The sequence below is a fragment of the Oscillatoria salina IIICB1 genome (assembly GCF_020144665.1).
GTDB lineage: Bacteria > Cyanobacteriota > Cyanobacteriia > Cyanobacteriales > SIO1D9 > IIICB1.
Window position 1 is genome coordinate 1 of sequence record NZ_JAAHBQ010000017.1, and the last position, 57671, is coordinate 57671.

The window sequence follows — 57671 nt, forward strand, 5'->3', positions numbered from 1 at the left end:
CTGCAAGGAGAGGGGAGAATTTTTTTAACTATGGTTAATTAATTATGAGTATCTAATCTGATTACTCCCCCTTCCCTCGTAGGGAAGGGGGTTGGGGGGTTAGGTTAAACAATTCCTAGCTATTGTGGTGTAGGTGTGATTAAAGCTTGGGCTTTTTCTAATAAATCTTGGGCATTATTAGCCCATTCTAAATTAGCTTGGGCTGAGTAAAGATCTACTGCAAATTGTAAAACTCGCTGGGCTTCGCTGTAGCGTTTTTGATTGAAAAAAATTAAGCCAGCAGCATAGTAAGCGTTAGCATAATTACGGTTAGCTTCGGCGGCACTACGAAACGCGGCGAGGGCAGTGTCGAGAGAGTTTTCTTGGAATAAAATTGTTCCTAAATTATAGTGAGCTTCGGCATAATCTGGTTTAATTTTAATTGCTTGTTGAAATAATTCTTTTGCTTGTTGAAATTGGTTTGCTTGGAGATAAGTAACGCCTAAATAATAATAAGGAGATGCAGAATCAGGATTTAGTTGAATAGCGCGACGTAAAGTGGCGATCGCGGTTTCAATTTCTCCTAACTCTAACAAAACTTTGCCCAAATTTTCGTGAGCAAAGGCTAATTCGGGATCGAGGGAGATCGCGCGATCGAGATAATTTTTTGCTTGCGGGAGATTATTACCTTGATAAAGCACTTCGCCCAAATTAGCAAAAGCTAAGGCAAAATTAGGATCGGCGAGGGTGCTACGATAAAAGGCTGTGGCTGCGGGCTGTAATTCTCCTTCTTGCTTGAGGGCTAATCCGAGGTTATAGTGTGCCGAGGCGAGGTTAGGATCGAGTTGTGCGGCTAAACGAAAAGCGGCGATCGCTTCGCGGATTTTCCCTGATTCAACTAATTGTAATCCTTTGTTTACTTGGTTAACTGCGGCGGTTTGTCGTTGTAAACTTTCACTGGATGTCTGGGCTAACTGGAAACTAATTGCTTCTGCGGATCTCGCTGGGGCTACGTTTCCCGTTATTAACATTAAACTCAAAATAATTAAGATTGGGGATTGGGGATTGGGGATTGGGGATTGGGGATTGGGGATTGGGGATTGGGGACTGTTAACTGATAACTGCTCACTGTTAACAGCTTTGTTTGTGAATTTTTGCAAATTTTTCTTGACAAACTCGAAAGGTTTCCAACTTAACCCAGAAAATTGCTGAGGAATAAGGGAAATTAAGTGGTGGTGGGGAATCTGAGGTAAAGAATTTTGTTGATTTTTGAAACAAAATTGCGAACAAATGTTGCTATTGTTCATTAACTTTATAACTAATTTACGGTTAGCAAGCTTACTTAATAATTACTCTAGTTTCTCTTAAAAGAAATTGCAATTTTTGTATCAAGGAGAGAAAACGAGTTAGGCTTCATTAATAGAGAGCTAGAGAAAGAACCTAATGAGAATCTTTGACTCTCACAATCCTAGCGGCACTAGGGGAAAGATATCGCTCCCCCAAAGTTAAACCGCAATTTAACTTATGTAAGGAGGCAGGTTATGACCAGAAAAGTGGGAAACGGTACTCGCAATGTCGCCATTGTGGGACCGTACTCTAGTGGGAAAACCACCTTATTAGAAAGTATTTTGTTTGTGACAAAGGCGATCGCGCGTAAAGGTAGCATCAAAGAGGGTAACACAGTCAGCGACAGTGCGGCTGAAGCCCGCGATCGCACGATGAGTGTAGAAGTATCCATCGCTAGCACCGAAATTTCCGACCTGAATTTCACCTTTGTCGATTGTCCTGGTAGCATCGAATTTGCTCAAGAAACTCAAAACGCCCTAGTAGGTGTAGATGCAGCCGTAGTCGTTTGCGAACCAGTAATCGAGCGGGTTTTAACTCTCGCTCCTTTGTTCAAATTCCTCGACGACTGGGAAATTCCGCACCTAGTTTTCATCAACAAAATGGATCGCTCCAATGACAGCTTTATGGATGTTCTCCACGCACTGAAAGCTGTTTCCACCCGTCCTTTATTACCGCAACAATACCCAATTCGTCAAAATCGAGAATTAGTCGGCTATATTGACTTAGTAACAGAAGCGGCTTTCCACTACCATGAAGGTAGTCCCGCCGATCCCGTACCTCTCCCCGAACACCTCAAAGACGAAGAAAAAGCAGCGCGGGAAGAAATGCTCGAAGTTTTGGCAGACTTTGACGACCATTTGCTCGAAGAATTGCTGGAAGAGATTGAACCGCCTCAAGAAGAAATTCTCCAAGATTTAAAGAAAGATTTAGGTGCAGATTTAATCGTTCCCGTATTCTTTGGTATTGCCGAACAAGATTACGGCGTGCGACCATTATTAGATGCTTTAGTGCGAGAAGCACCAGCCCCAGAAATTACCGCCGAAAGGATCGGACTAACTGGTCAAACTGACGCTCCCACTTTGGCGCAAGTGCTGAAAACCTACTATACTCCTCAAGGTGGCAAACTAAGTTTAGTCAGAGTTTGGCAAGGCGAGATTACCGACGGAATGGTTCTCAACGGCGTTCGTGCTGGTGGTTTGTATAGTTTGATGGGTCAGCAGCAAGAGCCTTTACAGAAAGCCGTAGCAGGTGAAATAATTGCGATCGGACGACTGGAAGGTATTCAAACCGGAGTAACTCTCAGTCCCAACCAAGCAGAAGAATTACCGAAAGCAGAAGCGATCGTACCAGTTTACGCTTTAGCGATCGCGCCCGAACGTCGCAAAGACGAAGTTAAACTTTCTTCGGCACTCACGAAACTTTTGGAAGAAGACCCCTCTTTGCGTTGGGAACAACACGGCGACACTCATGAAGTAATTCTTTGGGGACAAGGCGAAATTCATCTGCAAGTTTCCCTCGATCGCCTGCGCCGTAAATATAATTTACCCATGACGACGCATTTACCGCGAGTCCCTTACAAAGAAACAATTCGCCAAAGTGGAACTTCTCACGGTCGCTACAAACACCAAACAGGCGGTCATGGCGCATTCGGAGATGTTCATCTAGATATCAAACCGCTTTCAAGAGGAGAAGGCTTTAGCTTCCACGAAACCATCGTCGGCGGTGTTGTCCCTAAACAATATATTCCCGGCGTAGAAACAGGCGTGCGTGAATATCTCGCACAAGGTCCTTTAGGTTTCCCCGTCGTAGATGTAGATGTCACCCTGACTAACGGATCTTACCACTCAGTTGATAGTTCCGAGCAAGCATTTAAACAAGCGGCTCGAATTGCGATGACTGAAGGAATGCCGAAATGCCAGCCAACTTTGCTCGAACCGATTTTAGCAATTAAAGTTTGTGCGCCTTCGGAGTTTACCTCGAAAGCCCTACAGCTAATTAGCGGACGACGAGGACAAATTTTGGGTTACGAACCTCGCACCGACTGGCAAGGTTGGGACGAAGTTACAGCTTATCTACCCCAAGCCGAGATGCACAACTTTATTATCGAGTTGCGATCGCTAACAATGGGCGTTGGCTTCTTTAATTGGGAATACAATCATCTCCAAGAAGTACCCGATAAAGTTGCCGAGTCTGTCTTAGCGATGATGAGTCACGCTGAATAAAACATTTTGAGGGTAGGATATAGTTATCTACCCTCAAAATGTTTTCTTTAAATCAGGCTTAAACTATCTGGTTTATTAGTAATTGAAATAGCTCGAAATCTTTGCTCCTCAAGCCAGATATGAGTTTACTGATTTCCACAATTATTGCCCTGATTGCTTGGATAATTGTCTACACGCCAGAACAAATCGCGGTCGAAAAAAATCGTCAAACCGTGCGCGCGATCGCCTTTTTAGTTGCGATTTTAGCGAGTTTAATTTCACTTTATCGAGTAATGTGGCGCTTCGCGATCGTTATACCTGCGGGTAACGTCGGTGTTGTCGAAGTTTTTGGTCAAGTTAGCGATCGTACTCTTAACCCAGGCGTTCATTTAATTAATCCTTTTGCCGATATAATTACAGAAAAAAATGAGCGAGAGTCTATCTCCATTAGGCTTTATTGTTGAAGAAACCTTGTTAAGAGAAGTTATTTTACCAGAAGAAATCCAAGCAGCAATTCAAGAAAAACTAACTGCTCAACAAGAAAGTGAACGTCAAGAATTTATTAACTCTCAAGAACGCCAGCAGCTAGAATTTACGATTGAAAAAGCTCAGAAAGAAGCTGAACGTCAAAAAATTGAAGCACAAGCAACCGCAGAAGCCCAACGCATTCTTTCTCAAGGATTAACCGAACAAGTGCTGCGTTTAAAAGCAATTGAAGCAACACAAAAACTAGCCGAATCAGATAACACTAAAGTGATTATTATTGGTGGTAGCGAAGCAGGAACACCCATAATTTTACCGGGGCAATAGCCCTCGATTGGCAATGGCTACTTTCTCAAAAACTTGACAATTAAGAGCGGAAAATACCAAAATTTTCTTGAGCTATCTACCTTGAACTAAGAAAAAGAAATAAATTAGCCAAAAAAATTTTTGGATTGCCAATCGCCATTAAATCTTGTCTTAACTCGCCTTAAATTTGCAAGTTTATTTTCTTTTCTTAACGAATGCGAGAGACAATTTGCCAATACTGTCTAGCAATAATTTCCGGGGTAAACTTAGACTGAAGGTAACTACGTCCAGAATTTCCCAAAACAGCAGTTAATTCAGAATCATTAGCCAAACGGCGAATAAAGTTAGCCAAAGCAGTTCCGTCGCCATTATCAAAAGCTTCACCGCAGTTAGCTTCCGCCAATAAATTCCTTAAATAAGAATGAGGTTCGCAAATTGCCGCTACCGGACGACCAGCAGCTAAAATGCCATATAATTTGCTAGGGGCTATTAACCCTTCCATACCCGGACTCACGCTAACTAAGGAAAGGTCGCAAGCTGTGAGAGAATAGGGAAGAACGCTCCTATCTTGATAAGGTAAAAATCGACAATTAGTTAATCCTAAACTGCATACTTGTTCCAAACATTGTTTGCGCTTTGCACCATTACCAATAAAAACAAACTGTATTGGTGTTGGTTCGTTACTAAGTTGTGCTGCTGCCGCTAAGATGGTATCCATATCGTGACAGCGACCCATATTACCCGAATAAAGTACGGTAAACTTGTTCGCCAGATCGAATTCGCAAGCAAACCAATTATCCTGTTTGTCGATCGGTTTGATCCAGTTAGGATTAGCCCAACTATGAATTACCGTAATTTTATCGGCTATTTCCGGGCATTCAGCAACAATGCGCTCTTTCATACTCGAACTAAGAACGATCGCGCTTTGAGCATTTTTCCACACTTGTCGATTTAACCAACGCCAAATACGGACTAGCCAATGTTTTTCAGGAATGACGTGCAGATTGACGGCAATGTCTGGATAAATATCGTAAAGCAGACAGACATAGGGAAGACCGAATAGTAAATGAGCGAAATAGCCTAAAATCGGTAGATAGGGCGGTTCCGTTGTCAGCAGTAAAACATCGCCGCGATTAACACTTTTGCATAAATGGATTGCCGCACGCAAGCAAAATAATAATCCATTTAAAGCTCTAGCGCGAATTCGACGCGACCACATTCTCGAAGTACGCGATCGCCTTACTTGTATCTTTCCATCCCTTTCTATCTTCGGCGCTTTGTCTTCACCATAAGCATATCCGGGCTGTCCTGTAAAGATATTGACTTGTAAACCTAGCTTTCCTAGCTGCGTTGCTAGTTCGGAAATTAGTTGACCTGTAGCGGCGTAGTCAGGAGGATAAAATTGGCTGATAATCGACAGTTTAATCGGTTTCCTGTGTCGTCGGCTGTGCTGAATTGTCTTTTCTTTGGGGGCATCTAATGTTCTCAAAAGCGGTTTTAAGGTATAGTTATCTAGCATGGACAATATTTTACCTCTCGGTTGATTGTTCCTGTGGCTGCGACCAGATTATCAATGTCGATCCCGGAGTTATAACCAATAGCCGATGTTGTGCTTTTTGTAGTTACTCCGATTAATTGGTGGTAGTTGGCTTTGATACCCCTGGCAATAGCGATTTCCATTAACTTGAGTTGCATTTTTCGCCCTGATACTTGTTAAGTTCTAGTTAGCGATCGCTCTAACTGTTTGACGAGTCAATCTCGCTTTTGACAGATTCATAATATACCAAGCTACCAATTAAACTGGTTGCATTCCGGATTTTAGCGCAGATTTTTTGCAAAACCGAGATAATTTTCTACCTTTAGGTAAAAAAAATTGCCCGTTTTGACTTCCTTATTCTTTTATGCTATTTTTAACAATTTATGCCATAATTATCCGTTTTAAAAATGATTTTACAATCTCGCCTTGCTCTTCACTAACTCTAAGCAAATTATTTCCCTTTATGAAGGTATTATGAAGCACTTTATCTCGATAGCTATCTTTTTTCAAGAGTTACAGATAAAATTGATTTGCTTAAAATAAGCTGACTAGCTGTCAGAAAAACCTTCAACCTCTACCTAAAGTAAGAAATTTATTATTTTTGAGTAAAAAATTAAGTTTTCAAGAAATTAATCGGGATCTTTATTATTTTGTCCTCACAAAAATGTTTGAGATTGAGAGTTTAATTTTTACTTAGGCTGAATATTAGAATTAAAATCAGGGCAAGATTTACCTTCGAGGATTGAAGTATAAACAGTAGTGAGATGGTTAGATATCGTTTCCCAAGCATATCTTTCTGCTACCAGTAATTTGCCATTAACGCCCATTTGCTGTCTTAATTGAGGAGATGTCAGTAAAGTCGCGATCGCCTCTTTTACCGCTTCCAGGGAATTTTCAACTACCAATCCAGCTTCAAAAGCAGCAATTTCCGGCGCAATTTGCACCCCAGGAGTAACAATTACTGGTAAACTAGCAGCCATCGCTTCTGCTATAGCTACGCCGAAATTTTCGGAAAATGACGGCAAAACAAACAAATCTGCACCTTGCAGCAATATTTGTTTATCTTCTCCCGCAACAAAACCAGCAAAAGAAGTACAAGAAGCTATGCCTAAAGAAGCAGCTAAATCCTCAAGATAACTGATATATTCTGCCTCGCCCGAACCGGCTAAAATCAAGTGAAACTGATGTTTTTCAGCAGTTATTTTACCTAATGCTTGAATTAACAAATCTGGACGTTTTTTATAGTGAAGACGAGAGAGAAATAATACTATTGGTATTTCAGGAGATATGGCATATTTTTGCCTAATTTTTTCTTTGGCTAAAGGTAAAGCAGACACGGGTTTAACTCCTAAAGGGAGAATAAAGCTAGGAGTATTAATCCCAAAATTGCGGACATCTGTTGCTTCACCAGAAGAAGTACAATGAATAGCGGCGGCACGAGTTAGATTGCGTCGCTCGATCAAAGTAGTGTATACTTGTTTTTTAAGTTTACTTTGTGCCAGCGCCCAAGGCGTAAGTTGACCGATAGTGCTAACAACATAAGGGACTTTTTGTTTTCTAGCGATCGCTGCTGCCGCAGTGGAAGCAAAAGAGAATAGATAATGGGTATGAACTAGATCGTAATGTTTAATATTTTGCCATAACCAACGAGCAAGAGCCGCAGAAAAAATATATTCTTTTAAAGGTGGAGAAAATCTCGGCAAAAACCAAACAGGAACACCTTCATAGTCAACAAGCTGATTTAAAGGTACATCTAGTAATTCACTGCCATTATCATTAGTAGTAGCAATTTCTGCATCAATACCACGCGATCGCAAATGTTTAACAAAATTCAAAACCACATGAGTCGGTCCTCCTAATGCGAGACTGACTGAAGGAATAACGTGCAAAATTTTCACTTAATCAACTCCGCAAGTAAAACTTTCAATTAATGCAGCCAATTTATGCTTAAACTGTTCGTAGCCAAAAGTATCTCTAACTCGCTGGCGGAGAATTTCTGGTTGAGACAAAATAGAATGGGGATGAGTTCCTTGTAAAATTTGGCTGAGATTAGTTGCGATTTCTCCGACATTATCGGGATCGACTAAAACGCCTAATTCGCCATGACAAAGTGCATCAACTGCACCATCTATTTTGCCTCCTAATGTAGGTTTACCACAAGCAAGTGCTTCTAGGTAGACGATCCCAAAACCTTCATTTTTACTAGGCATAGCAAAAACATCGCACAAATTATAATGTTCGGCAAGTTCTTCATCGGGAACAAAACCCGCCAGCGTGACGCAATCTGCTAAATTAAGTTTAGTAATTAACTGTTCGATCCGAGAGCGATCGCTACCCTTACCCACTAACAGATAATGTACATTAGGTATAGAAGTGCGAATTTGGGGTAAAGCGTAGAGAATTTGTTCATAACCTTTACTACGTTCGCTGTTATCAAGTCTCGCTACTGTTAAAATAACTGGTTGTTCTGGTTTTAATCCGTAACGCTTCAGCAAATGTGGAGGTTTAGGAGCAATTTGAAACCTACTAACATCAACAGTATTAGGTAAAATCGAAACTTTGGTAGGTTCGAGATTTTGTTCCGCAATCAGAATTTCGCGGGTATAACTGCTGACTGCTAAAATTCTATCTGCTTGCTGCAAAGCAGTTTTTAAACTAGGATTTTCAATATTCCAAGCTTCTACTCCGTGTGCAACTCCCCAGTAAGGAATACCAGCTATTTTTTTTAACCAATAAGCAGCAGGTGTAAAATTAAGATGAGTAGCAATAACTAAGTTAGGTTTTTGCCAAAGTCCATATCCCATAATTTGAGCAGCAAAAATTGCGGTTCTTAAACCTACAGGTGAATTCCCGGCAAAATAATAGTTAGTTTTTTCTAAAAATTTGTAACTTGACAAATACTGAGTATCGTGCTTAAGAAAAACCTGGAAACTACTTTCAGGTAATAATTCTTGTAAAGCCTGTAAAAATACAGCCGAATAAACTTGAATTCCTCCCTTAAATTCAAAAATATTCGGAAACCATAAATTGAAAGATAAATTTTCTTTTTTTTTCATTAACCTTAGTTCTTATGCTAATTTTTTGTTGAATGATTGATAACTTCTTTGACTTTATTTCCTAATTTGTGACGATACAAATCCCAAGTTAATTCTTCTGCTTTACGTCGGGCTGCTTTGCCCATTTCAGCTAACTCTTGAGGACGATTATAACACCAAGCAATTTTTTCTTTCAGTGCTTCTACATCTCGAATTGGTACGATGAAACCATCTTTCCCATCAGTGATTATATCCGCCCCTGCGGTATTAGGAGTAGTAATAACTGGAATTCCGCAAGTCATAGCTTCCAAAATTACCAAGCCAAAACCTTCAACTAAGGAAGGAAAAACTAAAACGTTAGCTGCACTATAATATTGATTTAGCAAACCATGAGGTACAGTAGAAACATAGCGAAAACTGTCTTCATATTGAGATAGCCATTGGTGAGGAAATTCATTAATTCCTACCAATAATAATTCGGCTTTCGCTAACTGTAAATCTTGCCAAGATTGTAACAAGTAATGAACGCCTTTGCGAGGACCCACACGACCAACAAATAAAGCTCGAAAAAGATTATCTGGTTTGGGTTTTGGTTGAAAATATTCCAGGGGCGAACCGTAGGGAATAACGCTAATTTTTTCTTGGTTAATGCCAATATCGAGCAAGGATTTTTTGGTAAAAGAAGAAGCAACAAAAATGTGGTCTGCTAGCTGAATTTCTTGCTCTTTGCGCTTAATTTTCCAAGCAGGTTCTTGGACTGCTTGGAAAGCAGAAGCGAGCTCTGGAAAACGTTGAGCTTCTTCTGCTTGGATTGCCTGACTGGTACGATAAAAAGGTATGGGTAAATCGTATAAACAAAGGATATTTTGTTGTTTAGCAACCTGAAAAGTAGTAGCAGCACCATCCTCGTAAGCATACACTGCATCTAGTCCTTGGAGATGATACTTAGCAACATGGCGATCGAGCGAAGCATAAACCCAGTTTATCGGTCCGGTGCGACCAAAACCAAGAGGACGACTTAAACCAGATTTTACCAGAGCGATGCGTAAAGTTTCTTGCCAGGGATGATCTCGCAAAGGTACGTTATCTGGAGGTATCCAAGTACGTCTGGCTAATTCTTGAGTCAGAATCTGAGACAATTGGGGAGGTAGTTGCTTGAGCCAGCGCGCTAGTTTACCATTAGGATGATATGCTGTAGTTGTGATGATTTCCTGAAGGAGATTCGCTTCAGCCAGGGATCTCGCCGCATTCCGAGAAAATGGATTACTGGTCGGGTGAACTAGAGATATCCGGGGATTGTTCATAAAATTGCCATAGTTGCTGGAGTTGCTGATATTCTTGCCAATTTTCTATTTGCTCTAATTGTGGTAATAGGAAAATAAAACTATTGAAAAACCAGTGATACAAGCCCGCAGTATGATTGTAAACAAGCTGACCAGTAAATAGAATTACTGAAATCAAAAAAGCACACAAAGCTAGTTGACGTAAGAAAGGTCGCTTTAACTGTCGATATGTAGTCCAAAGATAAAATACTAAAATCAGTTTAAAAGTGTACCAAAGGAAAAAACCGATCGCCCCTAAATCTATAGCAATTTTAATTAGTTCTCCTTCATAGTAGAAGGGAATATTTTCTCCCGGAGGTAAACTCAGCAGTCCGCGAATAGTTCCATTTGCTTGGAAAGTAGACCCTGTACCGTAGCCATCTAGTCCAATCTGGTTGACAATTTTCAAGGGTTGAATGAAACTACCCACGATCCGAGGTAATATGTCTTCGCTATTGCCACCTCGCGCCCACAATTGGTTTATTGTTGAACTAAATTTGTAAATTGTCAAGGAAATGGCAATGACTCCAGGGACTAAAAGCTTGCGAATCGAGCGGAGAAAGTTGGAAAATTCTGTTACTCCTTGTAAGCCAAAGTAACCAACTAACAGTAAAGCAAAGATAATCATTATTCCACGAGAACCTGTCATGGTGCTAGTAACAGCAACAAACAAAAGCTCTGTTATGGTTAGCAACTGCCAGACGAGGGGTTGCTTCCGGGTTAGCATTGGTAATAGGAAACAGGTGCAAGTGGTAAGGAAAGTTGTGTAACCCGTAATATAAGAAAATGTACCTGTGACTCGTACATTGCCACCAAACCTAGCTATCCCTAAGTCGTCGCTTGCGTAGACGTTAAGGGGGCTGGTAGGAGGACTGAAAAATTGCGCGATCGCTAACAAACCTACAGGGATAAGCAGCAGCAAGTAGGAGCGCAAAAACTTATACAATTCCTCTTCTGATTGAAACAAATAAGGCACCACCCATAATAGGGGAATATATAGTAAATAATTCTTCAGTCCAATCAAACCAATTATCGGCGAGCCTAAACGAGGATTGAATGCTTGAAACAAACACCAGACTATAACTAAAAAAAGTAAAACCTTAATAATGCCACTATCTTTTACAACTCTTCTCCTCGACTTAGGAAGAGAAAAATAGCTTAGATAAGCCCCGATTAAAACAAAATCTTTCAAAAAGTAAATTAGTTGGCTAGCTTGAGGAAATGCCCATTTTCGCAAAGCTCCCTCAATTACTACAATTACCAATGCTGCCTTAACTGCTCGTTGCCAGTTACGAGATGAAATATAAATTACAATTATTGCACCAACTAATCCAACAAATACTAGGTTCAAGTAATAACTCCTTTCTCAATTCCGGCATCAGTTAGTTTGTGTCTTTACTCCAGTGGGTTAAATCCCTACCTAACAGTTCGCTTAAACGTTCAACTTCAGGAGCAAATTCTTTTTGTAAATTTTTTCTTATTTCTTTATTCATCGCTGGAGGAGTGGTATATTTATTATTAATTTTATCCCACGCTTTAATTAGTCGAAATAACTTTCCTTGGTTTGGTCGCGGCATCATTTTTCTTACTAGCCATATACTCAGAGGATTCTTGAGCAATTTTTGTATTTTTTTGCTTCTGCTGATTCTTATTTTTGCCTTATTTTCTTGGGTAAATGGTACTTGAAATTCTTCATTAACCCTTAAGAATTTTAAGGTCTTTTTATATACTATTTCTGGTTCTATTAGCAAATCGTCGAAAATAATCCAGTGAATATTATCTTTACCAAAACAGTCTAAGTATGCTTGACATTGTTTTGTATACTTGGCTATTTCACGATAGTAAAGAAGCTCTTGGGGAAATGAATATAAAGTTTTAGGTAAGCGTAGCCCTTGTTTTCTTTCTTTCTCGGCAGCAAGAGCAGAACCAAAATCAGCAATATTTTCCCTACCTGTAGCGATAAAATAATTATATAGAGAGTAAAGCATATCTACAGGATTTCTCAGCATAATAATTATTTGAGCAGAAGGACAAAAATTTTTAATTTCCTCGGCTGCTTTTTCTGAATAAAGATACCAAACTGAAGCTTCTCCAATTCTTTGCCCATTTTTAGCCTCAGAAAACAAAGCTAGATACTCTTGCTCATTTTTAATTGATAAAGAACTGTAGTTTAAGTCGCAACCAAAAAAATGAGGTTCTTTGTCTTGTGGCATAAAAATTTCTGGATGTTGGCGAAGATATTTATACATGGAAGTTGTGCCACACTTCGCCGCCCCTACAAGAAAAAAATCTGGTTTATTCATAAAATTTCTTCTAGTTTATTGTTAACTACTAATTTATATAATTCTAAATATTTCTTCGTCAGTTTAACCTCATTATATTCTTTAAGTTTATTTTCAGCATATTTTAGATGTTGTTGTGCAAGTTGCCGATCTTCACTAAGTTTTACCATACATTGGTAAAGTGACTGATAATCTCCATTCTTAAACCGCAGTCCTGCATTTCCAATACACTCTGCATGACCACCAGACTCAGATACAATTAGATTTTTACCAGCAGCTAATAACTCTAATGCTACCCCACCCATAGGTTCTTCCCAAATTGAAGGAACTACACCAATACTAGCTTGACTAATGGTTTCTACTAACTCTGAGCCATACATTGCTCCTAGGAAAAATACCTGATTAGTAATAGACAGTTGCTCAACAAGTTTTTCTAAACCTGGTTTCATATTTCCACTTCCTACAATTGCCAAGGTTTTTTCTTGGTAATTAGGGTGAGAAAGTAGCAGATGAAATGCTCGAATTAGTTCGATGAGACCTTTTTCGCTAACTAAACGACCAACGTAGATAAAATCATACTTTTTGGGTTGGTTTTTTGGGGCAACTTCAAATTGACTCAAACAATAAGGAGTATAAGCAACAATTTGTTTTTTTAAGGGCTGTCGTTGAGCTACCCAGTTAGTACAAGCAATATTTAAATCTACTTGATTAGCAACGTAGCGTCGGACAGCTAGTTTAATTGATTCTCGACAAAAATGCAACAAACCTTTTTTCCGAAAATGATACTTTAGAGAACTCCAAGGAGACATTGGTGCTGGTTCTCCATCAACCCAACCGAGACCATCAACGCACGAAACTTGATATCCGTTATGAGTCCAGATAAAAGGTTTTTTATTTATTTTAGCAAAGGGAAACATCGCAACACTTGCACCATTAGAGTGAATTAAATCGCATTTACGCGCTAAATTAAACCTTTCTTGGAGCGATGGTTGACGAACTACTTGAAAACTATAATTTTCTTTGCTATCTGAACTTGTTTCGGTAATAACGATACATTCATGTCCTAGTTTAACAATATTTTCAGCAAGAGTAGCAGTAATAGTTTCAATTCCACCTATTGAAGGCCAAAAGACAGAAGAGTAAAGAATTATTTTCATGATTTTATTATTATTTAAATCAATATTTTATTTCCACAAATTTAGTTTTTAAAATAACAATAAATAACCCGATCTTTAGGTGAATTAAATTATTTAACTGAAATGAGTTTACGCTTGAAGTTATTTTGGGAATACCTCAAAAAAATCCCGCTCATAAAATATGAAATGAGGAGTTCAAAGCTTATGCTGAGCTTTGACTTAAAGATAATAGTATACTAACCAGATAGTCATTCATTTATTTTTACCGATCGTCTGAAAAAAAGTAAGTAGCAAATTTTTGAGCATGAGTTGATAAGTCATGTTTATGGTACGAGGAGAAAGCATTATTGGCAATTTCTTGGAAAACAACTTTTGGTTCTGAGTGTACCTTTTTGGCTATCTTCAATGTCTTTGGTTCTAGTTCCGGAATCCAAGAAGATTTTTCCGCTTCTTTACCATCTGTAGACTGGGGATTACTATAGGCATTAACAGGTACTAAGCCATGAGCGCAATAGGCAGCAAATATAGTTGATTTTGCAAGTAATTCGGGGCGATTGACAAAAAAACCTGCCACACTGTCTAACATAAGACGACTAATTTCTGCTGCTGATAACTTACCCATTTCTCTTACGGGTATCCTACTAATCGTTGAAAAATCGAGATTTGTAGGCGTACCGATGTCTAGAATAGTTTCCAAATCGAGTAATTGACAAACTTTGTTTAGTGTGGCTGCTTGTTGATAGGCTTGTAATCTTTTGCTACGGCCGCCAAATACTACTAACTGTCGTTTTCGTGCTGTTAAAGGTTCTACTTCTAAGGGTTCTCCGACATTGGAGAAGACTGGTAAGCTAGGAATGTGAGAATGTTTCCCTTGACTAAGTAAGGTAAGAATTTCTGCGTAAAGTTGTACGCTGGTAAGTGCGCGATCGCATAACTTCACCAAACGACTAGCAAGATTTTTTTGCAGGGGAAATAGCCAAAAGGCACTCGTCCAAAATGGTCTTCCAGCAGCGTATACTTCATGAAACATTGTCACTAGGAATCTCTCTTGACTCTGACTACGCCATCTCTCCAAACCTTCTATTAACCATAAGGGACAACCTCGCTTGGCGTAACCGTAGCCCACATAATGTAAGAGAATTTTATCAGTATTTGGGGGCAAACTTGACAACAAGCTAGTCGCATTTCTCTGACTTATGCGAGTAACCCCAAATCCCTCTATTTTTTCCTCTCCTTCCCAACTAAGATCGCCGACCAAAAAATGAGTATCTATACCAAAATCCGATCGCAATCGCCGAGCTAAAATTAAGGCATAATCTTCTACACCACCGATCGCTGGGGGTAATTTGGGGACAATTTGCACAATTAACATTTAAGCTTAACCTCCTAGCGCTGACTCGATCCATTCGATATGCTGTGGTAGTAATTTTGCTAAATCGTAACGCTGTTGAATAGTTTCTCTTGCTTTCTGCCTAATTTCAGTCATCTTGCTAGGATAATTGAGAACCTCTTCGACGCGATCGCTAATTTCTTGAGGTGAGAAAAAGTCTACCAACAAACCATTCACCCCATCTTCGATTACCTCTTTAACTGGAGGAGTTCCCGAAGCCACAACTATACAACCAGTAGCAAGTGCTTCCAACAACGACCAAGATAAAACAAAAGGACGAGTTAAATAAACGTGAACTGAAGACGCTTGTAGCACTTGCAAATATTCAGAATAAGGCAATAATCCCGTAAAATGAACCCTCTGCAAATCTAAAGGCACTTTTTCTAACATTAAATCTTTATAAGTTTTCCCATCAGGTAACTGCTTTCCGTAAGCAACTCGGTTTTCACCGACAATAACTACATGAGTTTGAGGTCGTCTTTCTAGCAATAAACCTACCGTTTCGATAAACTGAGGAAAACCTCGGTAAGGTTCCATTCCCCGTGCCACATAAGTTACTATTTCTGTGACTGACGACAAATCTAAATTAATACGCGGTAAAACAAGCTTTGCACCCGGTAAGGGTTGAAAATATTCTGTATCAACACCATCGTGACGTACAGTAATTTTGTTGTGATATTCTGAGGGAAATTGTTCTTGCTGCCAGGAGGTTGGAGACAGACCGCGATCGCAGCTATAAAGGTCGATTAAAATAGGCGCATTTTTGATTCTAATTCTCGCTTCGTCGTCTGCGGTTAAAGGATCGCTAGGATCGAAATCCGCATCCGAACCATGAGAACGATAAAACCACTCAAAGTAACACAATAACTTAGCTTGGGGGAAAATATCTTTAATAAATAATGTCGGTCCCCAACCCGAATGACCGTAAACTAAATCGGGTATAAAGCCGATCGATTTGAGTTTCTCAGCGATGCGATAAACCGCTTGACCTTGTAAAACAGCATTTTCTAAATTACGCACGTAGTGATGAGTTTCTGGACGTGCTTCCCGCGAAGGATTATAAAGTGCTTTATACACTCCATTAATACTACCTTCTTTGCGCTTCGTGCCAAAGATAACCTGATGGCGACTATCTTGCGCCATTGTTGCTGCTAGATGACGAAATTGAGCAGGAAAATTGGGGTGTAGAAATAAGATCCGCATAAATTGCTTTGCTAAATTTTCATATTTCAGTAAAATTACGCAATTGTCAGGTTAGTGACCGCGAATAAACATAATAACCCACATTTGTCTACCAAGTTAATTTTATTTAATGATTTTCCTCACTTTTGTGGCAAACTCATTATATGTCTTAATAACTTATGCCCATGATGCTTCACAAAAATTAAACTTGACATTCTCAAATAAAAACATGGTTCAATAACTAAATAGTAGAACTTAAACTCACCAAATTCTATTGCCGACAACAGATTAAACTGAAACACACGCCAAAAATGCTTTAAGTAATAAAAAGAGTTAACCTCATCCAACTGTTCAGGATGAATAGATAAGTAAAGTAAGGTCGATTCTTGATGTTGTTTCAATTGATACCAACCTTTTTTAAATCTCCAAGGATGGCACACACTAGCTTCCTTGACAAAAGCGAACTTATACCCTTGCTTGGTCAACCTTACTCTGAACTCTACATCCTCCATTGTGGCATAAGGAAATCGCTCGTCAAAACCTCCAAGAGATTGAAACAATTCTCTTTTGATAGTAAAGTTACACGACCAAAGATACCCCCCTGATTCGTTAACAGGAGAGGTTTCTGCAAGGTAGCGGCGAGGGCGATCTACATAAACTCTACCTTCAAAAACTTGATATTCCGGAATAGTAGTTATTGCTTTTGTATATGCTTCTAACCAGTGGCGATCTGGCAAGCAATCGTCATCGGTGAAAACCAACCATTCTCCGCGAGCATACTTAGCTCCATTATTGCGATTTGCTGCCGGTCCTAGCTGCGATCCTGCTACCCACTTTACCCAAGGATAGCACTTAAGAAGCATCTCCTCGGCAGTAGTTTCAAGACCGTCATCAGTAACGATAACTTCGTATTTTTCAATGGGTAAAGTTTGAATTCCAGGGGCTAAACAATCCAAACACTTTGCTAGCAAATCATTGCGATTGCAGGTAGGTATAATCACTGAGAAAAAAGAGTTTGAGTTGAACATCTGCTTTGTGAAGTTTTGGTAAAGTTACTGCTGATAAGTTAATATTAATCTAACCAGTTTGGGTAGTAATAAGGTTAATTTTCTTGAGATTACAAGGAAAACTTAATAACTTTGAGGAGATTATTTTATCGAATAAATTAACAAGCAGAATCGCTACTTAAAATTTAAGGCAAGAAGTTGACATATAGACAACCCATCTGCAAAAAATAGAAAGTTAGACAATAGTCTTAAAAGAGGAGAAAAGTAAAAAATGGCAACTATTATAGGAACCAATTCAGCCGATCGATTGCAAGGTACTTCTGGTGACGATACGATCCAGGGTCTGGATGGTAGCGACCTGCTGTTAGGCGATAGAGGTAATGATTTACTTCAAGGTGGTGCGCAGCCTGACACACTTCAAGGATCGCCAGGAATTGATACTTTGGAAGGTGGCATAGGCAATGACGTTTATCGTATGTTTGGTCTTGATGCCACAGAGGATATTATTAACGAACTTGCTGGTCAAGGCAACCGAGATACAGTCCACACCGACCAAAGCAATTACACTTTGCCTGCAAACGTAGAAAAATTAGTATTGTTTGCTCTAGGAACTAATGGTATTGGTAACGAACTTAATAACATTATGCAACGGGTGCAAAACAATCCTAACGGCGCTCCGATAACTTTGTCTGGTATGGCAGGCAATGATACGCTCATTGGTAGCGATCGCAACGATTCACTAGATGGAGGTGACGATAGTGACAGTCTTTCCGGAGCCTTAGGAGATGACACTCTCAATGGTGGTGCAGGAATCGATATACTAAATGGTGGTTTAGGCAACGATACCTACATCGTGGATAATTCTCAGGATAATATTGTAGAAATTTCTACTGGAGGCACCGATCTAGTTATTGCTTCTGTAGATTATACCTTAACCAATAACGTTGAAAACCTAACTTTAAGTGGAGTTAATAATTTAACTGGAAGTGGCAATGACTTGGATAATGAGATTGTCGGCAATGACGGCAATAATCTCCTTCAAGGAATATTAGGTAACGATACTCTCAGTGGTGGTCTTGGTAATGATACTCTCAATGGTGGTACTGGTGATGACTCTTTAGAAGGCGGAACTGGTGCTGACAGTCTTGTTGGAGCTTCAGGTTTCGACTCGCTCTTTGGAGGTGACGGTAGTGACACTCTTCTAGGAAATCGTGACGATGACTATTTAGAGGGTGGTCTTGGTAGTGATAGTCTCGAAGGTGGTCTTGGAGACGATACTTTGATTGGAGTAGATCCATCGACTGGATTTGGCTCGGCAGAAATAGATACTCTTACTGGTGGTAAGGGAAGCGATGTGTTTGTACTTGGAGATGCTACTAATGTTTACTACAACAACGATAACACTGATTTGGCGCTGATCGTTGATTTTACAATCTCTCAGGGAGACCAAATTAGGTTACAAGGTCAGTTAATTGATTATACTTTTTCGGTAAGCGGAGGTTCTAATACCGCCATTGTTGAAATTGCGACTAACGATCAAATTGCAATTGTTCAGGGGATCGATCCGACAACTCTCAACCAAGCAAGTAACTTCGAGTTTGTCTAACTGGGTAGAGGTAATAAATGACTAAGCTCTCCTGATTTCTAGGTACTCTGAAAGTGATGCTGAATTAAACTTTCAAACAGAAACATTAGTTTCTACCCAACCTTCATTAAGAGCCACAAAGCGAATCATAGCAACATAGCTGGGAAGTAACTTTTCCCAGCTAAAACGTTGATACACCCTTTGATGACGCTGGTGACGCTGATAGATATCATCACTTGATGTTAATACTTGAGAAACTAGCTTCCTCAAACTTCCTGACAATTCAAAGTTAGCAAAAAAGCCTTCTTCTCCCAAAACAAAGCGAGTAACTTCGTAATCGTGAGCTAAACAAGGTAAACCATAAGACATCGCCTCTAAAAATACTCGCCCAAACCCTTCTCTGAGAGAAGCTAGCACAAAAATATCAGCTACTTTGTAGTAATCTGCCATTTGTTCCGCAGCCACAGTTCTCATTTGAAAATTACCTTTTCCTAACAATTGATACCCTAACTGGAGAATTTCAGCAGACTCGGAATCTTGTTGTCCCAGTAACAATAGATAAGGACGCGGTTTTGGTAAACTAGCAATCTCACGAACTACATAATCCATCCGCTTGTGAGATTTGTTAATCGCTCCTACCGAGAGAACAATCTTCCGCTTTTGAGGCAATTTTAGCTGACTTCGTAGTGCCTCAATTTCTAGCTGAGAAACAATTTCTAGTTCCCTAGAAACGTTAATTCCATAAGGAACAAGCTTATGTTTAGCCATAGTTTCTCCCGATGCTAAAGCTATTTCTAGATGTGTGGGTGTAACTTGTTGGACTAAATCCCAGCGTGAAAAAGGAGGTGAAAGTGGTCCGCCATTAGAGAAAAGCAGCTTATAATTTTGTTTGCGAAAACGTCGCCAGTGCCAAAGCAAATTCCCTAACCTGCCGTCGCTAAAATAAATAATATCCGGTTGCTGCGATTGAATATAAGCAAGAAAGCTTAAACCAAAGGAAACCTGTTCGATGTAGTAAGCTCCTCTTTTCGTGATTTTACCTAGTTGAATTGCTGTTTGACTTTCGCGGGATAAATTTGGTAAAACAACTATTTTTTTGCTTGACTCTCCGCCACCTTGAAAAAGCGTGATATCCAAAGCTGGTTCTTGAGAAAGAGCCTGAAAACATTCTTGGGTAAAAGTCTCGAAACCTCGCTTAACGTTTCCTAGTCCAGGACAAAGAAGAAAAACTTTAATTACCATATTTTAATATTTCTAAAAATCTTAAACATAAGGAATTGGTATTTTCATCAACCAAGTTTTCCAACCATAAATTTTCGAGTAAGAAAATCTAGTCCAGAAATTAATTAAAATTGCTCTGATAATAAATGGTTGTCTTTCTTTGATATATTCTTGTAATCTCAACCGATCGCATTCAGACAAATATCTTTTAAATCCTTCAACTGTTCCTGTTTTAGCCTGAAAATGAGTGCGAAAAAAGCCTAATGTTTCGGGAATAATCAGACAATTAGTTAACTGAGAAAATCGTAACCATAATTCATAGTCCATGACTAAATTACGATCGCTAACATAGGAACCGACTTGATTCCAGATTTCACGAGTCCAAAAAGTCGAAATTTGAGTAATTATTTTTCTCGCATGAAGTAAGTCGTTTCGAGTCACATGACTTATTTGCTGTGGATCGCGCCAAATTATAGTTCCATCTTGCATAATTTGTGATGCAGTTCCATTCCACCAATTTAAGCCTGGTTGGTAATAAAGTGCAAGATGATAAAGGGCTTGTTTGGCTAAAATATCGTCACTGTTAACCCAGCCCATTATTTCACCTGTTGATAAAGCAAATCCCTGATTAATTGCATCGCTTTGTCCATTATCCTTTTTACTTTGCCAATAAGTAAGCCAAGGCTGATATTTTTTAATTATCTCGACAGATTTATCGGTACTACCACCATCGATAATTATATATTCGAGATTTGGATAGCCTTGTAAAAGTACAGAGCGGATAGTTTCTTCCAAGTATTGACCTTGATTGTAGCTGGGTGTGACAATAGTAATGCGAGGCCATTGTGAACCGTTGGGCATAGTTTTTGGTAACTGAGGACTCTCATCTGTCCAGGGCCAACCTGTTTTACTAACTGGGGAAGGGGGAAGTGTGTTTAAAGTAGGATAGCACATTTTATTTTTTGACTATACCAGTTGCTAGTTATTACTTGATTTGGCTGATACTTTTGATAAAAGAATATAGCTTGTTATTGACAACTTCTGTGCTGAAATTATCTTTGACAACAGCAAAAGCTTTTTGAGCAAGGAGATGATTTGAACGGCGATTAGCGATTTGTAGCCGGAGAAATTCTTTGATTTGTTTAATTTGATTAGTTTCACATAGTAAACCACAGTTCCAGGTTCTCAGAAATTCATGAGAAGCAGAGTAATTTGGACCGCAAGCAAGAATTGGTCTGCCCGCAACCATATAATCTGTTAATTTAGTAAGCACAGAAGCACGAACTAAATGAGAACTTTCGGGCAAAAATGATGTAGCAACTAACAATAAATCGGCTTGTTTTAGATAAGAGTTAAGTTCCTCGTAGGGAATGAGTGAGCCATAAATAACCTCCCATTTTTCCCAATGGTGTTGATATAGATTCCAAAAAGAAGGATTAGTGTACAAAATTAATTCAATATCTTCACCATCATGCTTTAACTCAAAAACTGCTTCTGCTACGGCGGCTAGAGCATCGTAGTGCATGGGATAAATAGAACCAGCGTAAGCAACCTGAAATGTATTTCGAGCTTGTGGCTGTTCGCTTGGTGGCTCTTTTCCTGTTAACTCAACAGGATTATGAACGATTAACGATCGCTGAGGTTGAATTTGATACCGACGAGATAATTCTGTTTGTAGTTGTTCGCTAATCATTAGCCAACCCGTAGCTTCTTGCAAACTTTGATAAGCTACTTGTTGGGTGTTACCTGAAAGCCACCACAACTTTTTGTTAGCTAACCAGTCATCCATCAAGTAAATTAAACTTGGACAGCGAAAGTGGCGAGCTAATTTTTGTCCAATTCGTAGATAGCGAATGTTGTGGGGACAGACGAAAATTACTTCTGGTTGAAAAGCTTCTAAGGTTTGTAGGTGGGGAATGGGTAGCCAGTCAAGTAACTGAATTTTGGTAGCTAATAGCCAAGGTTTGAACAACTTACCAAAGCGATTGTTAAGATTTATTGGTGGTTGATATCCAGGGAAAGAAATTACCTGTTGATTAAAGGGAGGAGATGGGGGTTGTTGTTTAAGAGCATTTTCGGGAGCCAATAATAATAACTTTTCAACTGGATAATTTTTGAAGAGATTAAAAAGGGTTCGCGTTGCTCCTTTTCCCTCTTTGTTGAAGGTTACTTCACTAACAATTAGTAATCGTGGTAAATCGGCGCTCATTAGTTTAGTTGAGTAGCTGTTGATAGAGTTCAAGATATCGCTTTCCTTGGAGATCGAGGGAATATTCTTGAACCGCGATCGCGCGACAGTTTTGACTCATTTTTTCTCGGAGATTTACATCTTCGAGTAGCTGGACAATTTTCTCAGAAAAATCTTGGGGGTTTTCTGGTTCGGCGATCGCACCTGTTATTCCTGGGCGTACTAAATCGGGAACGCCACCAATCTTAAAAGATACCATTGGTGTACCGCAAGCCATACTTTCTTGTAGCATTAAAGGTAAGTTATCGGCACGGGTGGGAAAAACAAATAAGTCAGCAGCAGAATAAGCAACTGATTTCAGGCGATCGCTGCTGACGTAGCCTAAATTTAGGGTAGAAATTCCCGCAGTCTGCGCGATCGCTTCGCCACCTTCACCAATAGTCAGCAATAATAATTCCGCTTGAAGAGATTTGGGTAAGCTAGTTAAAGCTTTTAAGAGCAGATCGCCTCCTTTACGAACTAAAGTGATACTTTCTGCTCCAAACATAATTACTTTTTTTGTGACTGGAATGTCGAGTAGCTGACGACATAAATTAGAATCTAAAGGTTGATAAGCTGAAGTATCAATTCCATTAGGAATGTGATAAATGGGAAAGCAGTTGAGCATACTTTGTTCAACCTGCTCTGTCAGCCATTTACTAAGAGTAACAATGGTAAGCTTAGAACGGCTGTAAACCCAGTTTTTTAACTTCCACTCTAAATGAGTATTATCTTGTTGAATAGGTGGATAAATATCCGGATAAGGACATTTACCACAACCTATTTTCCAGCGATCGCAGTCGTAGCTATAGGCACAGTGACCTGTAAAACTCCACATATCATGGAGAGTAAATAAAGCTGGTTTATGCTTAGTTAATAAGGGAATTGCTAGGTAGTTAAAGTAACCGAGGTGGAGGTTGTGAAAGTTGAGAACATCTGCTTGTTGATAAAAAGGATGTTCTGGAATATCGAAGCTACTAAGGAGATGAAGATAGTTCAATCCTAGTCGCCGAGTTAAGCGAATAATTTGATTTTCGAGACGGTATTTGCGAGGAGGAGTAGCAGCGACGCGATCGCTGCTGGTTTTCACAGTTCCCACCAGTAAGCGAGAGTCAATCCCCTTAGCTAGTAAACCTTGATGCAGTCTGTAACCGGCGATCGCTGCACCACCACTTACATCAGATTGATTTATGTGCAAAACTTTCATTTAGCTGGTTTAATTGCTTCCATATAAAGAGAATCTGGAATGAAATCTATTTCCAAAACCTAGGTTAAGATATTTCATGTTTTTCCCGAAAGGCAAAAATATTTAGTTGTAAATCCATTCCCAAACAAATATCTCGATGGTAGAAAGGTTGAGGAGAAATAACTGAAGGATGAATATGAATTCTAAATCCAGCTTCCGATAAAATTTTTAAGATAATGTCTACACTTTGCTTCTCATTGACAAATGAGTGATATTCTACAAAAAGATTGTCAATATTTCTAAGTAAATCTTGACAATCTTGCACTACTTCTGTTTCCGCACCTTCTATATCTAACTTAACAAACTCTACTGGTTGAGTAAGATATTCTCGTAGACGAATTGTTGATACCTGATACTTTTCCCTTTCTGATTCAAGTTGAACAATTCTACCTCCATCAGCACCTTCGGACATAAATTCTAAGGTAGTTTCTGAACTCCAAATAGCTTTTTTAACTAATTTGACATCAGCAAAACTAAATTGTTTAACATTTCTTTCTAAAATGCTAAAAACTTTATTATCTGGCTCAAATGCTATAATCTGGCTTTCTGGATAAAGTTGTTTAAAATATAAAATACTTAAACCAATATTAGCCCCACAATCTATAATAGTCGGATTTTTCTTGTTTGCTTTAAATTTATATATTTCTTGTTTAAAAATCTCTTTATACATAAACAAAAAAGAAGCCGCATCAACTAATTCAATTTCTTTTCCCAATACTTCAGTAGAAGTAGCCATATAGCGCGGCATCTTTTTCAAACGTTGTCTTTCTAAATAAGATTTTCTGTATGCAGGTTGCAAAAATAATTTACTGGCGTTTTTTAATCTTTGGAAAATCATATTATAACCAAGCTCCTAAATCTCTTTCTATCAAATTAGCCGTATTCAGAATATTATCCCGATAGCGATCTTGCAAATTACGCCGAGTTTCAGCAGTTAGATACCAAGGACGAAACTGTCCAAAAAATAAATTTGTATTCAAGACAGTTTTTTGAATTCTACCTGCTTTGGGAATATGAAGCTTGTGTAGATACTTCATTAACTTTTGCTTAGTGAAATATTGTGTTGATACAGAGAAAGGTAATTTCCCCGGATTGTGTATTGATACTTCCGGCACAAAAGAGCTATCTACATCTAAAAAATTAAATATTCTTTGGGTAGTCAATACTGGATTATCTTTAAGCTCTTCAAATAAAATTATTTTAACTTTTTTTCTCGGGAAATTTTCTAAATAACGCTTTACTTGTAAATCATAAAGCCCAGAAGAAAAATATAAATAATTATAGTAAAACTGGGGGTTATTATGCTTAAAATATTGGTTGTTTAATCTTTCTTCTTCGGAATTTAAAGCCTTTTCAAAGGAATCTATCCACTCATATCCAGCACTAATCATCCAATTGTAAAGAGAATACGCCCGATCTACTGGATTGCGTAAAACAATGATGATTTTAGCTTGAGGATAAACCTTTTTAATCCAAGCTGCACTTTCCGGAGATGTGAGATAAGCGTGTGAAGCTTCGCCGATAGCTTTCTCTTCTTTAACATCAGCAAATAGTCGCAGATAAGCATCAAAATCGCTGTATCCGTATAAATGACAAAAAAATGAGGGTTCTTTATCTGCTATTCGTTTAGGCATAAAAATTTCTGGGTGTTGTTTGAGATACATCCAAAGAGAAGTTGTCCCCGACTTAGCAGCACCTACAATAAAGAAGTTAGGTTGAGGATTAGAAGATGATGAAAATTGTAAAGATTCATTGACAGCGTTCATGAGATCGCGAAGTTATATAGTGTAGCAATAATAAATTTTTACTTGCTTAGACAATTTCTGCAAATATGGCATTATTTTTCATTTCATCACGAAATTCCATCATTTGAGTTGTGCAATAGGGATTGTATTTTTTTTTGTACCTGATGCGAGGATTCTAAAAAATAAGAGTAAGACTTGTATAACTGATTAAAATACCTGAAAAATTTTAAATTCCTTTGTAAATCACTTCCTAGTTCGCTAACTCTGGCTCGAAAAATTTTTCGAGCATATTCGTACAGTTCCAGATCGAGTTCGTTATGTTTTTCCATAATTTTGAGTTCGGCTGGTGATAATTTTTCTTTTGCCGGACGTTTTTTGCTGACCAATTTTTTGCTATAAAAAAAATGATGATGCCATCCTAATAAATTTTTCATTAAAATAATACTTTCATCGAATTTTTCCTGAAGACCAACTACAGCAAAACTTGATTGCAAATTTTGTTTAGCAAGTGACAAAACTTCTTCATTAACACTATCCCCATCATAACCAGCTAAAAATCTAACTTGACAGTTGTTAAACCCTCTCGTTCTTTCAACACAGGAGAAAAAGTCTATTAAACTCATAGATTTAGCATCTTGATGAAAAGGATGAGTAGAGTGCCGACGGATAAAATAATAACTGGAAACTAGGCGATCGATTGGATCTCGCAACATAGTTATGTAAGTAGATGGTTGAGGAAGCAGATCGTGCAAACCATAATAAATGTGTCCGCTTACTAGCTTGAATTTTATTCTTTCTGATTCAGGTAGTTTCTGAAAGTAATTAAATGACTCTCGAGCAGATGAATAAGTAGGATAAAATTTCCAAGTCTTGCTTGGATCGTATTGTCGTTCAAGAATACTTGATAAAGTAGAACCGGCTGTTTTTGGTATATGTACAAAAATTAATGTTTTTTCTGGCTTTGGTGTTTGGCTAAAGTTTTTCATACTTGATATCCTCGTAAAAATAATTGGAGCGCTCCCTGTAGCCTACCTAGAGAGTGATTTAGGTACAGTAGACGCTCTGCTGTTAATGGATGAGCTTGAAAAAGATTTCGATAGATAATGCTAGTTAAGACTTTGCTAAAATACCGCATACTCTTGCCGCAGGTAGATAAGCGCACTGCTAAATTAGGCTGAAGACGGTTTCCCAAAACATATAGAAAAGGTTGACTTTGACCAATTCCTCTGATTAATCGCTGTAAATACTGAGGTGAAATTCGCTTTTGAGGTATATAGTGCTGTAGCTGCATAGCAGGATTGTACCAAAGTTCGTAACCTGCGTTGCGAATCCGCAAAACTATTTCGCTGTCGTCACCAGCAGTCAAGCATTTGCCGTTTCTACCTACCAATGCTGTTTTTTCTAACCAACCAGAGGCTAATAATGCCGATCGCCGCACGACTAAACCTGCACCCACGAGATAAGTATTCCCTACCGAGGGCATTTGTAAGGGTAAGTCACCGCGATCGTATGCAGATAAATAACCTTGAAACGGCAAAATTTCCTCTGGTGGGGGGACTTCCCAGAGCAATTTTACTCTGCTACCAACTGCACCAGCTTGGAGATGTTCCTGAAAAAAGGTTACTGCTTGCTGTACCCAATCTGGCGAGAGAAGACAGTCATCGTCAACAAAAGCAATTAACTCCGAATCTGTCGATCGCACGGCACAGATCCGAGCATAGCTTAACCCTTGTTGGGGTTCCTTCACTAAACGTAGCTGAGGAATTGTACCAGCATCTATATAGCGTTGTGCGATCGCGGCGGTTTCGTCGGTGCTGTTATTATCTACCACTAGCACCGACCATGTTATCGATGAGTCTACTTGCTGTTTGGCAATAGTAGCCAGAGTGCGATCGAGCAATAAAGCATTATTGTAAGTACAGATAGCAACTTCAATAGACAAACTCATTAGCCTCAAAAAATTTAGATAAAGAACTGTTTGGCAAATTTTTTTTCTACTAGCTATATTTAGCTCCCATAACTAACTTTTTCAATCTACTTGCTTCGAGCCGAGACCAATATTTTAAACGATTGAAACGGGCATAAAGATTATTTTTGGCTTGAAAATTTTTCAACTCTTGGGCAAAACGATTGCCTTGCTTCTCTATTTTTTGGGATAGTAATTCTTGAGCAAAAGTGTATAGTTGCAGATCGAGTTGATTGTTTTCTTTGATAATCTCGATAGTTTCTTTTTTGATTTGGCGTTCGTTTGGTTTATGTTTGGTTATATTTCTCGAAATATAGTAGCAATTATTCCAAGCTAATTCCTTCTTCATTAAAAGTAATGATTCGTCGAATTTATCGACAACTCCTACCACGGAAAAATGGTTAATTAAATTTTCTTTTGCCTGCGTTAGTAATTCTGGATAACACTCGCCAAAATCAACAATTCGCTCTCCTGACAATTTTCCTGCGGAAACTCCTGCCAAACGCCTAGTTTGCCCATTATCCGTATCAGTAGACATCCCAGTTGAAACAAAATTTTCTAAACTTATTTGTTTAGTGGTGACGTAGTTATGTAAGTAGTGAACAGGCGATCTTAAAATATAGTGATAACTTGAAATAATCCTTTCTACGGGATGCCGTAGTAAAGTAATATAAGTGCAGGGTTGAGGCATCAGTTCATGAAGACCAAATGGCATATGTCCTTTCAAGACCTTAATTTTTTTTCTTTCTAGTTCAGGAATATTTTTAAATTTATTTATACTTCCTTGGGTATCGATACCAATGGTAAATATAGCCTCTTTGTCATAATTATTTTCGATAATTTTGTTTAATGTAGTTCCTGCTGACTTAGGAATATGAAGAAAAATTAATGATTTTGCTTTTTCGTGATTATTCATAAACTTTATTTTTCAAAACGAACAAATTAAACTTAAGCAAATACTGGCTCTTGATATGCGGCTAACTGGCAAAGTTGATGATAAATTTTTTGAGCTTGCTCAGAAACGGTAGCATTGGAAAATGATTGACATAGGGAAGGATCGGGAACCGAATAATCAACGGCTGCTTCTGTGAATGCTGCTAATCTTGTCAAACCTGGGGGAGTTACTGCTTGATTATAGTGTAAAAACAGCCATTCACCTTGATAACGATGAATTTCTAGAATATGTTTATACATAAGAGTCCAGACTTGTATAGCTCGTTCCCAATTAATCGAGAAATTTTGTAAATATGGTGCTTTTTGAGACAGTTTCAAGATACTTTCTGCTGTGGTTGCTGGTTCTCGAAACACACAAACAAATACCGTATCTTTAAGAAATGGTCGCCACACAGGGAGGGTGTAAGAAAAGCGAGGATCTTTGAAACAATAAGGTTCTCTAGCAGTTAAAGCTGTAATTTGTTTAGTAACTAATTCTGAAGCAGGAAGATCTATATTTAGCGGTACAGATGATAGCCATCTCTGCCACATAATAGGTCGGTGACGAAAGAAGTAGTTACCGATAAACCTCGGTCTTTTGGGTACTACTTGAGCAAGTAGGATCTCATTAAGACGATTGATTTCTATATCCTCAAAATTACCCATTGGGTTACTAAATCTTTCAGTAGAGAGGCGATCGCCCATAAAGTAACCTGCTTTAGCTAACGTAGCTGCTACCATACTCGTACCACTGCGACCAGAACCGAGAATTAGGCAGTTTTTCATTTTGGCAATTCCTCACTTGCGTAGGTGTAGTTCAATCTCATCAGCAGTTCGCCAGCAATCGGCTGTACTGTTGGACTGAGAGTATGTCGGCTAGCTGGAGGCGACTTGCGAGTAATTTGAGTAGCAGCAAATTGCCGCATTTCTTGACTCGGTTCCACCCCGATGAATTGTTCGAGTCTGGTACAAACGGCGATCGGCTTTTCCAGTAAATCTTCGTAGCGAATCTCTAGCCAGCGATCGCTCTCTATATTACTCAATCCCTCAATTGCACTTTCCACACTCAAGCGCCATTCCAGCATTCCCTGGAGAAAGTTATCTGTACAAAGGGGGACTAATTCTCCCTGTCCCCTCGCAGAAGCATATTCACTCAAAAGTTGCCATTTATAGTTATTATTATTTACTCCGAACCAAGCCTGAGTTTCTGATAGTTTGGCAATTGATTTTGCTACCTCTATGCCATTGCGAATTAAATGCACAAACCTGGCATCAGGAAATAGAGAATTAATAAAATCAATCCGAAAACTATTAATTGGCAATTTTTCTACCAAACGCCGACCATTTTGTAAGCGAACTTGCAAAGCAAATTTTTGCTTAATCTTGGCAGCAGTTTTTTTGTTCAAGTCTTTAGCCGTCAACTGTAATTTACCACTTCGCCTTTGTGCTTCTTCTGTCCAAATATCTGTTTTTGGTTCGCAGTACCAAATATATCGAGGCTCATTAAGATAAGCTAACTGGGGATGTTGAGATAATAGTGTTCCTAAAATAGTAGTACCCGATCTCCCACAACCGATAATAAATACAGGATCGGTAAGAATTTTTTTGTTGGGAAACAATCTATAGACTTTAGCTTTAATTTGGGTTTTCCAGGAATTATTCAGCATTTTTTTATTTTAAGCAGTACATATCTAATTATTTTATAGTCGATCGTTTATAGATTCTTTTGAAACAAAATTGCCAACTTATCAATCTTTACCAATAGCCCAATTGTTTTATTTTCTGGGTTATTATTGGGGCTACGGTTTTAGCATTTAAGTGATGGTCTAAAGGATTTGGATGACGGTATTGATGAGCGACTGTACCTGTATCTGGATCTAATATTTCTGATTCAAAATCTAGAAAAAACCAATCTCGCTTTTCGCAATAATTTTGCAGGTGGCGATTATATTTTCTTGTTAGCGCCGTTCTTTGTTGAAGACTTGTTTTGATACTGCGACGCAATTTAGCTACTTCTCCCCAATCTTGATCGTCTATAATAGTTGGTAAAGGCACGCTCGAAATAATTATCTTTTTAAATCCTTGCTTATCTAGCTCATCCAAAAAATTTAAATAATTTTCAAGCGAATACTCAAACTGCTCTTCAACTGAAACTCCATATTTTTCTGCTCTATACCAAATTACAAAACCGCAATCTACTTCGCCAAGACAGAAAAGCAACCAATCATTTTTAGGAACTTTTTGTAAATACTCAGAGAATACTTTTATGGCTTGAGTTTTTGACTTTGGGTGTCCTAAACCCATTGCTGTTCCACCTTGAACTAAAGAAAATTTAAAGCGAGTATGGAACCAAAAATTCTCTCGACTAATATACTCAAAAATTTTAATATGACTATCTCCTAAGCAATGTATTACCTTAGAGCCAGTTATTTTTAGTATTTGCTGATAAACTCTTGAGTAATAAATTTTTCTTTGCCAATAATTTAGCATTTATTTCACCTTCATTGTTGCTGGCTTCCAAGCAATTCTAAAAAGCTATGTTCTTGGGAAGTTTTTTCCCACCTCGCTTTAGTTTTGACCATTCCACCAGAATGATTGTGAGGTGGAGTATTTTCATAAGTAAGAAGAGACACTTGAAATCGGGTAATATACATTAGTGTATCCAAGGATCTCCGACCACTACGAATTGCAATAGAAACTGAATAATTACCTGGATAAAGAATCAGTTCCTCAAACCAAACATTAACTCGTAAAGGTATATTAGGTGCTACAGTAAAAACTGTGCCAAAATCGTTACTAATAACTGTAGAAATTCGTCTTTCATCTGCTGTGTCTACACCTACTACTAGAGATAAATCTTCGTAATAATTTCTAGAAATAGCTTCTAAATGGACAGCAAAAGGTTCGCCTAAACGTAGGCTAGAGTTAATTTCTCTTCGGGAATCAATAATTAAACATTTACTAAAAAGAATGTTTGCCTGGTTTCCCTTTGGGCGTGGGTGATTTAATAAATTAAACTGATGTTTTGTGGCTATATCTGTATTATTCAAATAGCGTTCGACTGCTGAACTGACTTCTCCAGCCAATACTAATTTACCTTGTTCTAGCAATAAAGCTCGAGAACAAAGCCTTTGTACGGATGGCATACTATGGCTAACAAATAATACTGTCCGCCCTTCCTTTGTCGCCACATCTCCCATTTTACCTAAACACTTTTTTTGAAATTGAGCGTCACCGACTGCCAAAACTTCATCTACTATCAAAATTTCCGGTTCTAAATGAGCGGCTACCGCAAAAGCCAACCGAACATACATTCCGGAAGAATAGCGTTTGACAGGGGTATCGAGAAATTTTTCTACCTCAGCAAATGCGACAATTTCGTCAAATTTTTTCTTGATTTCTGCTTTACTCATCCCCAAAATTGCCCCGTTGAGAAAGATATTTTCTCGTCCGGTGAGTTCTGGGTGAAATCCCGTTCCAACTTCTAATAAACTTGCTACTCGCCCCTGGAGATAAATGCGACCTGTCGTAGGTTCGGTAATGCGACTTAAAATTTTTAAGAGAGTGGATTTTCCAGCACCATTGCGACCGATAATGCCTATAACATCTCCTTGTTTAACTTCAAAACAAACATCCGCAAGCGCCCAAAATTCTTCTTTAGAGGGAGTAGAAACTTTGTTTCCTAATGGTGCCATCAGCTTAGATTTAAGTGACTTAGCACCATTGGTTAATGCTTCTCTGAGCAGTTTTGTCCGCTTTTGCTGTTGGTGAGCAATTATATATTTTTTGCCGAGATTTTCAACGCGAATTACTGTGTCAGACATACGCCCTCAAAGCTATTAACCATCAAGAGAAACCTCTGCTAGTTTATCAGAATTAAGCGGTCTGGTTGATGCTTGTTTAGAGATACAACAATCCCGGATAAGTTTCCGGATTGTGTTTAAATCACGTCAGCAAAGGTACGTTCTACTTTCCGAAAGTACCAGATTCCGGTAGCAAATAATAAAATTACTAAAGCTACAGATAAGGCAAATCCAGGTAAATAAATTTTCGATTCGCCGCCTAAGATTGCCCAGCGAAAGCCGTCAATAACACCTACCATCGGATTGAGGGAGTAGAGAAGCCGCCATTTTTCGGGGACAATGCTGCTACTAAAACCCACTGGGGAAATGTATAAGCCAAACTGAACAATAAATGGTACGATATAGCGGAAATCACGATAGCGTACATTCAGCGCGGCTAACCAAAGTCCAACTCCTAGGCTAGCAGTAGCAGCGATCGCTACAAATGCAGGTAGTGTAATTACCCGCCAGCTAGGGATAAAGTTGTACCAAGCCATTAATCCCAGCATAATCATTCCCGAAACCAAAAAATCCACAAAACTTACCACCACTGAACTTGCTGGGACAATCAAGCGAGGAAAGTATACTTTAGAAATTAAGTTAGAATTACCTATCAAACTGGTGCTACAAGAAGCAAGAGAAGTAGCAAAAAATTGCCAGGGTAGGGTGGCTGCAAATACTAGAATTGGATAGGGTGCGCCCTCTGAAGGTAACTTGGCTAGCTTACCAAAAACGATTGATAAGACAACCATTGTCATAAATGGTCGAATTAGCGCCCAAGCCATACCGATGACTGTTTGTTTGTAACGCACGAGAATATCTCGCCAAGCGAGAAAGTAGAACAGTTCTCGGTAGCGCCAAATGTCTTTCCAATACTGACTTTTGTTGCGACCTGCTTCAATTACTAATTCTGTGGAACTGCTATCTATCATATTTAATCAGTAATATTCGAGCAGTATTAGCTTAACCTACTAGCACTAGCAAAGGTAAAAATTTTAAATTCTCGCTAACTACCAATAAGGGTTTAGCAAGGGCTAGGCTTTAGTATCAACCATACAGAATAGCATTAAAAATGTTAACCTAAATGCTAGATACCCCTTAAGGTCGGCTCACATCAGCACTACCTACAGAGAATAATCGACCATTATCGAGACTCAGAAGCCGCTCAGCTAAGGAAAGCTGACAATTTTACTAGCCTCCTACTTTCTTCAGGCGATCGCGATTTAAATGGCAAATAGTGCATTTGGGGGTTTTCCGCTAAGGTCGGTGTAAATTATTTAACTAAAAAGTAAATATATTAATGCTCAAATCCGAGAATTTAATTATTTACTTAATTGTTCTTCAAGAATTTTAATCACTGTGTTTTATGATTTCAAACCGAAACTCTCAGTCAATATCACCTAATTGGAATGGAAAACAGCTTCCGCCCCAGTTGCCGCCAACTATTTCGGGTTTGGCAAAGGAAGAGGAAGAGTCGTTCAACCCTAGTAAAATTTTCGGAGTGTTACGCAGGCGCTGGTGGCTAATTGGGATAGTTACTATTAGTGTTAGCGCTGTGGTTGGGGTAAGAGTATTTCAAGAAGAGCCAATCTATCAAAGTCGTTTTCAGGTTTTGGTTGGTCAACTTACCAACGAGCAAATCAATCCTTTAGCAGAACAAGCTGGTGTCTCAACAAAATCTGTGGATTATGAAACACAGATTCAGGTACTTTCTAGTCCGAAAGTTTTATCTCCGATTTTGGAGAAAATCAAAGCCGAGTATCCCAACTATGATTATAGTTCTTTGTCAAACAATTTAAAAATTAATCGTTTGGGACAAACACAAATATTAGAAGTTCGCTATCAAGACTCTAATCCAGAAAAGGTAAAAATTGTTTTAGATCGGGTGGCTGCCGGATATATAAATTACTCATTGAATGAGCAACAAAGTGGTTTGCAGCAAGGATTAGAGTTTACTGAAGATCAGTTGCCGCAACTGCAAGAACGAGTAGATAAACTACAAGAAAGGCTCCAAATTTTTCGGCAACAATACGATTTAATTGAGCCACAAAGCCAAGGTCAACAGTTGTCGGGTAAACTGAGTGCGATTAAACAACAACAACAAGAAACACAAGCTCAATTAGCCGAAATTCAGTCGCTTTCAGTACGACTTTCTGAGCAACTAGGTTTAGAAATGAATGAGGCAATTACTGCCTCTGCACTTAGCGCAGCACCACGCTATCAAGAATTACTAAATCAACTACAACAGATAGAAACTCAAATTGCTCTCGAATCGGCTAGATTAACAGAAATAAGTCCTCAAATGCAAAGGTTACAAGAGCAACGAGCAAATTTGTTACCTTTGTTGCAACAAGAAGCAAGGGCAGTTTTGGGAACCGATCGCGTTAGCCAAAATGCCCAATCAATGGCTGCTTCTCCTAATCCAATTCGCTTACAGCTAACTCAGCAGTTGATTGAAGCAACTAATCAAAGACAAATTCTTGAAGTGCGGCAAGTAGCGATCGCCTTAGCGGAAAATCAAGCTCGTCAGGAACTACAAAAAATGGCTGCTGTCATCCGAGAATATACGGATTTACAGCGCGAGTTGCAAGTGGCTACGGAAAGTTTAAACCGCTTTTTGACGGTGAGAGAAACTCTCAAAATTGAAGAAGCACAAAAAGCGACGCCTTGGCAGCTAATTTCTAATCCTTTTCAACCGTCAGCGCCAATCTCTCCCGATGTACCGCGCGGTTTGCTGATTGGCGGAATGGCAGGCTTGCTAGCAGGAATTGGTGCAGCAATGTTGGCGGAAAAATTTGACAACAGATTTCATTCTCCTGATGATTTAAAAGAAATTACCGGACTAGCACTGTTGGGGACAATTCCTTACCAAAAGCAAGTTAAAGGACAAACCAGTGGCGATTGGGCGAAGCCCAGCACCCGGAGGGGCGATCGCGCTTCAGTTTTGTCTGTTACTCCTGCTCACTACCACTCTTCTCCGTTTTTAGATGCTTTCCGTTCCCTTCACGCTAATCTCTATTTTATCAGTCCCGATCGCCCTCTGCGATCGCTAGCGATTAGTTCCTCGGTACCCGCAGAAGGAAAGTCAACTACTTCGGTTAATTTAGCTCAAGCTGCCGCCGCAATGGGACAACGAGTATTATTGGTAGATGCCGATCTGCGCCGCCCTCAAATTCATATAATGATGGATTTGCCCAATGTTTGGGGACTCTCTCATGTAATTTCTACAGATATTGAAGTTAATGATGTCATCCAGCGATCGCCTGGGGAAGATAATCTCTACATTTTAAGCGCAGGTCAAATTCCGCCCGACCCGACTCGTCTCCTGTCGTCGCAAAAAATGCGTAACTTAATCCAACAACTGCAAGAATCTTTCGATCTTGTCATTTTTGACACACCACCGCTACTAGGTTTAGTTGATGCTAAACTCCTAGCAGCTCACACCGACGGCATTGTTATGGTAGTAGGGTTGGGTCAGGCAGACCAGTCGGGAGTAAAACAAGTTTTAGATGGGTTAAAAATGTCTCATACTAAAGTTCTCGGAGCGATCGCCAATGGTGTTAAAGGCTATACTCCTAGTTCTTCTAGTTATTATCAGCGCTACTATCGGGCTGAAAACCAAACAAGTAGCTTAAATGGGAATGGGGAATCTGTCAATTGAAAATTCTTAGATTCCCAGAATTTTGAGGAAAAGTTTCCGCTCGGAAATTGTAGCTCTACCAGGCAAAGATTAATAATGATGCGAGAATGAAGAGAAAATCTAGATATACATCGGATAAATTCAGCAAAATTAACCTTCGTCACCTAGTCAGTTTTTTGCTAGTGACAAGCACGACTGTTGGTTTTGGGGTTGAATGTCAAGCTCAAATTACCTCAGCAGAAATTAATAACCAAACAAGAATTAATCCCCAGCTAATTGCTCAACAAGCAGCATATACTCTCGGAACAGGCGATCGCGTGCGCGTTGATGTCTTTGATGTTCCAGAATATAGTGGCGAATATTTAGTTTTAATTGACGGTAGTCTCAACTTACCAATCATTGGTAGCGTTAATGTTCGCGGACTAACACTCCCCCAAGCAACACAACTCATTACTAGAGAATACGCTCCTTATGTGAGGCGACCAATTGTTACCGTCAGTCTCCTTGAACCTCGTCCGATTAAAGTAGCCGTCGCTGGCGAAGTAAATCGTCCTGGTTCGTTTAAAGTAAATCTCGAAGGCTCGGAATTTCCGACTCTTACCCAAGCAATTACTCTTGCTGGAGGAACCACCGGAGCCGCCGATGTTAGCTCAATCCAAATCCGACGACAAGCAGGTTCCGGGGAAGTAGTAAATTTATTAGCATTAATTCGTAGTGGCGATCTTTCTCAAGATCCGCTTTTGCGCGATGGAGACGAAATTTTTGTCCCGACGAGAAATAATATTGACCCTGGTGAACTCCGCCAAATTGAAGCAGCGAACTTTGTCCCTCAAAATCAGCCGCGAGAAGTTGCCATTGTCGGAGAAGTGTCTCGTCCGGGAACCTACACTGTAGGAGGAGAAATACCACCTACTGTCACCAGAGCAATTCAAAGTGCTGGTGGAGTTACCCCGATGGCAGAAGTTAGCAGCATCATCGTTCGTCGTCCCACTAGACAAGGTGGAGAACAAATCATCGCCATAGATTTGCTGCAATTATTGCGACAAGGAGACTTGACCCAAGACCTAATCTTACAGCAGGGAGATACAATCTTGATTCCTACTGCCAGTCAAATTGACCCAGCCGAAAATCGTCAATTAGCAGACGCGACTTTTGGCATTCGGGCAGTAGAACCAGTTAAAGTAGCGATCGTTGGTGAAGTAACTCGTCCAGGTTCTTACACCATTAGCGCGGGCGGTGGTAATTCTCAAGGAGCGGGTGGTGGTAGTACGCCACCAACTTTAACTGAAGCAATTCAAACTGCTGGCGGGATTACCGCTTTAGCAGATGTGCGTCAAGTAGAAGTTCGGCGACCCACAAGACAAGGTACAGAAAGAGTTATTTCCATCAATCTCTGGCAACTTTTGCAAAGTGGTGACTTAGCCCAAGACGTACTTTTACAAGATGGAGATACAATCGTCATTCCTACGGCTACAGCGATCGATCCGGCTGAAGCCGCAAATTTGGCAGAGGCAAGTTTTTCTCCTGAGAGGATTCAGGTTAATATTGTTGGGGAAGTCAAAAACCCTGGTTCAGTCGAAGTACCCCCAAATACTCCTTTAAATCAAGCAATTTTAGCAGCCGGGGGATTTGATAATACTCGCGCTCGTAGAGGCTCCGTAGAATTGATTCGCCTCAATCCTAATGGCACAGTTGCGAAAAGAAATATACCAGTTGATTTCTCTGAAGGCATTGACCAGGAGAACAATCCACCTTTACGCCCTGGCGATGTGGTTGTGGTTAATCGTTCTACTTTGACTAGAGTCTCAGATACGTTAGGAACAGTTTTAAGTCCTGTAGGACGTTTCTTCTCGTTGTTTAACTTTTTACGCATCTTTGACTAACCTACTATAGCAGTGAACAGTAAACAGTGAACCGGGTCATTAAACAAAAATGGGGTAATGGATCGAACCAAATCCATTACCCTACTTAGTTGTATCGAGGAAAATTGAGCTAGATGAATTAAATTAGCTTTTTTGAGTGCTTTTACGACGGCGAGAGAGCAGAAATGAACCGCCAACTAAGCTTAATCCTAACAGGGTAGCCGGTTCGGGAACGGTTTCGGTGGGAGTTCCTGGAGCTATACCAGATACTCGGACAATCATGTCGTTGTAGTCTGCATCATTCCACCAGTCATTACCGAGTACCTCGATATCTTCGATCGCGAAAATCCAGTCATCTCCGTCTTGGTAGGTAGCAAACTGATCTTTTCCACCTGGGTTGAGAGCAGATTCGCTGTAGAAATAATCTGCTTGTTCGTATTCGTTACCTGCTGACCAAATGTAGAAACCGAAGTTTTCAAAGGGTAAGTTGCTAAAGGTGAGCGGAGCATCCCACCAGCCGTGGGATGCTGAATCAAAGAGTTCAAGTTTGTTGTCTGCGTTCCCTAATTCATAAATACCGAACTTGTTTTTGTTCCAGTTAACGGCAACGTTGTCTAAGAGGTCAACGGTAAGGGAACCAGTGCTAATAAATCCTTCAAATGCTGATTGGTTGTTCAGATCGCCAACTACTTCTGTGAATGCTGGATTATCGTAATCGGCAATTTGTAAATTTTCTAGCTTTTTGCTTTCTCCGTCGAGGCTGTAGCTGCCGTATTCAGCTAGAGAAGCAGCAGAAGCACTACCGCTAATGGCTACTGTTGTTCCTAAAGCTAACACCGCAGCACTGCTTGTGTAACTAAGGACTTTTTTGAGGGAAATCATCACAGTTATCTCCTTAAAACTTACGCTTAATAAATTACCTAACCTACTTCATTTATCTTCCCCCTCTATGCTACTCACCATTTCTTTGTAATTCCAGAGGTTTTGCAGCATTTTCATTAACTCTTTAAAATCAGAGTATTTTAGGATAATAACTTTTGGCTTGCTTTAATTTAGCTAATCATTTCTCCGTGCTTATACGGATCTAATTCTGAAGGTGATTGTTCGAGGGTTAATTGTTTGCGTAGCTGTCTTGGGTTTTTACTGAGAAGAAAAACTAACTTAGAGTTGCCCAGAAGCCAGTAAAGGAGCCGCTTGTAACAGTTTTTGGGTGTAGGGATTTTGGGGAGAGGTAAAAATTTGGTTAGTTTCTCCTATTTCTACTATTTTACCACTATTCATAACGGCGATGCGATCGCAGAAAAATCTTGCTACCCAGAGGTCATGTGTGATAAACAAATAAGTTAGCTTAAATTCTTCCTTGAGAGATTTCATTAAATCTAATACTTGAGTTTGGACGCTAGCATCGAGCATACTTACGGGTTCGTCACAGATAATTAATTTGGGTTGAGTAATTAAAGCACGGGCGATCGCTACGCGCTGTTGTTGTCCTCCGGATAAGTCGGCGGGGTAGCGGTTAGTGTAGTCTTCTACTGGGGTTAAACCTACTCGCTCTAACATTTGCCCTACTTTGATTTTAGCTTCGGCTGGCGTGGTTAAGTTATGAATATACAAGGGATCGACAATACTATCGCCAACTGTCATTAAAGGGTTAAGACAAGCGTGGGGATCTTGAAAAATCATTTGGATCTCGCGACGCATTTGCCGCATTTGGGAGGTTGAAAGTTTGGTTAAATCTGTTCCTAAAAATTCCACACTTCCAGACGTAGGGCGAACTAACTGTAAAATTGTCCGGGAAAGGGTACTTTTGCCGCAACCCGATTCACCTACTAAACCGAAAATTTCCCCAGGATAAAGTTCAAAACTAACGTCGTCAACAGCTTTAATAAAATTAGTTTGTCGTGAAAATAATTGCTGAAGTAAACTGGTTTCTAAAGTGTAATACTGTTTGAGATTTTTAATTCTTAAAATAGGATTTGAATCTTGGCGATCGCTAGTGGGTAAGTTTTTAGCGAGTTCGGGATTTTCGCTGTTAGTAACTGGAATTTTTGCTTCTGCATCCTCAACTCGATCGACAGTTTGAATATGTAAAGCAGCTTCAAGTAAAGAGCGAGTATATTCATGTTGAGGTGCTTTCAGGAGGGAATTTATAGGTCCAGTTTCGACAATTTTGCCATTGTACATAACTGCAAGGCGATCGCAAAACTCTCCCACCATTGCCAAATCATGAGAAATTAACAACAGTGCCAAAGAGCGAGAGTGACACAAGCGCGTGAGTTCTTGTAAAATCTCCGCAGCCACTGTAACATCAAGACTAGTAGTTGGTTCGTCAGCAACAATCAACTTGGGATCGAGAAGTAAAGCTAAAGCGATCGCCACACGCTGACGCATTCCTCCGCTAAACTCGTGCGGATATTGACCCCAACGACTAGCAGGAATTTTCACCGCCGCCAAAGTAGACAGCGCCTTTTCCTTCGCTCGATCTCGCGATAACTTTGGTTGATGCGCCCTCAAAGTCTCGATACAATGTTTGCCAATGGTCATTAAGGGATCGAGACGAGTCATCGGATCTTGAAACACCAACGCCACCGCTTCACCGCGAAACTTCCGTAACTGAGTTGGACTTAAATCAAAAACTGACTCACCCTGAAACGTAACTCGTCCCTCAATTTTCCCTTGGGGATCTAGCAAACGCATCGCCGCTCGTCCCAAAGTTGACTTTCCACAGCCCGATTCTCCCACCAATCCCAGCTTTTCCCCTGGATTGAGAGTAAAAGAAACATCATCAACAGCCCAAGACTGTTGTTGAGCATTACGCTTGTTATTAGGATAAGCAACTCGTAAGTTTTCTACACGCAAAAGAGGATCGTTCATAGTTTTTCAGAAGGGATTGGGGTTTTCAGTGAACAGTTACCAGTTATCAGTTACCAGTGAATAGTGGGTGGTTGGTAGTCGATATTGACAGTGGGGATAATTGGGGGAATTGGAAGGGATGGGGGACTGCTAACTGTTCGCTGGTAACTGTTCGCTGCTAACTGCTAACTGCTAACTGATAACTGATAACTGCTAACTGCTAACTGCTAACTGATAACTGATAACTGCTAACTGTTCACTGTTTATGGCTTTGGGCTACTTGTCGCATTAAATAAGCTAGGGCAAAATCTCCGTGAGGATGATCCTGTAAAATTTCCCCTAATTCAAAGACCTTTTGGGCTAATTCAGGTCCAAGTTTTTCCACCGTAGTTTGACGTTCCTTTTCCGCAGACTGTTGCTTTTGCAGTTGAAACTGCCATTCGGTGGAAAAAAGGCGATCGAGCGTCGTATGTATTCCCAATTTGGTTAAGATATCCCACTCACCGCGATCGCACCAAATCCCTTGACACTGAGGACAGCGTTCCACGTAAAAAGGATTTCTAATACTGACTTTAGCGCGGGCTAAATAGCGACCGCATTCAGGACAAAGGGCTGCTTTCGCATCCAGAGGAGATTGAGTAAAGTTGACATCAAGGTTTTTCGAGAAAAAATCGGGGGGAACCACTGGTTGGTGTTGTTTTGCTTGCCAAGTTTCGTATTCGTCCCCGGAAAGCCAACTTCCTTGACATTGGGGACATTGTTTGGCGGCTAAATTGGTTGAAAGAGTACCATCAACTAGCGCTACTTTCCTACATTTCGGACATTGCACGGTCAGATGTGCCTCCTAGTTATCAAATTTTCTTATTTTATCGTTCTCTGACTCCAGAGCTAGGATGACAGCATTAGTTCGCAGTAGTCAATAAGTTTTTGTAAGCGCTCCTGAGCGGCTGCTAGTCTAGCCACAGAGGTTGATAAAGATCGTGATGCTTGTAAAAATACGATCTCTGTTTGTAATAAGCGCCATGCGCGTAAGATTTCCGTCTGTACTGACTGCCAACGGGAAGCAACATCTACATCGAGATTTTCACTGGTTAAAGTTGTAATCTGTTGTCCGTAAACCCACTGGGATTGCTGAAAACCTGCCTTTAGCGAGACCAGATCTGGCTGGGGTTGAGATAATATTTTTTGTAAGTTCCGGATTGATTTAAGAAAATCTTCGTATTGTTCGGTATGCGATCGCGGCAACATTGTTTGCACTGTTAAGCTAAAATTTCTTTAAATAATAATCCGACTTTCTGGAAAAGCCCGGATTTACGAGCTAGGAGCCAATAGTTATTACTAGAGGATTAAACTTGTATCCTCTTTGCTTCAACTTTGAGGCTTCTTGGAACCCTAAAGCCAAAACCCCAGCTTATAACTTCTGGTGGTATTTTCTTCTAATTCCGAGTCTTCTAAACTCTCAGTTTTGGCTGAAACTCGTATTTTGTTTATTTTTGTTCGTCAAGGACGGGTAAACAAGACAACAAATCAACTTTTCTACCTGCAACCATAGCGTCTTAAGGATTTATGACCAAAAAGGGTTGATTTGGTCATTAGTTTTTTCTATTGCTAATTTCTAAACGAGAAACAACTATGAACACAACTACACTTACTACAACTAATACTACTGATTTTGAGCCTCCGAAGTGGCTGAAAGAATGTTTGTTATCCCAGAATATTTCTGGAGATCGAGAGGCTGATGACGATCGTAGTCTGATTTGTCGTGCCTTTGAATTTGCTTATCAACTTCACCAAGGACAGTATCGCAAATCGGGAGAACCTTATATTGCTCATCCAGTAGCGGTAGCAGGTTTGTTACGGGATCTGGGTGGCGATCGCGCGATGATCGCGGCTGGGTTTCTTCATGATGTGGTGGAAGATACTGATGTCACGGTGGAGGAAATTGAGGAACTTTTTGGTTCTCAGGTACGCCAGCTAGTCGAAGGTGTGACTAAGCTTTCTAAGTTTAATTTTTCTAGTAAAACTGAACGTCAAGCTGAAAATTTCCGCCGTATGTTTATCGCGATGGCGAAGGATATTCGCGTCATTGTCGTTAAGCTAGCAGATCGGCTGCACAATATGCGAACTCTGGAACACCTGAAGCCGGAAAAACAGCAGCGTATTGCTTTGGAAACTAGAGAAATCTTTGCTCCTTTGGCAAATCGACTGGGGATCGGGCGTTTTAAGTGGGAATTAGAGGATTTAGCTTTTAAGTATCTCGAACCCGATGCTTATCAAGAAATCCAAGAATTGGTCGCTGAAAGAAGATCCGATCGCGAAGCGAGATTAGAAAAGGCGATCGAAAATTTGCGTTCTCGTTTAGGAGAAATTGGGATTCATGTTTGGGAAGTCAACGGTAGACCAAAACACCTCTACAGCATTTATCAGAAGATGCAACGCCAACAAAAGGAGTTTGGTGAAATTTTTGATATTGCTGCTGTACGCATCATCTTAGAGACGAAGGACGAATGTTACCGCACTTTAGCTGTGGTACACGACAGTTTTCGCCCGATTCCCGGTCGTTTTAAAGATTATATTGCTTTACCAAAACCAAATCGTTACCAGTCGCTACATACGACTGTGGTGGGTTTAAATGGTCGTCCTTTAGAGGTACAAATACGCACCCTGGAAATGCACCAAATAGCTGAATACGGGATCGCTGCTCACTGGAAGTATAAAGAAACAGGTGGTTCCTCGAATACCCAATTAAATACTGCTGATGAAAAATTTACTTGGTTGCGGCAACTCCTCGAATGGCAAAATGACCTTAAAGATGCTCAGGAATATATCGAAAGCCTCAAGGATAATTTATTTGAGGACGATGTCTATGTTTTTACCCCTCAAGGGGATGTGATTGCTTTGGCTAAAGGGTCAACTCCGGTGGATTTTGCTTATCGGATTCATACGGAAGTGGGAAATCACATGAAAGGGGCGAGAGTTAATGGGCGTTGGTCGGTATTGGAGACAGAATTACACAACGGTGATATTGTCGAAATTATCACTAGTAAAAACTCTCATCCGAGTTTAGATTGGCTTAATTTTGCTGTTACTCCTAGTGCAAGAAATAAAATTCGTCAGTGGTATAAGCGATCGCATCGAGATGAAAATCTTGCTCGCGGTCGGGATCTCTTAGAAAAGGAATTAGGCAAAAATGGCACGCTGTCTGTACTGAAGTCCGAGGCGATGCAAGCGGTAGCAGAACGTTGTAATTATCAAAATGTGGACGATCTCCTGGCTGCCCTCGGTTATGGTGAAGTAACTTTAAACTCGGTGGTGAATAAGCTGCGCGATGAAGTGAAAGCCCAACAACCGATTGAGGAAAGCGAGTCAGATAAACAAGAAACTAAAATTCTCACTACCGATAGCGGGAAAAATGACGTTTACACGGCTAGTTGTAGCAAAGTACGCAAATCTGACTCTCCTATTGCTGGAGTAGAAGGTTTACTGCATTATATTGCCGGCTGTTGTCGTCCTGTTCCCGGCGAACCGATTATCGGGATCGTCACTCGTGGGGCTAAAGGAATTTCGATTCATCGTCAAGGTTGTAGTAACGTTGAAGATATACCTGGCGATCGCTTGATTCCGGTAAGCTGGAACCGTGAAGGCAATAACGGACGCTGCCAAACTTATCCGGTTAATATCTCGATTGAAGTTCTCGATCGCGTTGGGGTCTTTAAAGATATTTTGGCTCGTTTGAGCGACCAAAAAATTAATATTCGCAATGCAGGTGTGAAAACTAGTGAAGGTAAACCTGCTTTGATTTCCCTCGAAATTGATATTCGCGATTGCGAACAACTCGAACGCAGTCTCAACCAAATTCGCAAAATGAGCGATGTGTTGAATCTACGCCGCGTTAGTGGGGTAGATTGTGAGTAAGTGGGATTGGTGAGGAGGGGATTGGTGATTGGTGAGGAGGGGATTGGGTAAACTGCTAACTATTTCATGCGGCTACGTGATAACTGATAACCTATGAAACGACCAGCTTGTTTAGTTTTCAACCCGGTTGCGGGACAAAGCAATGCCGAGGAAGATTTAGAGAACATTCGGGCATTATTAGAACCTGAGTTTGACTTAGATATCCGTCAGACTACGAAAGAGAAAAATGCCAATCAAATTGCTTCGGGTGCGATCGCTGATGGTGCTACTCTAATTATCGCTTCTGGGGGCGATGGTACGCTTTCTTCTGCTGCGGAAGCGGTGATTAATACGGGTATTCCTCTCGGCGTTATTTCTCGCGGTACAGCGAATGCTTTTGCTGCTGCTTTAGGTATTCCTGACACAATTGAGGAAGCTTGTCAAACGATTATTGATGGTCAACAAACAATCGTTGATGCAGCTAAGTGTAATGGTAAACCAATGGTTTTACTTGCTGGAATCGGTTTTGAAGCCGAAACAATTGAAAAAACCGATCGAGAGAAAAAAAGTCGTTTTGGCGTATTGGCTTATATTCTTGCAGGTTTTCAGCAACTACAGGAACTCGAACCTTTTGAAGCGGTGTTAGAAACTGAAGATGAAATTATTCAAGTTACGGCTGCGGCGATTACTGTCGCTAATGCGGCACCAGCAACTTCAATTTTGGCACAGGGTCCAGCCGGAATTGTTGCCGATGATGGTTTTTTAGATGTTACTGTAGTTGCACCCCAAAATGCAACTCAGGCGATCGCTGCTTCTTATCATTTACTCCGCACTGCTTTGGGGAAAACGCCTGCTCAACGTAAAGATATTGGCTATTTGCGTACTAAAAAGATTAAAATTAATACCGATCCGCCTCAACAAGTTGCTCTCGATGGCGATCTTCTTGGTACTACTCCAATTGAAGTTGAATGTCTCGAACAAGCAATAACTTTATTAGTTCCTAAGTCGGATAACGAGCGACCTCCTTCGGTAGAACAACTTACCCAACTTCCTCCTGGAGGAAGAGAATAACTTAACTCAGTAAATCAAAAAATATTTTATATTAAAACAAGGCAAGACTCAATAAAATTGCTGCTGGAATTAGTCGGTAAAGAAATTACCCCTAAAATTAAGTATATGCAGCCGTTACCCACTCCCAGCCTCGATCGAATCGTCGATCCTCATCCTCTGAAAATACCACCGCAAACGCCAATTTTTGAAGTGGTGAGGTTACTTGGAGAAAGACAACCAAGTAACTGTGCATTAATCCAGTCTGAGAAAGGATTACAAGGGATTTTCTCAGCGCGAGATTTTGTCAAGTTAGTGGCTAATGGAGAATTATTAGCAAAACCGATTCTAGACGAAAATCAAAGTATTGCTCAAATTAAGCCCAGAAGTACGATCGCGCTAACAGTTACAAAAACGACTAATTTCCTCGTAGCAGTCAAACTTTTGTTACAACATCAAATTAGTTGTCTGCCAATTGTCGATCCTCTGAGTAATATTTTGGGAGTAGTAACTGCAAAAACTATTCTTGATTATTGGGGAAATAGTGAATTATTTTCTCGGCTTCAGGTTGGCGATTTGATGACAGATAGAGTCATAACTGTGTCGCCAACTACAAGTTTGTTAAAAATTACTAAAGAAATTGGCAAACAAAAAGCAATTTGTGCAACTATTGCTCATAATTTGGATATCATTGCCCCAGAAGATTTACTTCGCTTTCAGGCAGAAAACCTGAATTTAGCAGTTACAGAAGCAAGAGAAGTAATTAACGAGCGACTTCTAGCTGTAGTAAAAGTTAAAGATTCATTGCGAGTAGCAGTGCAAAAAATGCAGCAATTGTCAAGAGAAACTTTAGGCGTAGTTAACGAAGTAGGGGAAATAGTTGGCGCGATCGCACCAACACAATTGCTAAAAGAATTAGGGAAACGGCATCTCTTACCAGGGCTGCGTCGCTCGCGAAATTTAGTTAATTCAAAACAATTAACCAAAACTCAATTATATCAAGCTATTACCTGTAACTTTCCCAATGGCGCAATCGTGGTTTTTGACCGCGATTTACGCTACATTCTAGCTGAAGGAACTGGTTTAGAAGCTGTTGGACTTGCTAAAAAAAGTTTAGAAGGAAAAACCATTTGGGAAATATTTCCGTTAGAAACTTGTCAAAATCTCGAACCAAATTATCGCGCTGCTTTAGCTGGTCAAACTACTTCTTCAGAAATAAAATATCAAAATCGTTACTATCTATATTATACCATTCCCTTGAAAAATAAAACAGGTGAAATTGTTGCTGGAATGGTAGTAACCCAAGACATAACTGCTCAAAAAAATGCTGAATTAGCTTGGCGCGAAAGTGAATCAATTCTCCGGAACTTTTATAACAGTACCACCGTGATGATGGGAGTAGTGGAACTTCTAGAAAACGATATTTTGCATTTATCAGATAATGGAGTTACAGCCCGCTTTTTAGGTTTGAATTCCGAAAAAATGCAAGGTAAAACAGCAACTCAGTTGGGGCTTAGTCGAGAAAATATAAATCTTTGGCTTGCCAAATATAGAGAATGTGAAATTACAGGCGAGCCAGTAAAATTTGAATATGCCCATACCACCAAAACTGGCTCTATGTGGTTATTAGCAACAGTTTGTTACCTAGGCAAAATGAGCAGCAACAAACCCCGATTTTCTTATATAATTGAAGATCTCACCGAGCGCAAGCTAGCCGAGCAACAAATTTTAGAGCGAGAAAGGGTACTGCGGCAGGTAATTGATTTAGTACCGCACTATATTTTAGCGAAAGATCGCGAAGGAAATTATCTTCTCGCTAATCAAGCAGTAGCAGATATTTTCCACACCACAGTAGAGGAAATTTTACAGAAAAACGAAGCAGATGTAGCGGCATCTCCGGCAGAAGCCCAAGAATTTCGCGAAGATGATTTAGAAGTAATTAATAGTGGCAAACCGAAAAAAATTGCTGCCCAAAATGTTACTGCTGCTGACGGGAAAGTGCGTGTTGTCCAAGCAATAAAAATTCCCTTTAAGCCAATTGGTTCAGAGCAAACAGCAGTATTGGCAGTTGCTAGTGATATTACCGAACTGAAACAAGTAGAACAAGAACTACGAGAAAGTGAAGCAGCAATTCGGGCATTGTATCAAGTAACAGCTTCAGGTAAATTAAGCTTCAGCGATCGCGTGAAACAAATGCTGGAAATGGGCTGTCGGCGGTTTAATCTCGAAATTGGCATTCTCGCAGAAATTCAAGATAATAATTATCAGGTGAGAGCGGTACAAGCTCCCCAAAACCAAATTAGTCCGGGCGCTGTATTTGACTTGAAACAAACTTATTGCCAAGAGACGCTTAAATCTGAAGAACCAGTTTACTTTGAGTCAGCAGCAGATAGCGAATGGCGAAAACATCCTGCTTACCAAGCATTTCGATTAGAAGCTTATCTCGGTACGCGCATCATAGTTGGTAAGAAAATTTTTGGAACGCTCAATTTTTCCAGCCCCAACAAACACAATCGCTGCTTTAGATCCGTAGACAAAGAGCTATTAAAATTAATGGCACAGTGGATTGGAGATGAATTAGAGCGACAAGCAACCCAGGAAGCGCTGCAACAGCAACTCGAACGAGCAAAAATTCTCAAGCAAATAACTCAAGAAATTCGCTCGACTTTAGACACCCAGGAAATTTTTCAAACTACAGCAAGGCAAATTGGTCAAACCTTTAAAGTCGATCGCTGTTTAATTCATAGTTATATTTTCGACGGCAAGGAAGCAAAAATTCCCTTCATGGCAGAATATTTAGCTTCCTCAGTCACATCAGTAATTAATTTACAAGTACCAGTTCAAGGTAATCCTCACGCACAAGAACTATTAAAAAGCGATCGCGCGAGATCTTCTGATAACTTTTACACCGACCCTCTACTCGCCCCAGTAAGCTCATTGTGTCGGCAAATTAACCTCAAATCAATGCTTGCAGTGCGAACTTCCGATCAAGGTAAACCCAACGGCGTCATTGCACTACAGCAGTGTAACGAATTTCGCCAATGGACGGCGGAAGAAATCAGTTTACTCGAAGACATCGCCGAACAAGTAGGTATAGCCCTCGAACAAGCTCGACTCCTCGAACAACAAAAGATCGCCTATCAACAACTAGCCAAAAACAACCTGGAACTCCAAACAGCGAGAAAAGCTGCTGATGCTGCTAACCAAGCCAAAAGTGAATTTTTAGCAGTCATGAGCCACGAAATTCGCACCCCAATTAATGCCATCATCGGCGGAAATCAGCTTTTGCTCGAAAGTGAGTTATCTCCCCAAGACCGAGAATTAGCCCAAATCGTCGATAGCAGTAGCCATGCTTTACTCAGCATTGTGAACGATATTCTCGACTTTTCCAAAATCGAATCCAAAAAACTCGAACTGGAAACTACTCCCGTAGAGTTAGCAAGTTGTATCGAAAGCGCGATCGATTTGGTCGCACCTCAAGCAACGAAAAAAAATCTGGAATTAGTGTACTCGATCTCTGGAGAAACTCCCTTTTGTATTTCCGGAGATGCCTTGCGACTGCGGCAAATTTTAGTTAACTTACTCAGTAATGCGATCAAATTTACCGAAACTGGAGAAATTGTCCTCTTTGTTAGCGCCGCACCCGCCAAGCAAAAGAGAAACTCAGGAAATCTTTACGAAATTCAATTTGCCATTAGCGATACAGGTATTGGGATTCCGCGCGATCGCCTGCATAAATTATTTAAAGCCTTTAGTCAGGTAGATTCTTCCACTACCAGAACTTATGGCGGTACTGGTTTAGGTTTAGCAATTTCCCAACGTCTCAGCAAAATGATGGGCGGTAGAATGTGGGTAGAAAGCCAAGGTGGTCTTGCTGGAAATCCTCCTCGCAATTGGCAAATCAGAGTAAGTACGCCGACACCAGTTATCCTCAGCCAAACCCCAGTAACTACCTTTTATTTCACAATAGTTTGTCCCTCAGTCAGTTGTAGTGCTCACCTCAGCAATCATGTCCAACATCTAGCAGGAAAACGCTTGCTAATCGTCGATGATAGTGCTACTAATCAGCAAATTCTTGCCCGACAAACTAAATCTTGGGGGATGCTACCTACTACAGCTAAATCAGCCTCAGAAGCCCTTGATTTGCTCGATCGCCACCATTTCGATCTTATAATTTTGGCTCGGCAAATTGGAGAGATGGATGGCTTTACCTTCGCTAGACAAATCCACTCACGTCCTCAAACTTCTTGCTTACCGGCGATCGTCTTAACTCCACTGTCCGAGACTAAAGTAGTTCCTCCGGCAAGGTTAACTTCTTTTGTCACTTTCTTACACAAGCCAATTAAACAATCTGACTTATATAATGCCCTCAGCAAGATTTTTATGGAACAACCAAATCAGGAATTAAGCACAAATAAGCTGGTAATTGACTCGGAATTAGGTCGCAAGCAACCAATAACAATTCTCTTAGCTGAAGACAATCCAGTTAACCAAAAAGTTGCTTTAGCAATGCTCGCTCGCTTAGGATACCAAGCAGATGTAGCTATGAATGGACTCGAAGTCCTGGTAGCATTAAAAAGACAAGATTACGATTTAGTCTTAATGGACGTGCAAATGCCCGAAATGGACGGAATTGAAGCAACACAGCGAATTTATGCCGAAATCAGCCCAGCCAAACGTCCCTACATTATCGCCATGACAGCTAACGCTAGCGATAGCGATCGCCAATTTTGTCTCGAAGCAGGAATGAATTCATATTTGAGTAAACCAGTCAAGCTAGAAACACTCAGCAAAGCTTTGGATAATTATTACCAACAAAAGCAGTCCCCATCAAAATTGTCAGTGACAGAAAAGTCTTCTTCAACAGATGAGATAATTGACGAGCAAGCTTGGATTTCATTAACAGAAATAGTTGGTTCTGAATCGAAAAAAATTATTCTCGAAATAATCGACTCTTATTTAGAAGATACACCAAAACTACTAAAAATAATTAATCGCGCAATTACTACGGGTGAGGTAAAAGATTTACAATATGCAGCACATACGTTAAAATCCAGCAGTGCTATGTTAGGTGCAAGCAAAATTTCTCAACTTTGTTTGGAATTAGAAAAAATGGCTAAACAGGGTCTAACAGTAGCACCAGAATTTAGTCGAGTCATCGCAACTGAATACGAACGAGTAAAAACAGCTTTAGCACAAAAAAGAGAATTATATAATCGCTAATTAATATATATTTATTTTATGGACAAAATTAAAGAAATATGGATACAAGCGGCTATATTTTTTATTGTTGGCATTATTTGGCGCCTACCTTTTCAAAGTAAAATTTTGCACGAATGGGATTCAGTTAATTTTGCTTTAGCTTTAGATAAATATGACCTCCGCTTACATCAACCTCATCCACCGGGGATGTTTTTTCTTTATATTTTAAGCGGTCGTTTATTTAACTTTTTTTTAGACGATCCTAATGCTAGCTTAGTTTGGGTTAGTACGATCGCTACTGGTTTCGCCGCCGCAACTATTTTTATTTTAGGTCAGACCTGGTTTGGTCGTCAAACAGGTTCAACGATCGCACTTTTAATGTTAAGCAGTCCCTTGATTTGGTTTCAAGGAGAAGTCGCTCTTTCTTATATGTTAGAGTTCTTCTGGGTGCTGTTAATTGTTTGGGGTTGTTATCATCTACGCTACGGTAATAAATTAGTTTTTTTCTCCACGGCAATTTTCTTAGGATTAGCCGGAGGTATTCGCCCAAACACGCCATTTTTCTTGTTTCCTTTGTGGGCGATCGCGGTTTTTCTTGGCTGCCGCGAACATAAATATAAATTTACAGATGTTATTCTTGCTGTTATTTTGGGCTTAATTAGTGTCTGTGTTTGGCTAATTCCTATGGTGGCTTCCTCCGGAGGAATTGACGAATTCTGGCAAACAATGCAGCCTTGGCTAGAAAAACACCCCAAAGATGGCATCGGACGCAGCTTACTTGATGAAGATAATGTTAGTAGTTTAGAAGGAGTTTATCTCAATTTTAAACTCCTTCTAGAAGCCGTACTTTATGGAATTGGCTTCGGACTTTTTCCGCTTATTTGGTGGTTGGGCGATTCAAGAAAACAATTAAAGCAAAAATTCCTCAAAGATTGGCGCTGGCAAACTTTACTAATTTGGCTTTTACCAGGGTTGATTTATCTAATTTTTGTTCACATCAAACGCTTAGGACATTCTTTTACAATTTTACCAGTTTTTATCATTATTGCTGGCATTGCTATCGCTGAAGCTAGTAAAAGTTGGCAAAAGAAACAGCAAAAAGCTAAAGTTATCTTACCAGGAATTATCTTTTTGGGGAATATTTTATTTTTTACTTTAGGTCCCGCTAACTGGCAAACTTCTCTTCCCACTTGGGAGACAATCATACAATACGATCGCTATATTAGCGAACGAGTTGCGGCAATCAGTCGCCGATTTTCCCCCACAGAAACAATGGTTTTAACTACCGGAAGAAATGGTCGCATCCGCGAATTTTACCTAGCTGAATATAGCGGAACTGGTTACGATTCTCAGCCCGGAGAAGCAGAAGAAATCATTACTTTACCAGAGAATATTCGCAATTTAGTTTTATTTGAAGATAAAGTCTTATCTGATTTAGAAAGCGAACCAGAATATGAAACAATTACTCTCCCTTCTCAAGCGACAATTCGTTATTTAACTTGGGATGAAGATCGACAAGTTAAGTTAAATAAATATTCCTTGTCCATAGAAGAAAAAAATGAGTAAAGTTAACCTACAAATGTCATTCTGAGGAAAATTAACCTACAAATGTCATTCTGAGCGAAGCGAAGAATCTAAGGAGATCCTTCGCTTCGCTCAGGATGACAACTAATACCAATAATATCAAATATTTTCACTGTATCTACAAGTAGATTATTGCTGTTTGAGAATAACCAAAGTAAGATCGTCAAACATTTTCTGCAAACCGATATGTTTTCGCAAATCATCAATAACCACTTGTTTAATTTCTTCAGCCGAATAGTGACGATTAAGCTGAATCACCTCGCAGAGTCTTTCTAGTCCGTAATGAACGCCAGAAACATCTTCAGCTTCAGTAATTCCGTCAGTGTAAAGAACGACTAGATCTCCAAGATTTAACTGAATATTTTCTCGAGCGATAAAATCAGCAATTTCTGGTTCTAAACCAATCGGAAAACCTAAATCAATCGTGTCGATACGTTCAATTTCGCCGTGAGAACGAACGATAATTGTTTCCTCGTGTTGTCCGCTAATACTAAGTTTGCCGTCAAAGTAATTTAAGATAACCAAAGTGAGATTTTTATCCGAGTTCATGCGCTGGATATTTTGATAAATAGTGCGGTTGAGAGTGTTGAGAAACTTGACAGGATCGGTTTCGCGTATTTCTTGCAAAGTACGCACTGCCGTTTGTGTCATTACCATCAAAATACCGCTTTCTAAACCATGTCCAGTAACATCGCCAATGCCAATAGTAACTACGCCATCAGTATGCAGGACATCGTAGTAGTCACCGCCAACTTCTTCAGCAGGTTCCATATAACCAGCAATATCAAGTTTTTTAATAGCTTTAAGTTCTGCGGGTTTAGGTAAAATTAAGTGTTGCATCTGACGCAAGAGATCCAATTCGGCACTAAGGCGAACATTTTCGGCTTTCAAGCGTTTGTAAAGAATGGTAATTTCTTGATTAGCTTGGGCGAGTTGGGCGGTGCGGGATTTGACTTTATCTTCGAGGTTTTCAATTAACTCTTTTAACTGTCCCGCCATTTGATTAAAGGATGCGGCTAGTTTTTCAAGTTCGATGCTACCTTTAGCTTCAACGTGCTGTTCAAGTTCGCCATTGGCAATTTTTTCGGAAGCTTGAGAGACTCGATGGATAGGTTGAGTAATCCAGCGAGCAGTAATAATTCCTATTCCTACGGCGACAATTAAGGCAACAACGCATAACAGGATGGTAATGCGGGTATTTTGGTTAATTTCTGCCATGAAATCTGATTCTGGTACGACGACAACAATTAACCAGTCAAGCCCAAATTCATCTTGATAGGGGGTGACTTGTAGTAGTTGGCGAGATCCATCTAGTCTAAAGCTAAGTTGTTGGGGAGTGTCAATGTGTTGAAAATCTTGAAATTTCTGTTCGAGAAACTCGACTGTAGCTTGAATGAGAGAGCTTTTGCTTTCGCTAGCTGGGAGGCGCTGCTGTTGGTTATTTTCGCTCAAAAAAGGTGGATTACCAGTGGAGGAGGAAATGAGTAAGCCGTTGCGCTCCATAATAAAGATTTTGCCAGTTTTGCCGATTTCGAGAGTGCTAAGAAAATCAGCGATCGCCAATAATGATAAGTCAACAGCAAATACTCCTTCTAACTCTGCCTCGCTGTTATAAACTGGACGCACGGCAGGTAAGGCAAGATTGGGATAAGGAGCTGCCCAAACGTAAATTTCCCCCCAGACAGGCTTTTCTGCGTCTTTGGCGGCTTGATACCAGGGACGAGTCAGGAGATCGTAACCGGGAACTACAGATAACAATTTCGTGCGAGATCCCTTCTTCTCCGTAGCGTAAGTTTCAAACTCACCGTTAGGAGATTCACCTGTCCAATAAGCAACATTAGGTAGTTTACCGGGAACTTGTTCTGCACCGCTAAAAATTTCTTCCTCAGTACCGACATAAATGTAACTTGTTTCTGGATGTCGCTGGATCTGCTGCCAAAAATGAAGTTCTAATTCCGAGAAATCATTTAAGCTTAATTGTCCTAAACTTAGTGCATCGGCGTTAGCATGATTAATCGCGTGAGGTACGGCTAAATAGTTCCGCAGGCGTTCCTCAACGCGATTGGTAACTTCTGCATGGAGTTGACTAGCGAGATCGTTGACTGCTTTTTCAGCGCTTCTCAAGGAAAGATACCCTACTAATCCCACTGCGGCAACGATTTGCAAGACAAAAGGGATTACAAGGGTAGTTCGTAGAGGAACTTTGCGAGAGATTTTCGTTACCACCAGGCTGAGAAATTCGATCATGGAGGATCTCGCTCTAACATCAATCAGAGCAGTTTTTACTTGCGCAGACTCCAGCGCTAATACGCCGCAGCTAATACCTTTCTACTCTAAATAAAGTCTTTAGGTAAACATTAAGAAGTTTTTTTGAGATGAATAAATATTAGTTTGTTAGTTTGATTCGTAACTGTTGAATTTATTTCTACTTGCTTGGTTAACTCATGCCTACTGTTAAAAATCTTGGTTGTCAATCTCAAAAAATATGTTAAGAGATTTTATCAGAAAATTGTCGCTGGAGTTGAGCTGATTTCGACTTCGCAATTAATTCGCTAGATTTCTATAAGTTTTATTTCGATATCGATTATCAAGTTGAATTTAGCAGTATTTTAAGCTACTATTGTCTTAGTGGGTGAGAGTTTTTTAACTAGCGCGATTAGAACGGAATTCGATTGTTAAATCAGCAGAGCGAGGCAAAAGTTTTGTCTTTTCGGCTCAAGTTAAAAATTACTAGCGTTGTAGTTCGGTCCAAGCTGCATCGGGAGAGCAATAATTTCTACACTTGTCTTCCCTCGTCTAGATTGTATCCAGTATCAATCCTGCAACTCTCCCTCCGCACTTAGCGATCGGGTACGCAGCAAGCACTGTAATGAATGAAAAAACAAATATGCAGTAAGTGAAGTTACTGCGACTAATCGTTGGGTTAGTTCACAGAAGTTAATAGACCTTACCCAACTTGCTCTTTTGCTCAACTTTTAGTTACGTTATGAAAACGATCTCGAAATGGATCGCAATTGGAATTATTGAACTCATTTTTTGTTTCTGGCTATTAGGTAAAGCCGCTAATTTAGTTAGTTCTCCTAGTAACCTAAAAGTTTTGTCTGGTGTCGTCTGTTACCTAGCTGGCTTATTAGTAATTCCCGGAGTTTCTATCAGTTATGCAGCACATCAAATTACTGACGCTAAACGCCGACAAAAACAACTAAAACAAGCTTTTCCTGATGAAGAAACTTCGGTAATTCAATTGTTAGATTTAAAAAAATAACGACCATGAACAAATCACCTCGTCGCTTTCTTCATTTTACCGGAATAGCTGCTCTTATTGCCATTTTAGCTTCTAGTTGTGGAGTTATTCCCGGAACTAGCGTCAAGCGCATACCTCCTGGTTATGTAGGCTTAAAAGTTAACCTTTATGGGAAAAATCGGGGCGTACAAAATGCTACTATTAGCACTGGTCGCGTTTGGTACAATGGCTACACTGAAGAAATTGTTGTCTTTCCCGACCACGTTCAATACTATATCTTAACCGCTTCAACTGATGAAGGTTCGCCAGTAGATGAAAGTATCACTTTTGGCGTCGGTGGAACTACAGCAAATGCTGATGTTTCCATGTCCTACTTTTTCGATACTGAACGAATTAAAGACTTTTACGGCAAGTATTTGAAAGACCCGGATCAATTCAAAGCTACTTTGGTTCGTAGCGAAACTCGTAACTGTTTCAACCAATCAGCAACTGAGTTAAAACCAGAAGAAATTGTTGGCGCTAAACAGGCTGAATTACTCACCAATGTCAGAGATTGTTTAAACAATAAATTTGGTGTAGTTGGCGTTACTTTCGAGTCGGTAGGATTTGTCAGCAAACCACGTTTTGATAAATCAATTGAAGCCCAAATAACTGCACGTTTCCAAGCCGAACAACAAGCGATCGCGGCGAAAGCGCAACTAGAAGTTGCCGAAGCCGAAGCGAAACGTCAAATAGCCAAAGCCAAAGGTGAAGCCGAAGTAGCCCGAATTCAAGCGGCTACAGTTTCCCCTCTTACTATTCGCTTACGAGAGTTAGAATTGCAAGAGCAAATGATTGAAAAATGGGATGGAGTTTTACCCGTTTATCAAGGAGGTACTGCACCTTTTCCTTCTTTCGATCCCAATGCTAGCAAATCAACTGCTACTGGTCAACAATAATTAATTTAGTAGAGACGGTAGCATTGCTACGTCTCTACACAATATTTTGTCAGCCTAACTACGAATGGTTTAAACAATTTTTAGCTGTTATTGCTATTTTTGCGACGAGAACGAGCAACAAGTAAAGAAACAAAACCTAAAGCTGCTAGAGAACCAGGTTCCGGAACATCTTGGCTAACATTAGTTTCGGTGAAATAAATATCGCCAATACCTATTCCGTGACCGTTAGGATTACTTCGAGAGATATCATCTCCATCAGTAAAAACTAACTTGAAGCTATCAATTTGACTAGCAAACGATACTAAAACATTACTAGCATCGCTGTTGTTATTTGTGCTTTTAATCCCATCGAGAGTATTCGCATCAACTCGTTCAATTTTACCTAATGCTTCAGCAAACTGGAAAATCGGATCGACTTCTTGATCGTCCAAAAATCCTTGTACAATTACTCGATCTTGCCATAATTTGCTGCTACTCATGTCAAGATCGAAAATAGTAAAAAATACAGACAAGGGATTACTATAATTGTTGAAAACAGTATTCATTGTAACCGAATAATCACCTTCTTCTGCACCAATTTTTTCAGAATCGATTTGTAAGTGCAATGATTTATCGCTATTAGGGTTACTTCCGTTAAGAAAGTCGCTAACAGCAGGAGTAATTCCACTACTACTAGATGGGATAAATTTAATCCCAGAACCAACTTCAAAGTCAATATCGATAGTTCCTTCACCTACTACAAAGCTACCATTTTTTTGACCATCTGACCAACCCGTTGTATCCCAATCAAGACTAGCTGCTTTGGCTGATTTACTAATTAAAGTTGTTCCTGCTAAGGTGAAAGCACATCCTAAAATGAACATTAATCTTTTGTTAGCCATAATTTTCTCCTTGTTTGTCTAAATTTGGCTATTATTTGTTGTTTTTCTGGAAAACTATTAACTGTGAGCTTTCTTTTTCTATTAAAGCTTATGAAACTATTCAATTAAGTGAATTTACTTTAATTTTGTTGTTAATCTTTGTGAAAAGTTTTAAATTTATTTATTATTAGGAATAAAAGTCAAATTGACTTGTTTATGTAGTTGATAAAATTTTTATCCACAATTAGCACTATGTATTTTCAGATACTTTGTAAACAATTTTCAAGTAGACTTATTCTTATTTCTTTTTTAAATATTTTTAGGTGAAATTTTAATTTATTACATAATTTCAGTAAAGGCTTAAATTAGTATACGAATATTCGAGCGCTGCAATAAATTCCAGCTTGTCTAAAGAGAATAATTTATTAAATCTGAGCTATTTGTAACTCGGACTGAGTAAATTAATCAGTAGGATGATATCCTATTTTTTTCTACAAATAAATAAAATTTTAGTCAAATATTTTTTCCAAAAATTAATAAATTATAATTATTTTTTGAGCTGATAGACTCACAAA

Annotated in this window: 43 protein-coding genes; 12 read left to right on the forward strand and 31 right to left on the reverse strand. The window is 39.7% G+C overall.

Annotated elements, in window-relative coordinates:
• Window positions 1-119: 119 nt before the first annotated feature.
• On the reverse strand, window positions 120-1286 hold the full coding sequence (locus tag G3T18_RS06540) for a tetratricopeptide repeat protein (protein WP_224409736.1): 1167 nt from the start codon (window positions 1284-1286) through the stop codon (window positions 120-122).
• Between the two features lie 234 nt (window positions 1287-1520).
• Between G3T18_RS06540 and G3T18_RS06545 the strand changes: the two genes are divergently transcribed.
• The 3 genes from G3T18_RS06545 to G3T18_RS06555 all read left to right on the forward strand — a co-directional run bounded on the left by G3T18_RS06545 (window position 1521) and on the right by G3T18_RS06555 (window position 4337).
• Complete coding sequence (locus G3T18_RS06545) at window positions 1521-3548, forward strand: elongation factor G (RefSeq protein ID WP_224409737.1); 2028 nt, start codon at window positions 1521-1523, stop codon at window positions 3546-3548.
• A gap of 119 nt (window positions 3549-3667) precedes the next feature.
• The gene (locus tag G3T18_RS06550) at window positions 3668-3991 is read left to right on the forward strand and encodes an SPFH domain-containing protein (RefSeq protein WP_224409738.1); all 324 of its coding nucleotides are present in this window, start codon (window positions 3668-3670) and stop codon (window positions 3989-3991) included.
• Complete coding sequence (locus tag G3T18_RS06555; protein WP_224409739.1) at window positions 3954-4337, forward strand: SPFH domain-containing protein; 384 nt, start codon at window positions 3954-3956, stop codon at window positions 4335-4337. Before G3T18_RS06550 ends, G3T18_RS06555 begins: the two co-directional genes overlap by 38 nt.
• A 187-nt stretch (window positions 4338-4524) precedes the next feature.
• Here the strand turns inward: G3T18_RS06555 and G3T18_RS06560 are convergent, their stop codons facing one another.
• From G3T18_RS06560 to G3T18_RS06605, 10 genes are all read right to left on the reverse strand, one after another.
• Window positions 4525-5835: a glycosyltransferase family 4 protein gene (locus G3T18_RS06560; RefSeq protein ID WP_318013939.1), complete on the reverse strand. Its 1311-nt coding sequence runs from the start codon at window positions 5833-5835 to the stop codon at window positions 4525-4527.
• Between the two features lie 707 nt (window positions 5836-6542).
• On the reverse strand, window positions 6543-7751 hold the full coding sequence (locus tag G3T18_RS06565) for a glycosyltransferase (protein WP_224409741.1): 1209 nt from the start codon (window positions 7749-7751) through the stop codon (window positions 6543-6545).
• On the reverse strand, window positions 7752-8909 hold the full coding sequence (locus tag G3T18_RS06570) for a glycosyltransferase (protein WP_224409742.1): 1158 nt from the start codon (window positions 8907-8909) through the stop codon (window positions 7752-7754). It abuts the gene before it with no gap.
• Window positions 8910-8926: 17 nt separating this feature from the next.
• The gene (locus G3T18_RS06575) at window positions 8927-10192 is read right to left on the reverse strand and encodes a glycosyltransferase family 4 protein (protein ID WP_224409743.1); all 1266 of its coding nucleotides are present in this window, start codon (window positions 10190-10192) and stop codon (window positions 8927-8929) included.
• The gene (locus G3T18_RS06580) at window positions 10152-11561 is read right to left on the reverse strand and encodes a hypothetical protein (protein ID WP_224409744.1); all 1410 of its coding nucleotides are present in this window, start codon (window positions 11559-11561) and stop codon (window positions 10152-10154) included. The genes G3T18_RS06575 and G3T18_RS06580 overlap by 41 nt, the downstream gene beginning before the upstream one ends.
• 31 nt (window positions 11562-11592) lie before the next feature.
• On the reverse strand, window positions 11593-12513 hold the full coding sequence (locus tag G3T18_RS06585; protein WP_224409745.1) for a sulfotransferase domain-containing protein: 921 nt from the start codon (window positions 12511-12513) through the stop codon (window positions 11593-11595).
• Window positions 12510-13649: a glycosyltransferase family 4 protein gene (locus G3T18_RS06590; protein WP_224409746.1), complete on the reverse strand. Its 1140-nt coding sequence runs from the start codon at window positions 13647-13649 to the stop codon at window positions 12510-12512. The genes G3T18_RS06585 and G3T18_RS06590 overlap by 4 nt, the downstream gene beginning before the upstream one ends.
• A 241-nt stretch (window positions 13650-13890) precedes the next feature.
• Window positions 13891-15000 (reverse strand): glycosyltransferase family 1 protein, encoded by a 1110-nt coding sequence (locus tag G3T18_RS06595; protein ID WP_224409747.1) that lies wholly within the window; start codon window positions 14998-15000, stop codon window positions 13891-13893.
• Between the two features lie 6 nt (window positions 15001-15006).
• Window positions 15007-16221: a glycosyltransferase family 4 protein gene (locus G3T18_RS06600; RefSeq protein WP_224409748.1), complete on the reverse strand. Its 1215-nt coding sequence runs from the start codon at window positions 16219-16221 to the stop codon at window positions 15007-15009.
• Window positions 16222-16340: 119 nt separating this feature from the next.
• Window positions 16341-17228: a glycosyltransferase family 2 protein gene (locus tag G3T18_RS06605; RefSeq protein ID WP_224409749.1), complete on the reverse strand. Its 888-nt coding sequence runs from the start codon at window positions 17226-17228 to the stop codon at window positions 16341-16343.
• Between the two features lie 250 nt (window positions 17229-17478).
• On the opposite strand from G3T18_RS06605, the gene G3T18_RS06610 reads away from it, so the two are divergent.
• Complete coding sequence (locus G3T18_RS06610) at window positions 17479-18813, forward strand: calcium-binding protein (RefSeq protein WP_224409750.1); 1335 nt, start codon at window positions 17479-17481, stop codon at window positions 18811-18813.
• 72 nt (window positions 18814-18885) lie between these two features.
• Here G3T18_RS06610 and G3T18_RS06615 read toward each other — a convergent pair whose 3' ends face one another.
• The 14 genes from G3T18_RS06615 to G3T18_RS06680 all read right to left on the reverse strand — a co-directional run bounded on the left by G3T18_RS06615 (window position 18886) and on the right by G3T18_RS06680 (window position 32904).
• Window positions 18886-20034 (reverse strand): glycosyltransferase family 4 protein, encoded by a 1149-nt coding sequence (locus G3T18_RS06615; protein WP_224409751.1) that lies wholly within the window; start codon window positions 20032-20034, stop codon window positions 18886-18888.
• Window positions 20035-20055: 21 nt separating this feature from the next.
• Window positions 20056-20874, reverse strand: a complete 819-nt coding sequence (locus G3T18_RS06620) for a glycosyltransferase family 2 protein (RefSeq protein ID WP_224409752.1) — start codon at window positions 20872-20874, stop codon at window positions 20056-20058.
• A 124-nt stretch (window positions 20875-20998) separates the two neighbouring features.
• Window positions 20999-22222, reverse strand: coding sequence for a glycosyltransferase family protein (locus G3T18_RS06625; protein WP_224409753.1), 1224 nt, complete (start codon window positions 22220-22222; stop codon window positions 20999-21001).
• A gap of 4 nt (window positions 22223-22226) precedes the next feature.
• Window positions 22227-23447: a glycosyltransferase family 4 protein gene (locus tag G3T18_RS06630; protein WP_224409754.1), complete on the reverse strand. Its 1221-nt coding sequence runs from the start codon at window positions 23445-23447 to the stop codon at window positions 22227-22229.
• 64 nt (window positions 23448-23511) lie between these two features.
• A complete protein-coding gene (locus tag G3T18_RS06635; RefSeq protein ID WP_224409755.1) occupies window positions 23512-24285 on the reverse strand; it encodes an FkbM family methyltransferase in 774 nt (257 codons plus the stop codon).
• 40 nt (window positions 24286-24325) lie between these two features.
• Window positions 24326-25252 (reverse strand): sulfotransferase family protein, encoded by a 927-nt coding sequence (locus tag G3T18_RS06640; protein WP_224409756.1) that lies wholly within the window; start codon window positions 25250-25252, stop codon window positions 24326-24328.
• Between the two features lie 86 nt (window positions 25253-25338).
• On the reverse strand, window positions 25339-26217 hold the full coding sequence (locus G3T18_RS06645; RefSeq protein WP_224409757.1) for a sulfotransferase family 2 domain-containing protein: 879 nt from the start codon (window positions 26215-26217) through the stop codon (window positions 25339-25341).
• Window positions 26214-27179: a glycosyltransferase gene (locus G3T18_RS06650; RefSeq protein ID WP_224409758.1), complete on the reverse strand. Its 966-nt coding sequence runs from the start codon at window positions 27177-27179 to the stop codon at window positions 26214-26216. Before G3T18_RS06650 ends, G3T18_RS06645 begins: the two co-directional genes overlap by 4 nt.
• 49 nt (window positions 27180-27228) lie before the next feature.
• Window positions 27229-28113 carry a sulfotransferase family 2 domain-containing protein gene (locus tag G3T18_RS06655; RefSeq protein WP_224409759.1) on the reverse strand — a complete coding sequence of 295 codons (885 nt, stop codon included), beginning with the start codon at window positions 28111-28113 and terminating at the stop codon, window positions 27229-27231.
• Between the two features lie 32 nt (window positions 28114-28145).
• On the reverse strand, window positions 28146-28916 hold the full coding sequence (locus G3T18_RS06660; RefSeq protein ID WP_224409760.1) for a sulfotransferase: 771 nt from the start codon (window positions 28914-28916) through the stop codon (window positions 28146-28148).
• Window positions 28913-29797, reverse strand: coding sequence for a sulfotransferase family protein (locus G3T18_RS06665; protein WP_224409761.1), 885 nt, complete (start codon window positions 29795-29797; stop codon window positions 28913-28915). The genes G3T18_RS06660 and G3T18_RS06665 overlap by 4 nt, the downstream gene beginning before the upstream one ends.
• An 88-nt stretch (window positions 29798-29885) precedes the next feature.
• The gene (locus G3T18_RS06670; protein WP_224409762.1) at window positions 29886-30620 is read right to left on the reverse strand and encodes an SGNH/GDSL hydrolase family protein; all 735 of its coding nucleotides are present in this window, start codon (window positions 30618-30620) and stop codon (window positions 29886-29888) included.
• Window positions 30621-30631: 11 nt separating this feature from the next.
• Complete coding sequence (locus G3T18_RS06675) at window positions 30632-31954, reverse strand: ABC transporter ATP-binding protein (RefSeq protein WP_224409763.1); 1323 nt, start codon at window positions 31952-31954, stop codon at window positions 30632-30634.
• A 116-nt stretch (window positions 31955-32070) separates the two neighbouring features.
• Window positions 32071-32904, reverse strand: coding sequence for an ABC transporter permease (locus tag G3T18_RS06680; protein ID WP_224409764.1), 834 nt, complete (start codon window positions 32902-32904; stop codon window positions 32071-32073).
• 434 nt (window positions 32905-33338) lie between these two features.
• Here G3T18_RS06680 and G3T18_RS06685 point away from each other — a divergent pair, with 434 nt between their 5' ends.
• Both G3T18_RS06685 and G3T18_RS06690 read left to right on the forward strand, forming a co-directional pair.
• Window positions 33339-35633, forward strand: coding sequence for a GumC family protein (locus G3T18_RS06685; RefSeq protein ID WP_224409765.1), 2295 nt, complete (start codon window positions 33339-33341; stop codon window positions 35631-35633).
• 161 nt (window positions 35634-35794) lie between these two features.
• On the forward strand, window positions 35795-37495 hold the full coding sequence (locus G3T18_RS06690) for an SLBB domain-containing protein (RefSeq protein ID WP_224409766.1): 1701 nt from the start codon (window positions 35795-35797) through the stop codon (window positions 37493-37495).
• Window positions 37496-37618: 123 nt separating this feature from the next.
• On the opposite strand, the gene G3T18_RS06695 is transcribed toward G3T18_RS06690, so the two are convergent.
• The 4 genes from G3T18_RS06695 to patD form a co-directional block, all read right to left on the reverse strand.
• Window positions 37619-38356 (reverse strand): DUF4114 domain-containing protein, encoded by a 738-nt coding sequence (locus G3T18_RS06695; RefSeq protein WP_224409767.1) that lies wholly within the window; start codon window positions 38354-38356, stop codon window positions 37619-37621.
• Between the two features lie 279 nt (window positions 38357-38635).
• Window positions 38636-40348 carry a dipeptide ABC transporter ATP-binding protein gene (locus G3T18_RS06700; protein ID WP_224409768.1) on the reverse strand — a complete coding sequence of 571 codons (1713 nt, stop codon included), beginning with the start codon at window positions 40346-40348 and terminating at the stop codon, window positions 38636-38638.
• A 235-nt stretch (window positions 40349-40583) separates the two neighbouring features.
• The gene (locus G3T18_RS06705; protein WP_224409769.1) at window positions 40584-41156 is read right to left on the reverse strand and encodes a zf-TFIIB domain-containing protein; all 573 of its coding nucleotides are present in this window, start codon (window positions 41154-41156) and stop codon (window positions 40584-40586) included.
• 59 nt (window positions 41157-41215) lie between these two features.
• Entirely contained in the window at window positions 41216-41575 is a 360-nt protein-coding gene (gene patD, locus G3T18_RS06710; RefSeq protein ID WP_224409799.1) for a heterocyst frequency control protein PatD, read from the reverse strand.
• Between the two features lie 384 nt (window positions 41576-41959).
• Between patD and G3T18_RS06715 the strand changes: the two genes are divergently transcribed.
• From G3T18_RS06715 to G3T18_RS06730, 4 genes are all read left to right on the forward strand, one after another.
• On the forward strand, window positions 41960-44242 hold the full coding sequence (locus G3T18_RS06715) for a RelA/SpoT family protein (RefSeq protein ID WP_224409770.1): 2283 nt from the start codon (window positions 41960-41962) through the stop codon (window positions 44240-44242).
• 93 nt (window positions 44243-44335) lie between these two features.
• On the forward strand, window positions 44336-45292 hold the full coding sequence (locus G3T18_RS06720) for a YegS/Rv2252/BmrU family lipid kinase (RefSeq protein WP_224409771.1): 957 nt from the start codon (window positions 44336-44338) through the stop codon (window positions 45290-45292).
• A 57-nt stretch (window positions 45293-45349) separates the two neighbouring features.
• Window positions 45350-50491 carry a response regulator gene (locus G3T18_RS06725; RefSeq protein ID WP_224409772.1) on the forward strand — a complete coding sequence of 1714 codons (5142 nt, stop codon included), beginning with the start codon at window positions 45350-45352 and terminating at the stop codon, window positions 50489-50491.
• A gap of 18 nt (window positions 50492-50509) precedes the next feature.
• The gene (locus tag G3T18_RS06730; protein ID WP_224409773.1) at window positions 50510-52036 is read left to right on the forward strand and encodes an ArnT family glycosyltransferase; all 1527 of its coding nucleotides are present in this window, start codon (window positions 50510-50512) and stop codon (window positions 52034-52036) included.
• Between the two features lie 147 nt (window positions 52037-52183).
• Here G3T18_RS06730 and G3T18_RS06735 read toward each other — a convergent pair whose 3' ends face one another.
• Entirely contained in the window at window positions 52184-54301 is a 2118-nt protein-coding gene (locus G3T18_RS06735; protein WP_224409774.1) for a SpoIIE family protein phosphatase, read from the reverse strand.
• 739 nt (window positions 54302-55040) lie between these two features.
• Here G3T18_RS06735 and G3T18_RS06740 point away from each other — a divergent pair.
• Window positions 55041-55319: a hypothetical protein gene (locus G3T18_RS06740; protein ID WP_224409775.1), complete on the forward strand. Its 279-nt coding sequence runs from the start codon at window positions 55041-55043 to the stop codon at window positions 55317-55319.
• Between the two features lie 5 nt (window positions 55320-55324).
• Window positions 55325-56236, forward strand: a complete 912-nt coding sequence (locus tag G3T18_RS06745; protein WP_224409776.1) for an SPFH domain-containing protein — start codon at window positions 55325-55327, stop codon at window positions 56234-56236.
• Window positions 56237-56316: 80 nt separating this feature from the next.
• On the opposite strand, the gene G3T18_RS06750 is transcribed toward G3T18_RS06745, so the two are convergent.
• Window positions 56317-57117: a PEP-CTERM sorting domain-containing protein gene (locus G3T18_RS06750; RefSeq protein ID WP_224409777.1), complete on the reverse strand. Its 801-nt coding sequence runs from the start codon at window positions 57115-57117 to the stop codon at window positions 56317-56319.
• Window positions 57118-57671: the final 554 nt, after the last annotated feature.

Coding starts and splice junctions, on each gene's coding strand:
- G3T18_RS06540 (WP_224409736.1), bottom strand. CDS start 1,286: ATGAACAATAGCAACATTTGTTCGCAATTTTGTTTCAAAAATCAACAA.
- G3T18_RS06545 (WP_224409737.1), top strand. CDS start 1,521: ATGACCAGAAAAGTGGGAAACGGTACTCGCAATGTCGCCATTGTGGGA.
- G3T18_RS06550 (WP_224409738.1), top strand. CDS start 3,668: ATGAGTTTACTGATTTCCACAATTATTGCCCTGATTGCTTGGATAATT.
- G3T18_RS06555 (WP_224409739.1), top strand. CDS start 3,954: ATGAGCGAGAGTCTATCTCCATTAGGCTTTATTGTTGAAGAAACCTTG.
- G3T18_RS06560 (WP_318013939.1), bottom strand. CDS start 5,835: ATGCTAGATAACTATACCTTAAAACCGCTTTTGAGAACATTAGATGCC.
- G3T18_RS06570 (WP_224409742.1), bottom strand. CDS start 8,909: ATGAAAAAAAAAGAAAATTTATCTTTCAATTTATGGTTTCCGAATATT.
- G3T18_RS06575 (WP_224409743.1), bottom strand. CDS start 10,192: ATGAACAATCCCCGGATATCTCTAGTTCACCCGACCAGTAATCCATTT.
- G3T18_RS06585 (WP_224409745.1), bottom strand. CDS start 12,513: ATGAATAAACCAGATTTTTTTCTTGTAGGGGCGGCGAAGTGTGGCACA.
- G3T18_RS06590 (WP_224409746.1), bottom strand. CDS start 13,649: ATGAAAATAATTCTTTACTCTTCTGTCTTTTGGCCTTCAATAGGTGGA.
- G3T18_RS06595 (WP_224409747.1), bottom strand. CDS start 15,000: ATGTTAATTGTGCAAATTGTCCCCAAATTACCCCCAGCGATCGGTGGT.
- G3T18_RS06600 (WP_224409748.1), bottom strand. CDS start 16,221: ATGCGGATCTTATTTCTACACCCCAATTTTCCTGCTCAATTTCGTCAT.
- G3T18_RS06605 (WP_224409749.1), bottom strand. CDS start 17,228: ATGTTCAACTCAAACTCTTTTTTCTCAGTGATTATACCTACCTGCAAT.
- G3T18_RS06610 (WP_224409750.1), top strand. CDS start 17,479: ATGGCAACTATTATAGGAACCAATTCAGCCGATCGATTGCAAGGTACT.
- G3T18_RS06615 (WP_224409751.1), bottom strand. CDS start 20,034: ATGGTAATTAAAGTTTTTCTTCTTTGTCCTGGACTAGGAAACGTTAAG.
- G3T18_RS06620 (WP_224409752.1), bottom strand. CDS start 20,874: ATGCCCAACGGTTCACAATGGCCTCGCATTACTATTGTCACACCCAGC.
- G3T18_RS06625 (WP_224409753.1), bottom strand. CDS start 22,222: ATGAGCGCCGATTTACCACGATTACTAATTGTTAGTGAAGTAACCTTC.
- G3T18_RS06630 (WP_224409754.1), bottom strand. CDS start 23,447: ATGAAAGTTTTGCACATAAATCAATCTGATGTAAGTGGTGGTGCAGCG.
- G3T18_RS06640 (WP_224409756.1), bottom strand. CDS start 25,252: ATGAACGCTGTCAATGAATCTTTACAATTTTCATCATCTTCTAATCCT.
- G3T18_RS06645 (WP_224409757.1), bottom strand. CDS start 26,217: ATGAAAAACTTTAGCCAAACACCAAAGCCAGAAAAAACATTAATTTTT.
- G3T18_RS06650 (WP_224409758.1), bottom strand. CDS start 27,179: ATGAGTTTGTCTATTGAAGTTGCTATCTGTACTTACAATAATGCTTTA.
- G3T18_RS06655 (WP_224409759.1), bottom strand. CDS start 28,113: ATGAATAATCACGAAAAAGCAAAATCATTAATTTTTCTTCATATTCCT.
- G3T18_RS06660 (WP_224409760.1), bottom strand. CDS start 28,916: ATGAAAAACTGCCTAATTCTCGGTTCTGGTCGCAGTGGTACGAGTATG.
- G3T18_RS06665 (WP_224409761.1), bottom strand. CDS start 29,797: ATGCTGAATAATTCCTGGAAAACCCAAATTAAAGCTAAAGTCTATAGA.
- G3T18_RS06670 (WP_224409762.1), bottom strand. CDS start 30,620: ATGCTAAATTATTGGCAAAGAAAAATTTATTACTCAAGAGTTTATCAG.
- G3T18_RS06675 (WP_224409763.1), bottom strand. CDS start 31,954: ATGTCTGACACAGTAATTCGCGTTGAAAATCTCGGCAAAAAATATATA.
- G3T18_RS06680 (WP_224409764.1), bottom strand. CDS start 32,904: ATGATAGATAGCAGTTCCACAGAATTAGTAATTGAAGCAGGTCGCAAC.
- G3T18_RS06685 (WP_224409765.1), top strand. CDS start 33,339: ATGATTTCAAACCGAAACTCTCAGTCAATATCACCTAATTGGAATGGA.
- G3T18_RS06695 (WP_224409767.1), bottom strand. CDS start 38,356: ATGATTTCCCTCAAAAAAGTCCTTAGTTACACAAGCAGTGCTGCGGTG.
- G3T18_RS06700 (WP_224409768.1), bottom strand. CDS start 40,348: ATGAACGATCCTCTTTTGCGTGTAGAAAACTTACGAGTTGCTTATCCT.
- patD (WP_224409799.1), bottom strand. CDS start 41,575: ATGTTGCCGCGATCGCATACCGAACAATACGAAGATTTTCTTAAATCA.
- G3T18_RS06715 (WP_224409770.1), top strand. CDS start 41,960: ATGAACACAACTACACTTACTACAACTAATACTACTGATTTTGAGCCT.
- G3T18_RS06720 (WP_224409771.1), top strand. CDS start 44,336: ATGAAACGACCAGCTTGTTTAGTTTTCAACCCGGTTGCGGGACAAAGC.
- G3T18_RS06730 (WP_224409773.1), top strand. CDS start 50,510: ATGGACAAAATTAAAGAAATATGGATACAAGCGGCTATATTTTTTATT.
- G3T18_RS06735 (WP_224409774.1), bottom strand. CDS start 54,301: ATGATCGAATTTCTCAGCCTGGTGGTAACGAAAATCTCTCGCAAAGTT.
- G3T18_RS06740 (WP_224409775.1), top strand. CDS start 55,041: ATGAAAACGATCTCGAAATGGATCGCAATTGGAATTATTGAACTCATT.
- G3T18_RS06745 (WP_224409776.1), top strand. CDS start 55,325: ATGAACAAATCACCTCGTCGCTTTCTTCATTTTACCGGAATAGCTGCT.
- G3T18_RS06750 (WP_224409777.1), bottom strand. CDS start 57,117: ATGGCTAACAAAAGATTAATGTTCATTTTAGGATGTGCTTTCACCTTA.